General features: G+C 45.8%; 47 protein-coding genes, 1 other RNA gene and 1 pseudogene (1 of these 49 running past the window's edge). 33 read left to right on the top strand and 16 right to left on the bottom strand.

Annotated features, from left to right (window positions below; translation table 11 throughout):
* From QUB04_RS15015 to QUB04_RS14990, 6 genes and pseudogenes are all read left to right on the top strand, one after another.
* Nucleotides 1–322: the 3' end of a methyl-accepting chemotaxis protein gene (locus QUB04_RS15015; protein ID WP_333285402.1), read on the top strand. 1301 nt of this gene lie to the left of the window's left edge; the window shows 322 of its 1623 coding nt (coding positions 1302–1623); its start codon lies beyond the left edge, outside the window; it ends in the stop codon at nucleotides 320–322.
* Between the two features lie 41 nt (nucleotides 323–363).
* Entirely contained in the window at nucleotides 364–582 is a 219-nt protein-coding gene (locus tag QUB04_RS15010; RefSeq protein WP_333285400.1) for a hypothetical protein, read from the top strand.
* Between the two features lie 542 nt (nucleotides 583–1124).
* Nucleotides 1125–1412, top strand: a complete 288-nt coding sequence (locus tag QUB04_RS15005) for an RNA recognition motif domain-containing protein (protein WP_015179076.1) — start codon at nucleotides 1125–1127, stop codon at nucleotides 1410–1412.
* A 40-nt stretch (nucleotides 1413–1452) separates the two neighbouring features.
* Complete coding sequence (locus QUB04_RS15000) at nucleotides 1453–1668, top strand: hypothetical protein (RefSeq protein WP_333285398.1); 216 nt, start codon at nucleotides 1453–1455, stop codon at nucleotides 1666–1668.
* Between the two features lie 112 nt (nucleotides 1669–1780).
* Nucleotides 1781–2423, top strand: a pseudogene (locus QUB04_RS14995) (IS607 family transposase).
* The gene (locus tag QUB04_RS14990; RefSeq protein WP_333285396.1) at nucleotides 2386–3615 is read left to right on the top strand and encodes a transposase; all 1230 of its coding nucleotides are present in this window, start codon (nucleotides 2386–2388) and stop codon (nucleotides 3613–3615) included. The pseudogene QUB04_RS14995 and the gene QUB04_RS14990 overlap by 38 nt, the downstream one beginning before the upstream one ends.
* A gap of 5 nt (nucleotides 3616–3620) precedes the next feature.
* On the opposite strand, the gene QUB04_RS14985 is transcribed toward QUB04_RS14990, so the two are convergent.
* Both QUB04_RS14985 and QUB04_RS14980 read right to left on the bottom strand, forming a co-directional pair.
* Nucleotides 3621–4061 carry a hypothetical protein gene (locus tag QUB04_RS14985; RefSeq protein ID WP_333285394.1) on the bottom strand — a complete coding sequence of 147 codons (441 nt, stop codon included), beginning with the start codon at nucleotides 4059–4061 and terminating at the stop codon, nucleotides 3621–3623.
* Between the two features lie 300 nt (nucleotides 4062–4361).
* Nucleotides 4362–6848 carry a putative PEP-binding protein gene (locus QUB04_RS14980; RefSeq protein ID WP_333285392.1) on the bottom strand — a complete coding sequence of 829 codons (2487 nt, stop codon included), beginning with the start codon at nucleotides 6846–6848 and terminating at the stop codon, nucleotides 4362–4364.
* A 72-nt stretch (nucleotides 6849–6920) separates the two neighbouring features.
* On the opposite strand from QUB04_RS14980, the gene QUB04_RS14975 reads away from it, so the two are divergent.
* Complete coding sequence (locus tag QUB04_RS14975; RefSeq protein ID WP_333285390.1) at nucleotides 6921–7607, top strand: ComF family protein; 687 nt, start codon at nucleotides 6921–6923, stop codon at nucleotides 7605–7607.
* Between the two features lie 262 nt (nucleotides 7608–7869).
* Here QUB04_RS14975 and QUB04_RS14970 read toward each other — a convergent pair whose 3' ends face one another.
* On the bottom strand, nucleotides 7870–8424 hold the full coding sequence (locus QUB04_RS14970) for a 2'-5' RNA ligase family protein (RefSeq protein ID WP_333285388.1): 555 nt from the start codon (nucleotides 8422–8424) through the stop codon (nucleotides 7870–7872).
* A gap of 120 nt (nucleotides 8425–8544) precedes the next feature.
* Between QUB04_RS14970 and QUB04_RS14965 the strand changes: the two genes are divergently transcribed.
* The 16 genes from QUB04_RS14965 to QUB04_RS14890 all read left to right on the top strand — a co-directional run bounded on the left by QUB04_RS14965 (nucleotide 8545) and on the right by QUB04_RS14890 (nucleotide 18220).
* Complete coding sequence (locus tag QUB04_RS14965; protein ID WP_333077099.1) at nucleotides 8545–8811, top strand: YciI family protein; 267 nt, start codon at nucleotides 8545–8547, stop codon at nucleotides 8809–8811.
* Nucleotides 8812–8834: 23 nt separating this feature from the next.
* Nucleotides 8835–8931: signal recognition particle sRNA small type (gene ffs, locus QUB04_RS14960), an RNA gene on the top strand.
* 23 nt (nucleotides 8932–8954) lie between these two features.
* The gene (locus tag QUB04_RS14955) at nucleotides 8955–9335 is read left to right on the top strand and encodes a phasin-related domain-containing protein (protein ID WP_333056143.1); all 381 of its coding nucleotides are present in this window, start codon (nucleotides 8955–8957) and stop codon (nucleotides 9333–9335) included.
* 198 nt (nucleotides 9336–9533) lie between these two features.
* Nucleotides 9534–9980: a hypothetical protein gene (locus QUB04_RS14950; protein ID WP_333285386.1), complete on the top strand. Its 447-nt coding sequence runs from the start codon at nucleotides 9534–9536 to the stop codon at nucleotides 9978–9980.
* A 34-nt stretch (nucleotides 9981–10014) separates the two neighbouring features.
* Nucleotides 10015–10590 carry a Uma2 family endonuclease gene (locus tag QUB04_RS14945; RefSeq protein ID WP_333285384.1) on the top strand — a complete coding sequence of 192 codons (576 nt, stop codon included), beginning with the start codon at nucleotides 10015–10017 and terminating at the stop codon, nucleotides 10588–10590.
* A 90-nt stretch (nucleotides 10591–10680) separates the two neighbouring features.
* Nucleotides 10681–12027, top strand: coding sequence for a DNA phosphorothioation system restriction enzyme (locus QUB04_RS14940; protein ID WP_333285453.1), 1347 nt, complete (start codon nucleotides 10681–10683; stop codon nucleotides 12025–12027).
* Nucleotides 12028–12114: 87 nt separating this feature from the next.
* Nucleotides 12115–12390: a hypothetical protein gene (locus tag QUB04_RS14935; protein ID WP_333285382.1), complete on the top strand. Its 276-nt coding sequence runs from the start codon at nucleotides 12115–12117 to the stop codon at nucleotides 12388–12390.
* Nucleotides 12387–14453 carry an AAA family ATPase gene (locus tag QUB04_RS14930; RefSeq protein ID WP_333285380.1) on the top strand — a complete coding sequence of 689 codons (2067 nt, stop codon included), beginning with the start codon at nucleotides 12387–12389 and terminating at the stop codon, nucleotides 14451–14453. The genes QUB04_RS14935 and QUB04_RS14930 overlap by 4 nt, the downstream gene beginning before the upstream one ends.
* The gene (locus QUB04_RS14925; protein WP_333285378.1) at nucleotides 14443–15096 is read left to right on the top strand and encodes a Uma2 family endonuclease; all 654 of its coding nucleotides are present in this window, start codon (nucleotides 14443–14445) and stop codon (nucleotides 15094–15096) included. Before QUB04_RS14930 ends, QUB04_RS14925 begins: the two co-directional genes overlap by 11 nt.
* A gap of 12 nt (nucleotides 15097–15108) precedes the next feature.
* Complete coding sequence (locus QUB04_RS14920) at nucleotides 15109–15429, top strand: nucleoside triphosphate pyrophosphohydrolase (protein ID WP_333285376.1); 321 nt, start codon at nucleotides 15109–15111, stop codon at nucleotides 15427–15429.
* A gap of 103 nt (nucleotides 15430–15532) precedes the next feature.
* Complete coding sequence (locus QUB04_RS14915; protein WP_333105229.1) at nucleotides 15533–16003, top strand: DNA phosphorothioation-associated protein 4; 471 nt, start codon at nucleotides 15533–15535, stop codon at nucleotides 16001–16003.
* 10 nt (nucleotides 16004–16013) lie between these two features.
* Nucleotides 16014–17060 (top strand): endonuclease/exonuclease/phosphatase family protein, encoded by a 1047-nt coding sequence (locus QUB04_RS14910; RefSeq protein WP_333285375.1) that lies wholly within the window; start codon nucleotides 16014–16016, stop codon nucleotides 17058–17060.
* A 155-nt stretch (nucleotides 17061–17215) separates the two neighbouring features.
* Entirely contained in the window at nucleotides 17216–17404 is a 189-nt protein-coding gene (locus tag QUB04_RS14905; RefSeq protein WP_333077086.1) for a DUF6888 family protein, read from the top strand.
* Nucleotides 17391–17606 (top strand): DUF6887 family protein, encoded by a 216-nt coding sequence (locus QUB04_RS14900; RefSeq protein WP_333285373.1) that lies wholly within the window; start codon nucleotides 17391–17393, stop codon nucleotides 17604–17606. The genes QUB04_RS14905 and QUB04_RS14900 overlap by 14 nt, the downstream gene beginning before the upstream one ends.
* Nucleotides 17607–17634: 28 nt before the next feature.
* The gene (locus tag QUB04_RS14895; protein WP_333243736.1) at nucleotides 17635–17871 is read left to right on the top strand and encodes a hypothetical protein; all 237 of its coding nucleotides are present in this window, start codon (nucleotides 17635–17637) and stop codon (nucleotides 17869–17871) included.
* Entirely contained in the window at nucleotides 17864–18220 is a 357-nt protein-coding gene (locus QUB04_RS14890; protein ID WP_333285371.1) for a type II toxin-antitoxin system RelE/ParE family toxin, read from the top strand. The genes QUB04_RS14895 and QUB04_RS14890 overlap by 8 nt, the downstream gene beginning before the upstream one ends.
* Before the next feature lie 4 nt (nucleotides 18221–18224).
* Here QUB04_RS14890 and QUB04_RS14885 read toward each other — a convergent pair whose 3' ends face one another.
* A complete protein-coding gene (locus QUB04_RS14885; RefSeq protein ID WP_333285368.1) occupies nucleotides 18225–19817 on the bottom strand; it encodes a DGQHR domain-containing protein in 1593 nt (530 codons plus the stop codon).
* A gap of 230 nt (nucleotides 19818–20047) precedes the next feature.
* Here QUB04_RS14885 and dndB point away from each other — a divergent pair, with 230 nt between their 5' ends.
* Complete coding sequence (gene dndB / locus QUB04_RS14880; protein ID WP_333285366.1) at nucleotides 20048–21160, top strand: DNA sulfur modification protein DndB; 1113 nt, start codon at nucleotides 20048–20050, stop codon at nucleotides 21158–21160.
* A 126-nt stretch (nucleotides 21161–21286) separates the two neighbouring features.
* Here the strand turns inward: dndB and QUB04_RS14875 are convergent, their stop codons facing one another.
* A complete protein-coding gene (locus tag QUB04_RS14875) occupies nucleotides 21287–21898 on the bottom strand; it encodes a hypothetical protein (RefSeq protein ID WP_333132707.1) in 612 nt (203 codons plus the stop codon).
* A 67-nt stretch (nucleotides 21899–21965) separates the two neighbouring features.
* A complete protein-coding gene (locus QUB04_RS14870) occupies nucleotides 21966–23141 on the bottom strand; it encodes a DNA sulfur modification protein DndB (RefSeq protein ID WP_333285364.1) in 1176 nt (391 codons plus the stop codon).
* 181 nt (nucleotides 23142–23322) lie between these two features.
* On the opposite strand from QUB04_RS14870, the gene dndC reads away from it, so the two are divergent.
* Complete coding sequence (gene dndC / locus QUB04_RS14865; RefSeq protein ID WP_333285362.1) at nucleotides 23323–25005, top strand: DNA phosphorothioation system sulfurtransferase DndC; 1683 nt, start codon at nucleotides 23323–23325, stop codon at nucleotides 25003–25005.
* A gap of 64 nt (nucleotides 25006–25069) precedes the next feature.
* Entirely contained in the window at nucleotides 25070–25699 is a 630-nt protein-coding gene (locus QUB04_RS14860; protein WP_333285360.1) for a GxxExxY protein, read from the top strand.
* A gap of 15 nt (nucleotides 25700–25714) precedes the next feature.
* Here QUB04_RS14860 and QUB04_RS14855 read toward each other — a convergent pair whose 3' ends face one another.
* A complete protein-coding gene (locus tag QUB04_RS14855) occupies nucleotides 25715–25975 on the bottom strand; it encodes a hypothetical protein (protein ID WP_333285358.1) in 261 nt (86 codons plus the stop codon).
* A 21-nt stretch (nucleotides 25976–25996) separates the two neighbouring features.
* Here QUB04_RS14855 and dndD point away from each other — a divergent pair, with 21 nt between their 5' ends.
* Both dndD and dndE read left to right on the top strand, forming a co-directional pair.
* Nucleotides 25997–27994, top strand: coding sequence for a DNA sulfur modification protein DndD (gene dndD, locus QUB04_RS14850; protein WP_333285356.1), 1998 nt, complete (start codon nucleotides 25997–25999; stop codon nucleotides 27992–27994).
* A 266-nt stretch (nucleotides 27995–28260) separates the two neighbouring features.
* Complete coding sequence (gene dndE / locus QUB04_RS14845) at nucleotides 28261–28662, top strand: DNA sulfur modification protein DndE (RefSeq protein ID WP_190660605.1); 402 nt, start codon at nucleotides 28261–28263, stop codon at nucleotides 28660–28662.
* A gap of 62 nt (nucleotides 28663–28724) precedes the next feature.
* Here dndE and thiD read toward each other — a convergent pair whose 3' ends face one another.
* Nucleotides 28725–29534: a bifunctional hydroxymethylpyrimidine kinase/phosphomethylpyrimidine kinase gene (gene thiD / locus QUB04_RS14840; protein WP_333285354.1), complete on the bottom strand. Its 810-nt coding sequence runs from the start codon at nucleotides 29532–29534 to the stop codon at nucleotides 28725–28727.
* A 303-nt stretch (nucleotides 29535–29837) separates the two neighbouring features.
* Between thiD and QUB04_RS14835 the strand changes: the two genes are divergently transcribed.
* Nucleotides 29838–30617: an MBL fold metallo-hydrolase gene (locus QUB04_RS14835; protein ID WP_333285352.1), complete on the top strand. Its 780-nt coding sequence runs from the start codon at nucleotides 29838–29840 to the stop codon at nucleotides 30615–30617.
* Nucleotides 30618–30763: 146 nt separating this feature from the next.
* Here QUB04_RS14835 and ftsZ read toward each other — a convergent pair whose 3' ends face one another.
* Together ftsZ and QUB04_RS14825 are read right to left on the bottom strand one after the other, a co-directional pair.
* Nucleotides 30764–32038: a cell division protein FtsZ gene (gene ftsZ, locus QUB04_RS14830; RefSeq protein WP_333152249.1), complete on the bottom strand. Its 1275-nt coding sequence runs from the start codon at nucleotides 32036–32038 to the stop codon at nucleotides 30764–30766.
* 335 nt (nucleotides 32039–32373) lie between these two features.
* Complete coding sequence (locus tag QUB04_RS14825) at nucleotides 32374–33276, bottom strand: FtsQ-type POTRA domain-containing protein (RefSeq protein ID WP_333285350.1); 903 nt, start codon at nucleotides 33274–33276, stop codon at nucleotides 32374–32376.
* 337 nt (nucleotides 33277–33613) lie between these two features.
* Here QUB04_RS14825 and QUB04_RS14820 point away from each other — a divergent pair, with 337 nt between their 5' ends.
* Together QUB04_RS14820 and QUB04_RS14815 are read left to right on the top strand one after the other, a co-directional pair.
* The gene (locus tag QUB04_RS14820; RefSeq protein WP_333285348.1) at nucleotides 33614–34945 is read left to right on the top strand and encodes a P-loop NTPase fold protein; all 1332 of its coding nucleotides are present in this window, start codon (nucleotides 33614–33616) and stop codon (nucleotides 34943–34945) included.
* 683 nt (nucleotides 34946–35628) lie between these two features.
* A complete protein-coding gene (locus QUB04_RS14815; RefSeq protein ID WP_333285346.1) occupies nucleotides 35629–41100 on the top strand; it encodes a WD40 domain-containing protein in 5472 nt (1823 codons plus the stop codon).
* A 66-nt stretch (nucleotides 41101–41166) separates the two neighbouring features.
* Here the strand turns inward: QUB04_RS14815 and QUB04_RS14810 are convergent, their stop codons facing one another.
* The 4 genes from QUB04_RS14810 to QUB04_RS14795 form a co-directional block, all read right to left on the bottom strand.
* A complete protein-coding gene (locus tag QUB04_RS14810) occupies nucleotides 41167–42216 on the bottom strand; it encodes a tetratricopeptide repeat protein (protein WP_333285344.1) in 1050 nt (349 codons plus the stop codon).
* A 105-nt stretch (nucleotides 42217–42321) separates the two neighbouring features.
* The gene (locus QUB04_RS14805) at nucleotides 42322–42828 is read right to left on the bottom strand and encodes a tetratricopeptide repeat protein (protein WP_333144063.1); all 507 of its coding nucleotides are present in this window, start codon (nucleotides 42826–42828) and stop codon (nucleotides 42322–42324) included.
* A 110-nt stretch (nucleotides 42829–42938) separates the two neighbouring features.
* Complete coding sequence (locus QUB04_RS14800; protein WP_333144064.1) at nucleotides 42939–44021, bottom strand: tetratricopeptide repeat protein; 1083 nt, start codon at nucleotides 44019–44021, stop codon at nucleotides 42939–42941.
* Between the two features lie 31 nt (nucleotides 44022–44052).
* Complete coding sequence (locus QUB04_RS14795) at nucleotides 44053–53040, bottom strand: DUF4114 domain-containing protein (RefSeq protein WP_333285342.1); 8988 nt, start codon at nucleotides 53038–53040, stop codon at nucleotides 44053–44055.
* 660 nt (nucleotides 53041–53700) lie between these two features.
* Between QUB04_RS14795 and QUB04_RS14790 the strand changes: the two genes are divergently transcribed.
* The gene (locus tag QUB04_RS14790) at nucleotides 53701–54507 is read left to right on the top strand and encodes a TPM domain-containing protein (RefSeq protein WP_015179020.1); all 807 of its coding nucleotides are present in this window, start codon (nucleotides 53701–53703) and stop codon (nucleotides 54505–54507) included.
* 121 nt (nucleotides 54508–54628) lie between these two features.
* A complete protein-coding gene (locus QUB04_RS14785) occupies nucleotides 54629–55252 on the top strand; it encodes a precorrin-8X methylmutase (RefSeq protein ID WP_333285340.1) in 624 nt (207 codons plus the stop codon).
* 301 nt (nucleotides 55253–55553) lie between these two features.
* On the opposite strand, the gene QUB04_RS14780 is transcribed toward QUB04_RS14785, so the two are convergent.
* Both QUB04_RS14780 and dapB read right to left on the bottom strand, forming a co-directional pair.
* Complete coding sequence (locus QUB04_RS14780) at nucleotides 55554–56264, bottom strand: phosphate ABC transporter permease (protein ID WP_333285339.1); 711 nt, start codon at nucleotides 56262–56264, stop codon at nucleotides 55554–55556.
* A gap of 241 nt (nucleotides 56265–56505) precedes the next feature.
* Nucleotides 56506–57333 (bottom strand): 4-hydroxy-tetrahydrodipicolinate reductase, encoded by an 828-nt coding sequence (gene dapB, locus QUB04_RS14775; protein WP_333285337.1) that lies wholly within the window; start codon nucleotides 57331–57333, stop codon nucleotides 56506–56508.
* Between the last annotated feature and the right edge of the window lie 338 nt (nucleotides 57334–57671).

Genomic DNA, 57671 nt, shown 5'->3' with positions numbered 1-57671 from the left:
GATAAACGGTATTAAGAATTCCATTAATAAAACAGTGATGGTAACAGATGAGGGCAAGAAAACTTTAGATAATAGCCTAAAATTGACTGAAGGTACGGCGGATAATTTTAACAATGTTGCTAATGCTATTAACAGTGTTGTTGTCAGCAGTCAGCAAATTTATCTGAATACCCAACAGCAGGCGATCGCTATTGAGCAAGTGGTAGATGCGATGAATGTTCTGAATAAAGGAGCAACGGATACAGCCAGCGGTATTACCCAAAGTCGAGTTGGCACTAAAACACTTAACAAAGCGGCTTTAAATCTCAAATCCTTAGTTTAATTGAGAAAAGAAAGTAATATCCTAAACTGGGGATTAAGGAGATGGAGAGAGGGAGCATCTCACTTTTGCAGCAAAGCTCGAAATTGGAATTAGGAGTCAGGAGTCAGGAGTCAGGAGGAAAGAAGAAGAAGGAAGAAGGAAGGAGGAAGAAGGAAGGAGCCATAATAAGTGTTTTTACAAATATGAGATGCTCCCTGGAGAGAAAATTTGTCGCATTCCTCATTTCCACTTGGCAATTCCAAATTTTGCCCAAGGATTGAAAGTGACATCTCCCCGTTTAGGCAAGGGCTGGGGAGATGTGAAGTAGGTTTCCTCAAAGGGCTGTCTAGATCTGTATAGAAATTCTCCAGTGAGTGAGGTACAGATTTAGATTTTAGATAAAAGAATTAAAGAATTGAACAAGTGGGGAATTGGTAATTAACTGGCAACTATCTCACGAAAGTTGAGAACCGCTATATCAACGATCGTGGCCCAGAGCAACCTAATATACTATAGCTTGTTAGTCGCTTTGTTTCCGAAGATGCTTGGTGATTCGTCGCCCACCCATCAGTGATCTGATGAAAATCAAGTATTGTTCAGGGGTGGGATTTCTCGTCGCCCCAAAACTCATCTCCTCACTCATCCGCAGGGCGAGTGAGGAGATGAGTTTTGATTAAGCTAACTATTGCAGCCAGTACCAAGGGTTGGTCAGTGCGGCAAACCCTTTTAGTCAGAGTCGATCGCCCAGTTGTATGGTAGATAGCACTTGACAGTTAAATTAACAGGTTATTATGTATAGCACAACAAGTTCAGTTCGATCGACATGACTATCTACATTGGAAATCTGTCTTACCGCGCCACCGAAGAAGACCTGAAAGCAGTATTTGCAGAATACGGCACAGTCAAGCGAGTTGTCTTGCCTACCGACAGGGAAACCGGTCGGATGCGCGGTTTTGCATTTGTTGAGATGATGGAGGATGCCCAAGAAGACGCTGCAATTGCCGAATTAGACGGTGCAGAGTGGATGGGGCGTCCCTTGCGAGTGAACAAAGCTAAACCGAAAGAAGAGGGAAATCGAGGCGCAGGAATCAAAAGAAACGACGGATATTAGTCTGCGATGCGGCGGTTGACATCCTCTCGGAACCCACCTGATGCACCAGTGCGCCAGTAGCGCCGAATTGCAAGCAGCAGTTGATTTTGGGGATGAAATGTCAAATCCGCTGCACAAAAACATCGATTCTTTAGGGGCTGCACTTGATTCATACTTTTTGAGAAAGACAGAATTTATGCACGCTAGTCTAGAAACCCGATTTCTTCCCGGATACCTCGCTGCTAAAACCAAGATTTATCAGGAGAAACCGGGTTGATGAGCCGCAGTCTTAGAAAGAGTAATCCCTAGGACGATATTTTCTTAGACATTTCCCTAATAAGTCAGACAATCGGTGTAGGAGGGAGTGGTTCACGTAAAATAAACCTAATATGGTCAAATATGTACCACCAAGAATTGCTATTCAACGACTTGGAGTATGTTCCAAAACACGCTTAGCGGTGGGAAAAAGAAGGGAAAATCAAAGCGTACAGAACACCATCAGGACAGCGACGATACGACGGAGACTCAGTTGTCGATATTCCATCGACTAAACCAACCATCCTCTACGCCAGAGTTAGCAGTCGAAGTCAAAAAGCCGACCTTCTACGACAGGCTGACTTTCTTCTGTCTCGCTACCCCGGATGTGAAATCATCCAAGACATCGGGAGTGGCCTCAACTTCAAAAGAAAAGGTCTTATCGCCCTATTGGAACACATTTACACAGGCGACATCGGAATGGTTGTCGTTGCCTCAAAAGATAGATTATGCCGGTTCGGATTCGATCTTATCTCATGGTTTGCGGAGCGGGGCGGGTGTAAGATTTTGGTTCTCAACAATAGTTCACTTAGTCCAGAAAGAGAAATGGTTGAAGACATACTCGCAATCATCCATGTCTTCAGTTGTCGATTGTACGGACTCAGAAAGTACAAAAAGCAAATCATTGAAGACTCTGACGTACCGAGTGTACCCAAAGGGGGAAACCAAGAAAATCTGGATGTTGAGAATTCATGCCAATCGCAAAGTTTACAATAACGCAATTTCTTACCTCAACCAACATCAAGGAAAGTTTACCTATTACACTGTTGACAAAAAGACTAATCAGCCAGTTTTGAAAACTTCTGGGAAGCAAGCATTTCGGAGTTTATGTAAAACTTTGGGTTACGAGATAATCCCTGAATGGTGCAAAGAGCTAGGAATAGCTCATGGCTTAGATAACGCCCTCTTCGAGGCTTATACAGCTTGGAAGAAAACTGACAAACAACCAACTCACATAGGTAAAGGGAAAAAGGCGAAAATCAATCCTTTAGCTGGACTAAGACTAGCCAAATTCAGGTCGATTCGATCCCAAAAACAGACCATTCAGTTTGACCCGGGTGATTATAAGAACGGTCATCTCATGGCTAACGCTAGCAAGGGTTTAGAAAAACCTCTTTGGACTGGGCAAGATTTTTGCTTAATCAATTACGACAAAGCTGTAGAAGTCACTTACAATAAAGGACGTTGGTTTGTGAATATGCCTGTAGAGATGGACGTTCCAGCATCGAGAAATGGTGGCAAGACCATCGCACTCGATCCAGGACTGCGCTGTTTTTTGACCGGGTTTGATGGCAATTATTTCACTGAATTTGGGAAACATGACTTGGGACGAATTGCTAGATTGTGTCAGCATTTAGATAAAATTCAATCCAAGCGTGACCAATTGAAAGGTTCGGTATTTTCCCGATTGCGTTACCGACTAAGGCAAGCAATGGAGAAAATAAGAACTAAAATCAAAAACTTGCGCTCAGAAGCTCACAAACAAGTAGGAAGTTACTTGGCGCGTAATTACGATGTCATTTACTTGCCACACTTTGAGACTTCTGAGATGGTGGCAAGAGGAAGTCGCAAACTTAATTCTAAGTCGGCAAGAGCAATGATGACTTGGGCTTTCTATCAGTTCTCACAAACCTTAGAGCATCTCTGTAATCGTTACGGTTCGAGATTGGTTAGAGTAACTGAGGAATATACCTCCAAAACTTGTACAAAATGCGGTCATATTCATAAAAAGTTGGGTGGCTCTAAAACTTTTAAATGCCCCAATTGTGTTCGTGAAATACCCCGTGATTTTAATGGCGCTTTAGGGATTTTTCTTAAAGCTTTGTGGGATACCACCATACTCTCAGACGTGTCTGATGAGTGTGCTATATTTGGATTCTCTCAGGTTGTCGGAGATTGTCTGGATTAAAAGTATCAGTAAACTCGCCCTTTTTCATCAATATAAACTGACCGGTCTTGCCTAGTGCGGCCGTCTGCTCTGGTGATGCGAATCGTCAAAATGTTTGTCTGCGAGTCAACGTTATAGTCGTATTTCAAAGTTGTGGTTCCTCTTGCGACATTAATCGGAATATTGGCAATGTCGCCGGTGCGATTGCTGATGCGAACAATGATGTTTCTGCTGGCTCCGACTGGCAAGGATGACAAGCTGGCACCTGATTCACCGTATTCTAGGTTCAAGCCCGTTTCATTTAACAGTCTGAGGGTAATGTTGCGAGTATTGTCAACCTGCGCTTGAGGTTGCCAGAATCCGGGTTTGGTGCCACCGTCAGTTGCAGGTTGAGATAATGCTGGATGGGGATGCAGAAAGGCCAGGGCGGCAAGTATTGCTGCGGTTGCAATAATTTTTGATTTCACTGTTTGTACCTCCGATTCAAGTGTTGGTGATATTTCTAGCATAGCTTTAAAATCTGATCTTTTGATAGCGGAAGGAAAAAGAAGGAAGAAGCAATCTTGGGCTCATGTTTCAGCAATTAATAATGTCTTCACCGTCGGGCGCGGTTGCTATATCTACTCAGAAACCGGATTTCTGTAGTTGTTAATATCCCTGGACGCACGGGTTGTCTAGAAATCCGATTTCTGAGCGGGTGGCTGCTTGCCAAAGGTATGATTGAGAGTAGAAACCGGATTTCTGAGGTGAAGTGCGTCCGGGAGTTGTTAATTGTTAATTATCGATCGAGCGGCTTCTAGCAGCAGGCGTTGTTCGGCGCGGACGATCGCCCTGCTAGTTTGTTCTACAGCATCGACATTGACCGAAATAGACGAAATTCCCCACCGCACGAAGGATTCAACTGTATGGGGATACAATGCGGGAGCGTCGCCACAGATCGAGCAAGGAATGCTGGCAGCCCTCGCCTCTTTGATTAATTGTTCGATCGCCCTCATCACTGCTCGATCGCGCCCGTTGAAAGCACCTGCTACCTGGTCGGAGTTGCGGTGACTGCCTAACAGAAATTGGGTTAAATCGTTGGTGCCGATAGAAATTCCTTGAACTCCGGCTTTTACGTAATCTGGTAATAAAAATAACACCGAAGGAACTTCCGCCATAATCCACAGTTGAAATTCGGGCGATCGGTTTTTCCAAACTGTTTCTAAGCGCTGGCGGCAGTAGATAAACTCCTCAACAGAGCGCACGAAAGGCAAAATTAAATTAACATTGGTATGGCCTGACTCGCAGACTTTTTGAAGTACGCACAGTTCCCAATCAAATAATTCCGGTTCAAAGGTATAACTGAAACTGCCGTGGGCGCCTGACTCGCGTAAATCGAGAGATCGATAAAATATTGGCTGCGGCGAAACGGCCGCAGCAAATAAGCTGAGGCAATCCGCCATGCGATCGACAAATTCCGATTGGCGGCCGTCTTGTAGCCAAACTTTGGGGTTTTGACAGTCCAAAGCTTCTAATGCCATTAATTCCGATCGCAGCAATCCGATGCCGTCTATTGGCAGATTTTTGAGGCGGTCAATCGAACTTGTTTGGCTGACATTAACTAGCAGTTGAGTCGCCGTTGGTGGGCCCCAAACATATTGAGTAGACTCAGATTGTCGAGCTTTAGACGCCCAATTGGACGATCGATCGGAGGTAGAAGATTGGTGTTTGGCTATTGACATTTTGGCTGCTGTACTGTATATATCTGCCTTTTTTGCTGTGTCCCGAAGTCGGCGGCTGTCTCCTGTCTCGATCGCATCCGGTTGAGTGAGGGCAAAAACTTCTCCGCTATCGCCGTCTACCAAAACCGAATCGCCCGAGGCGATCGCCCGCGTGGCCCCGGCAACTCCCACAACGGCGGGAATCCCCAATTCTCTCGCTAAAATGGCGCCGTGGCAGGTCATGCCCCCTTGTTCCGCAACCACCCCAGCAGCCACTTTTAGCCAAGGCAGCCAATTCGGATCGATTGTCGGGGCTACCAAAATGCCTCCCGCTAAGAATTCCGCGTTTTCTGGGTGGGAATTAGTCATAACTTGGGCAATTGCTTCGGCTTTTCCCGATGCTGCTCCCACACCTCTAAGTATCGCAGGAGTTCGGGCTGGGGCGATCGAGTTTGGATGCGGGAGGGATCTCGAATTTTCCTCTACGGGCGCAGCTTTTTCCGCTTTCACAAGACGAACTTGAGTGAAATAAAACTGCGGTTCGCCGCTGTTTGCTGTCTGGTTGAGCGTCCACTCTAAAATTAAATCCGAGTCAAATTCTGCGATCGCTTTTTTACTCAATTCAATGATTTCTTGCAGTTGCCATTCCTCTAAAACGTATTCTGTTTGTGCTTCCTCTCCCAGCGCTAAAACTTGTACGCAACAGTCAGCAAAATCAGGAATTATAAATGGAGAATCGGGAATTGGGAAAGCAGCAAACTTGCCCAGTAGCAGTTTTTTTTTCGGTTCACCCTCACCGACTTTGAGATTGTAGGCTAATGTTTTGTAACCGATCCGCTGGAATTTAACCGCGCTTGTTTCCGGCTGCACTTGATAGTAATCGGGGATGGTTTCTCCCCTAGCCAGGGACAATCCCAAACCGCTGGTGGCTTGGACTTCCCACTGTGCACCCGCCTTTGTTTTCACCTCGCCCGCGGCGATCGCTTCTTGAAGTGGCTGCACCAAAACTGCAGGATTGATTTGCTGTACCCGCAGGCCGCACCGCTGCCAGTAAAATAGACTTCGGGCTCTGAACATTTCTGCCCAAGCTCGTTTGAGTCCGGCCCCAATGGCTTCGGGTTCTGCCCGTACTGCCTGAGATTCCAGAATGCCGACTGTTTTCGGGTTCCAGGAAGTCAGGGAAGGGCGAAAAATTAAGGCTGTGGAGTTTAAGTTTGACTGTGAGTTGAGTTGAGAAACCGCAGACTCTAGGGTGGAGAGCAGTGAATCGGGCAGTTTGCCGGCGAGGATTTGGTGGCGGATGCTGCGGGCGATCGATTGCAGTTGTCTGGGTTCATCGACATTCAAGTGCAGGGAAGAGTGTGGCCAGTCAGCAAACAGCGGCTCTAGGCACTCGATCGACTCTAAAAACTGCCAGAATGTTGTAGCCGGCACGACAAAACCCGGTACAACGGGATGATTTTTCTGGAGCAAACAGCTCAAGTAAAATGCTTTTTCTCCCACTGCATCTCGGTCTGAAGGTTGAATTTTGTCTAACCAGTAGAGGTTTTTCACGCTGCGAGCCTGTCGGTGGAAACTGATTGAAGTTGAAAGTTTTTCCCATTAATCACTTACGATAATTTTAGGATGAACAAGCGAAAATGGACGGGATTAGTCAAATCTTTTCTCAATCTATTTCTTAAGTCTAACTGTCCTCTTTGTCAGCGACCGGCCGCCGGAGAGTTGTGTCCGTACTGTCACAAGCAACTTCAGCGATGTCAGTTAAGCGATCCCGGTCGATTTTGGCATTCAGAGCAGCGTGTTTTTGTGTGGGGTGAGTATGGCGGGGCTCTCAAACGGGCGATCGCAGCTTTGAAATATGACGGCAATCCGCAATTAGCCAAACCTCTAGGCGGCTGGCTGGCGGAAGCTTGGCTGAGTTTTCCCGAATTAGCTATAGACAATTTAACAGTTGTACCGATTCCCCTGCATCAAGAAAAGCTGAAGGAGCGCGGTTTTAACCAGGCGGAACTTTTGGCTGAAAGTTTTTGCGAGCTGACTGGTTTGCCTTTGCAGCGGCACGGTTTGGAGCGGGTGAAAAATACTCAGGCTTTATTCGCTCTGACGCCGCAGCAGCGACAAGCGGAAATGAAAAATGCTTTAGGTTTGGGGAAAGATTTTCGCCGCCGGCGCCCGCGCGATCGAGTGCTGTTAGTTGATGATATTTACACTAGCGGTACTACGGTTAAGTCGGCAATTAAAGTATTGGAAGAGTCGGGAATTTCGGTTTACGGAACTGTGGCACTTGCAACTCCGAATAAGATGAATCGGTAAGTTGTGACGGGAGCATCTCAATGAAAGCAGCAAAGCTCGAAATTGGAATTAGGAGTCAGGAGTCAGGAGCCAGGAGAAAAGAGTCAGAAGGAAGAAGAAAGAAGTGTTTTTGCAAATATGAGATGCTCCCGTTGTGACTGGCTTGAATTTTAAACAGGTTTGTAGTGAGGAAATGATATTTATCAGGATTTGCTAATAAGATTTTTTGGAAAAAACGAACCGCGAAGACGCGAAGGACGCGAAGAAAGAGAAGGGAGAGAGTTTAGGCTGAAAGTGGGAATTGGTTGCTGATGTTCCACCGGCTGCCGTCGTGAAGCAGTAAAGTTAACGCCGAAGCGGTAAACTCAAAGTGGAGCGATCGCCCAGCAAATTCCAACCAAGCCGTTTGAAAATTCTCTTTAGTTAAATCGCGAAACGCTACTGTCATGTGCGGTACAAATGGGCGAGTTTGAGAAACTCGATCGACAATTCCCAAATTTGCCTCCAAATAACTCATCAAATCTTTGTGAATTTCCAGCAATTCGGGCGATTTGACAACATCAGCGTAAATGACGCGGGGGGCGAAAGCAGCAAAACCGGATAGAGTAACGGGAATGGGCAGCCGATTTGCAGAAAACTGGTTCAAACTTTCCTCTAATTTGGGAACATCCTCCGCTAACGAGTGAAAAGGAGGTTGCAGCGTGATGTGCGGCGGCGAATTCAAAGCACCGCGGCTGTTGTAGTGTTCCGCAAAATACTGTTGAATCTCAGTAATCTGGTGTTCAATATCGGGAGGCGGCACTAGGGCAATAAAAAATCGCTGTTTTGACTGGTTCATAGGATAACATCGCAGTTGAGAAAGGATGGTGCAAAATGGAATATAGAGCATTTGCCCTAGATCCCGTTGCCGATCGCCCATTCCCAATCTAAAATATAAAATCTAAAATCCCAAATAAAAATGCCTTGGTTTGTCAAAATTGAGCAAGGAATTGTTGAAAAGCCTGTCTTTGACCAATACGTGCCAGCTCACAGAGCTTATGTCCGAGAGTTGATTTCTAAAGGACACCGAGCGAAAACTGGCTACTGGGGGCGGCGGGGCGGCGGTATGTTGATGTTTGAGGCGGGTTCGATGGATGAGGCGAAGGCGATCGTCGCTGAAGACCCGCTGGTGAAGAATGGTTGCGTTATTTATGAAATTTATCACTGGTGTGTGGTTGAAGAATAAATAACTGTGTTATACTCATAACTGAACTGGACCCACGCGATTCCAACGCCCAAATCTTGTCAGGACCGGAAGGTAGCAGCAACACGGGATGCTTGTAATAGGCGTGGTCTCCGGTTCACCCAGTTTTATGAGGTGTAGCTCCTATGCCTGGTTTCGGAGATATTTTACAAAAAGCAGTTTACCTTGGTGTCGGGCTAGCTTCCTACGCTGGTGAAAAAGCTGGCAGCAAGTTAACTGAATTACGCACTGAAGCCCAAAAGCTGGCAGACGAATTGGTGAAGCGGGGCGAGATGTCCACGGAAGAAGCTCGCCGCTTTGTTGATGACATGGTGCAACAGGCTCAACAGCAGCCCCCCGTAGCCTCGGCTGGGAACGAAAAACCCGCTGAACCTCGGCGGATTGAAATTGTTTCTGAGGAAGAAGATGTCTCGGCAAAAGATGCTAAAGAGACAGGCGGCGTAGACAAGCTCCGCGAACAGGTGCAGAATTTACAAGAGGAATTGCGGCGGCTGAAGCGGGATTAAGCAGCAAAAAGCTCGCTCAGCAAAGCATGAAGGGAACTCAGGATAATACTCTTGAGTTCCCTTTTTGAATATCTGCCCTGTCAGATGTGGACGGATATCAGGCAATAGGTAATAGAATTGAAAGTAGGTGCGATCGCTTCGCATGAGGCTGGCTGCACCTGTCTGTAAAATATTTTGTAATAGCAAGCTGTCAAATTCATGGAAGATTGGTCTAAAGATTTTTTTGGAGTAATGGAAAATGCTGTTTCTGAAGTAGAGCAGTTTTTCAGCGAAATGGGCGAAGAGTTTGTCGAAATGCTGGACGTTTTGGCAAAAATGTCGGAAGAGTTTACAGAACAAGTACAAAATAATCTGATTAACGACATTGACGGTTATTTCAATGAATTTGACGGTTTATTTAATGAATTTATCGAACCGATAATTGAAATTTACCGCGACTTCGACCCGGAGTTTGATGAGATAGATTTGTCGATGGTGACTTATGTAGACCCTTCGCCGACGCAGCAGCCGGCTTGTCGCGGTTGTCGCAACTATCACGGTCAAGTTTACGGGGGAAATTTGTTGGTTTGTGCGATGCACCCTACCGGTGTGGAATCGGAGAGTTGTGCTGATTGGGAAACTGACAGCGATATGAATCCTTTTTAAGACGGGAGTTGAGTTGTTGAGGGGTTAATGGCTTATGGTAACGTCAATTCAGTCTCCGTCAAAGCTTTCTCTGGAAGAGTTTCTGCTATTGCCAGAGACTAAGCCTGCTAGCGAGTATGTTGACGGTCAAATTTCTCAAAAAGCTATGCCGCAAGGAAAACATAGCACGTTACAAATCAAATTTTCATCAGCTATTAATCAAGTTGGCAAACCGCAAAAGTTAGCTTTTGCTTTTCCTGAATTGCGCTGCTGTTTTGGGGGATGTGCTGTTGTTCCAGATTTAGCAGTATTTGAGTGGTGGCGCATTCCTCTAAATTCTCAGGGAGAAATTGAAAATAGGTTTGAAATTGCTCCAGATTGGATAATTGAGATTTTATCGCCGGATCAAAGTTCAACTCGCGTGATTAAGAAGGTTCTGTTTTGCCTCAAAAATAAGACTAAATTGGGTTGGCTGATTGACCCGGAAGAAGAATTGGTAATTGTTTTTAAACCGCAGCAAGAACCTGAGATTAAGGAGAATCAAGATATTTTACCAGTTCTGGATGTGCTGTCGCATTTGCAAATGTCGGCGGCGGATTTGTTTGGGTTGTTAAGTTTCGATCGCCCGTGAGTTACAGTTGAGTATAGGGAATTTTGCATCTAACGGCATTTAAAGGTGAATCGCTCAACGGCTAATAATTCGCAATTTGGGTTTCCGAAGATGCCGCCATCGCTGCAATTGCGACAGTATCAGCGAGTGGCGGTTGCTAATTGGTTTGCGAATCAGGGACGCGGTACGCTGAAGATGGCAACGGGTAGCGGCAAGACGATTACTGCACTGGCGATCGCCACTGAATTATACAATAAAATTAACCTGCAAGTCCTCCTCGTAATTTGCCCTTACTGCCACCTGGTGAATCAGTGGGCGCGCGAATCCGAGAAATTTGGTTTAAAACCTATTTTGGCTTTTGATAGCGCCCGCAGTTGGCAAAACAAGCTGGCTGCGGGTTTGTATGAAGTGCGATCGGGGGATAGAGCATTTCTCACAATCATCACTACTAATGCTACCTTAATGGGAGATAGTTTGCGATCGCAACTGCGCTATTTTCCAGAAAAAACCCTGATTATTGGAGACGAAGTTCACAACTTAGGCGCGCCCCGTTTAGGAGAAAGTTTGCCGCGCAATATTGGACTGCGACTCGCCCTTTCCGCCACCCCAGAAAGGCATTTCGACGAACAAGGAACCGAAGCTATTTTATATTATTTCGGCCCTGTTTTGCAGCCGGAACTTACCTTAGCCGACGCCATCCGCCAAAAAGCCTTAGTACATTATTTATACTATCCAATTTTAGTAGAATTGACAGAAGCAGAAACCCGCAAGTATTCCCGCTTAACTCAAAAAATTGGCTGGGCGCTTTGGGGCGATGAAAAAGTAGAAGAAAATGATGCTTTAACAACTTTATTAATGCAGCGAGCTCGGTTAATTGGGGCTGCGGCTAATAAATTAGTAGCTTTGCGAGAATTAATGATTCACCGTCTCGACACCGCCCATACTTTATTTTACTGCGGCGATGGTGCGATCGAAGGAGGTGCCCGCCGAAATAACAACCGCCAGCTAACAGAAACCGCGAAGTTATTGGGTTCAGAATTAGGCTACCGAGTTAACACTTATACGGCGGCAACTCCTTTAGCAGAAAGAGAACGATTGCGTCAGCAATTTGAGAGTGGAGAATTGCAAGGTTTGGTAGCGATTCGATGTTTGGATGAAGGCGTTGATATTCCAGCAATTCGCAATGCTGTAATTTTAGCAAGCAGCACCAATCCGCGCCAGTTTATTCAGCGCCGGGGACGCATTTTGCGGCCACATCCGGGGAAGGAAAGGGCAACTTTATTTGACATGATAGTTTTGCCTCCTGATTTGGGCAGAGAAACCCTAGAAGTCGAGCGCAATTTGCTGCGAAAAGAGTTGAAGCGGTTCTTGGAATTTGCCGATTTAGCCGACAATGCTGGGGAAGCTAGAGTGAAATTGCTGCAACTTCAGAAGCGTTACGGGCTATTAGACATTTGACATTTATTAAGGTTCGGTTTATGTTTGAGAATAGAGAATTATTTGATCGCAGTTTTAGTTGCTAGTTTTAATAATTGCAAAAAAAATATGACGGAAAATCTGAATGAAAATTTGATGATGGCATTTAGATATGAAGATAGTGCGATCGCAGCCGTACCGACAAGCATTTTAGCAGAAAAGCGTTCTTCTTATCAAACTCATCAGGAATTTAGCGACGTACAGCAACCAATTACTAGCGCGCCACCGGAAGTACGTCAAATTATCGAGCGGGTATTGGAAATTGAAAAAGATAAGTTGTACATGAGAGCTCCCCGCCACATTAACGATGACATTTTAAAAATTATTAAGGAAGCAATTGTATGAAGTTAATCTCAATTACTCTGTGCAACTTTCGTCAATTTTACGGCAAAAGCCCCGAAATTAGGCTAGCTTGGGGCGGGCAAAATATTACAGTAATTCACGGTAATAACGGGGCGGGAAAAACTGCTTTGATGAATGCCTTTACGTGGGTACTTTACGGAAAATTTAGCGCGGCTTTTGCGGCGGAAGAACAATTAGTAAATAAGCGCGCTCTGGCTGAGGCGGAAATGGGAAAAGCCGTAGGTTGTTGGGCGGAAATTGTGTTTGAACACGACAGCACGCGCTACCAAGCAAGACGAATTTGCCGTGCTTATAAAAGTGAAAACACTGTAGAACATGGTAAGGCTGAATTGTTTCTGAATGTAGCAAAAGATAACGGTCTCTGGCTGAAGCCGGATCAGCATCCCGATGATATTATCGGGCGGATTTTGCCGGAAAGTTTACATAAATATTTCTTTTTTGATGGGGAGCGAATCGAGCAAATTGTTCGCTATGACAAGAAGGCAGAAATTGCGGAAGCTACTAAGGAGTTGCTGGGGGTGGAAGTGTTGAATCGATCGATTCGGCATTTACTAGAAGCAAAAAAATCTCTTGAGACAGATTTAAATATAATTGGGAATGCTGAAACGAAGAAACTTTTAAAAGACAAGCAAAAAATTGAGCAAGAAGCTGAGCAACTTGCGAGCAGACAAGTAGAAATCGAGCGTGAATTGGCGAACCAAGGGGAGTTAAAAAAAGCAGTTAATGGTAACTTGTTGGAACTTAGCGGTGCTGCGGATTTACAAAAATTGCGAGACGAATTGGAGATGCAAAAAAGTTTATTTAAGCAACAAATTGTACAGGCTACAGATGCTCTAAAACGAGCAATTTCTGTGCGTGGCTACGCGGTTTTTCTGTCAGATGCGGCGGCTGAATTTGAAGTGATTGTTGAAGGTTTGCGCGAAAAAGGCGACTTGCTTTCGGGGATTCAGCGGCCGTTTTTGGAAGAGTTATTAGCGCAGCAGCGGTGTATCTGTGGTGCGGAATTAGTGGAGGGTTCTGAGTCTCGCCAACAGGTTAGCGGTTGGATGGATAAGGCTGGTGTTGGCGATGTGGAAGAAACAACTATTCGGATTAGCGATCGCGTAAATGAAATTGATAGGCAAGTGGCTGATTTTTGGGAGGAAATTGACCGACAGCAAGGCAATATCAGCCATGACAGAACCGAACTTTCTCGCGTGGAAACGCAGTTAGACGATATTCACAACAAGCTGCGAAATTTTCCTGACGAAGATGTCAGCCGCTTGCAAAAGCGCTTGGATGAAATTGAGGCCAAAATTGGCGATTTGCACCGGGAAACAGGCTCTAACCAGCAGCAGATTGAGAGTTTGAATGTGCAGGTGTCGGCTTTGGACAAGCAAATCGATAAGCAGCAACTGAATGAGCAAAGGCAAGTATTAGCCCAGCGCCGGATTGCTGCGACTCAGGATGCGATATATCGCCTAACTGAAGTGCGAGATCGCTTAGAAAAACAGTTTTGTTCTCAGTTAGAAAAGCGGGTGCAAGATATTTTTAGTCAAATTTCTTTTACTCCTTACATCCCCAAGTTGAGCGATAAATACGAACTGACGCTAGTAGAAAATACGTCGGGACAAGAATCATTGGTTGCCGCTTCTACGGGAGAAAATCAAATTCTCAGTTTGTCGTTTATCGGCGGAATTATTGAGGGTGTGCGGGAGTGGAGTCAAAAGAATACTTTGATGGGCCCGGATAGCAGTACGTTTCCAATTGTGATGGATTCTCCCTTTGGGAGTTTGGACGAGATTTATCGCAAGCAAATCGCGAATAAGCTACCGAAGTTGGCGAATCAATTGGTAGTTTTGGTAACAAAAACTCAGTGGCGCGGAGAAGTTGCTCAAGAGATGGAAAGTTGCATTGGCAGGGAATACGTGCTGGTGTACAATTCTCCGAAAGCTGATTGTGAAGAAGATGCGATCGAACTGGGCGGGACGCGCTATCCTTTAGTTAAGCGCAGTCCCAATGAATTTGAATATACGGAAATTGTAGAGGTGGATTATGGCTTCTAATTCGGCAATTACGCAGGTTTTGGAAACGGATATTTGGGTGAAGGCGACGTGGGAAGAGTTTCTGAATTTTTCGGAGGATTCAGCATGGGAAAAGGGCAAGTTTTATTACTATCAAGAACACATGAGGATAGAAATGTCACCAGTAGGGCCATTGCACAGTCGTCATAATTCAGTAGTTTCGAGAGTAGTCAATTTTTATACAGCTTTGAGAAATATCCGAATAGTGGAGTTAATTAATGCCAGTTTTCGCAAAACAGGTATTCGGGAATTTCAACCTGATTGGTCTTATTATATAGGTGCAGATTTTGAATTACCTCCTCGCACGAATACGCCCATTAATTTGAATGGGTTTGCACCTCCAGCTTTAGTGGTGGAAATAGGAGCATCTTCTAGTGCCGATGATTTGGGAGTAAAGCGTTTAATTTACGAACATTCTGAAGTCCAAGAATATTGGGCAGCTAATGCAAATACGAATGCAGTATTTGCCTTTGCTATTACTGCTGGAGGGAGTGGGACAATTCAAAATTCACTGGTTTTACCGGGCTTAGAAATAGCGTTAATTGAGGAAGCTTTGAACCGGAGTCAAACAGAAGATGATGGGGAAATTAATCGCTGGTTGATTCAAATTTTTAGTCAAGGTTGAAAGGAGTTTGACGTGAAAAAAGAGTATCATAAGTTGGTGCGCGATCGCATTCCTGAAATTATTCGGGAAAGCGGGAATGAATGCGAGGTGGTAATTTTGTCGGAGGCAGAATACCGTCAAGCTTTGCTGCAGAAATTGATTGAAGAAGCGGGGGAAGCGGCGGAGGCCCAGGAGGAAGATTTGGTGGCGGAATTGGCGGATTTGTATGAGGTGATAGATGCGGTGATGGCGAGTTTTGGCATTTCGGGCGATCGACTTTTGGCCGAACAAATGAAGCGGCGGGAAGCAAGAGGAGGTTTTGCACAAAAAATTATGTTGTTGCGGACATTGTGAAGTGCGCCCGGTTGAAACCGGGCGCTACACAAAGGAAGTCCGCCTGCGCGGACTGTTGGATATTTGCGAGATGTATTATAGTTAGAAACTAGATATTATGGCAATGGCTGCTAACAAAATTAGAATTGCTAAAGATAAAGCGGAGTTAGTCAAATCATTAACTTTATCGGATAACCACACTGGCCCTTTCCAGACTTACGCCGATGTCATCGCTTTCGCCGCATCCTTGGGAAAACAGCGGAAAAAACGATCGCCTTTGGGGGAAATTTCTAAACGAGAACCGGGTGCGATCGATGTTGATATTTTTGTATCGAGGGGCTACGATATGGCGATTAAGTTAATTGCGATCGCCGAAACCAAAAATCCTCAAATTCTCTCCCATCTCGACGAACAATTGGAAGCAGAACGCTTGCAAATTTTTGAAGAATATGCTAATGGGGGACTGGAAATTTTGCGAGAAGAGTTGCGGGGTGCGGCGGATTATACCGATCGCCTTTTGTTGGTTTTGATTTCTGAAAGAGATAACCAACATCGGTCAAATGAAGAATTCGATTTAAGCAAGTTCTTATTTTAATAGGTTTTAAATGAAGCACATCCCAAAAGATATAATCCAGAGATGCTTAAAGGAATCTGCAAAATTTCTCGCTTACAGTTACTCAGCATTTATCATCTGCTATTTCATTTTCAAACTAATTTTTTGGGATAGACTGTGGATTATTGCCTTAATTAGCACTTTTAGCCCCTTAATTTTATTCCCAACTTTCCTGCTTCCTATCATCGGCTTGTCAATTATCAAAAAAAGATGGTTCACTATTATTTCGGCGATCGCCTGCATTATCCTAATAAGTTGGCTGCACGTCAAATACTTTTCTCCCACCCCCGTCAAAATCACAGACTCGCAGCCCAGAATCAAAATTCTATCCCATAACCTCAGTTGGCATAAAACTCAGTCACCTACTTTATTTAAACTGATTGACCAGCAAAAACCCGATATTATATTTTTACAAGAAATCGTTAGTAAACATACCGAAAGAGCTTTCACCTGGTTAAAAGCAGACTACCCGTATCAAATTGGCACTCCCCCTGTAGGAATTCTCAGTAAATATCCGATTGTATCCAGCGAAATACTGCACTTAGCCGGCCATCGAGAAACGCAGCAACGGGCAATTATTAAATTTAACGAACAAGAAGTAGTGATTTACAATATGCAAGCTACCGGGCCGTGGTTTAAGAGATATAGAATCGGGCGTTTTCTCCAAATTCCAGTTTACAAATATGGCAAACGAGCGCCTGAAATTCAAGACTTAGTGCAGCGAGTTGAGCGAGAAACTCTGCCAGTAATCGTCGCTGGCGATTTTAATATGACAGACGAAACTCAAGACTATGACAGGGTGCAGAAAGTTATGCAAGATGCTTTCCGAAAAGCGGGATTTGGGTTGGGTTTTACCTGGCCTCACGGTTGGGAACTTAAGTTATTGGTAAAAAGGTCGAATTGGAGATTAAATTATCCGGTTTGCCGGATTGATTATATTTGGTATTCAAAGCATTGGGGTGCTAAATCGAGTTCGGTTTTGGAGGCAACAGAGTCCGATCATTTGCCTGTAGCAGCAGAACTTATTTTGTTGAAATAAAGCGGTATAATGTATATAAATTGAGAGGTAAACTTTGGTACAGTATCGAGCGGTAGTAGTGTTTTATAGACAAAAATTGCTAAAAGTGATAATATAAATATACAACTTTCCTTGAGCTATATGTTAAAATAAGTATTAGGTTGAGTGATTGAGAAATGCCTACTGCTGCCCAGCTAGAGAGTTTATATCGAATCAGTTATCAACTGACATACACGATGCTTCAGCCTATACATCTGATTTGTGTTGACGATCGCACTCGTAACGTATACATATTGGCTGGGTACGATGAAGAGCTTGAGTTCCAAATTTTACCAAATGGGGAGTTTGCTGATGAGCCAAGTTAACTATAACGCTATGTCGAATACTGAATTGAAACAGTATTTTCTTAAACATCGTGGAAATCGAGCCGCTTTTCAGGCGTACTTAGACAGAATCAATCAGCATCCGCTGAGGATTATTGCAAGTCCCGGCGATCCAGATTTTGATGAGAAAGTTCAAGCCGCAATTCGCCGCAAGTTAGAAATGGCAAGAAATCGCAATAGTTAGCAATCTAATAAAATTGATAGGCACACCCATGCAAATTAACCTCACCATTACCGATCGCCTAGAACAGCAACTTCTTGAGAAAGCTAGCCAACTCAACCTGCCCATTGAAACCCTGATTTTAGAATCGCTGCGCCAACTGTTTCAAGAAGACGAAGAAGAGCTATCTAAAGAAGATATCCTCAACAGTCTTCGGATTGCGCTTCAGGAAGTAGAAGACGGTAAAGTTCACCCGATCGCAGAACTTTGGGATGGTATTGATGTCTGAACTACCCAGCATCCAGGTTCTGTTTGCAGATCAATTCAAGCGCCAACTCCGAACCCTCGCCAAACGCTATCGTCAGATTCAAACCGACTTGCAACCTCTCCTACAGCAGTTGCAAGCAGGCGAATGTCCAGGCGATCGCATTTCTGGTACAGGCTACACCGTCTTTAAAGTAAGAGCCAAAAACAGTGACATTAGTAAAGGGAAAAGTGGAGGCTATCGCATCATTTATCAAGTCACATCAACCACTTGTTTCATCTTGCTCATCATCTATGCCAAATCTGACCAAGAAACGGTTGCTGTAGAAGAAATTAATGATATTATCGATAACTTCCGCAATCAGCAACAATAAAAACTTAGCTAAGCACGGGCGGCAATCCTACCTCTTGCGGCTGCACAAATCGGCCGTTAAAACTAACAGCTTTATCCTCAAAAGTCCTCGCTTCCGCTACCGCTTGCCGCAAATGAGCTCGATCCATATCATCCTGAATTCCCCCCACCAAATATACAATTAACTTCGTTGCTAAATCCTTTCCAGAAACTAGCACTCGCTTTTTGTTCGGATCGTACAAAATCCCGTACCACGCAGACTCAGGATTATCCATGTGGCTAAATCCTTCATCGACATCGAATCTGCGGAGTTTGTCGAAAATAGATTTCAGGGAAAGTTTCTTTCTAAATACTAGAATACCCAAAGCATTAGCTAAAGCAATTTGACCGACTGGACGGAACAAAATATTTCCCTCGCCCCCTGGCTTTTCAAAACTAAATCGGCGCAATTCAGCCGTTTCTTCGCCGCTTTCAATTCTTTGATAGCTGGGTAAAGTTGCTAAATGATCGAACAATTTTTTAAACTCTTCAATTCCCTCTTTTAGTTCTTCATCTTCGGGACGCATGGGAATTAAACCTTTTCGTTCCGGCTTCCAATGAGGGAATTTGTATTCTAAATACCGTTCCGACATATCTTGCAGCGCTTGCAATGTGGTTAAGACTGTTGATTTTGCTGCGACTGTGGCGCTGTCCCAATTGACGCGGGGGTTTCTGTCTTCTTGTTCTTTTAATAAGGGATGGGTGACGGCAATTTTTCGGGCCGCGATCGCAAATCCGTTGTCCTCGTTCAATAATGCTAGCTGGCCCTGACTCAGCGTTACCGCCATTAGGTTAACGTGCACAAAGATCGATCGCACGCGCCGTTGTGCTTGCTGTCGCGTTTCCCCCGCTACCGCCGCCGGGATAAACTCAATCCCGATTTTTTCGTGAGCTAATTTATACACTGTTTCGGGGTCGATTTGATACTCTTCTGCTAAATCTTCCAGAGTAATTGCAGCGCCCACAGGTTTTTTATTTTTGTTGTATCTTTGCAGGATTCCGGTTTTAATTAAACTCATTAAACCTTGAACTCCCATCAGCCGATGCTGGCCGTCTAAGGCAAAAATTGAGACTTTTTGAGAGACATTCAAAAGCCCTAAGTTCTCGTTTTTATCAAAGGATGTAAATTCAGTCGCGGATTTGGTTGCTACGCCATTTTTATCCCATTCCTCGGCTAAAGGATTATCAACCCACGGGGGACTGACGACTACTAAAACTGCGGGGAATTTGTGCGATTTTCGGGCTGCTAAATATTGAGTTAGGGCGGCTTGGCGCGACCAATCTAAGGGACGCTGGATAATTTCGTCAATGGTTTCGTCGTCGCGGACGATGTTGTTGGTTTGGAGGTCGAATTTTTGGCGGAAAAGCGGCATCTGGGAGGCGAAACGGACGCGAGAGTCTAACCATTCTAGGGTTACTGAACCGATGTATGCTTCGCTGTTTCCCATCTGGGTTTTTTGTACGAAAATGCGATCGTCCTTTCCTAAATAATTATCTAATAAAAGTGCGATTTCCTGTCTGTCGCTATTTTCTTTTTCTAATATTTTTATAGCGAGGTCATCCGCTGGGTGGCTGTTCATCGGCGGTTTTTATATAATTAGGCTATTTTTTCAAAAAATATCATGTATTAAAGTTTATGTCAACACTTGTTTTTAAAAAAACCTTGTGAAATACTTAATTTATGCCCTACTAGCCGACCTCAAGACCATAAAGTTTGCCAAAAGTCAATAGATATTAATGCCCCATGCCCCATGCCCCATGCCCCATGCCCCATTCCCAATGCCCCATTCCCAATGCCCCATTCTAAAATATGTCTACTCCTTCTTTTGAATACATTTTGCCGGTAATTCGGGGCATTCAAGCGGGCCGCGAATATTACGTGTCGATGTGTCCGGTGCGTTTTTTGCCGAAATTATTTCCCTTTGAATCTGAAGATTTGCCGCCGTCTATGCGGGCGAAACGCGCGCTTAACAAAGCTAGGATTCCCGAAATTGCTGAGTATTTTGTTAAGAATCCTACAAGTTATACTTGTGGGGCAATTGCTGCTTCGATTGATGCGGATATTACTTTTGAAGCAGTGGGAAATGAGGCGGAGGAACGGAAAATTGGTCGCTTGCGAGTGCCGATGGATGCTAAGTTTACTATTAATGACGGACAGCATCGGCGCGCGGCTTTTGAGATGGCTTTGAGGGAAAATCCGCAGTTGGGATATGAGACGGTGGCGCTGATTTTGTTTCTCGATATTGGGTTGGAAAAATCGCAGCAGATGTTTGCTGATTTGAACGGTTTTCAAGTTCCTTTGGAGGCGTCACTCACTCTACTTTACAACCACCGGGACGATCGCGCTTTTGTGGTGAAGGCTGTTGTTAAGCAGGTTGAGGTTTTCCGGTGTTTGACGGAGATGGAGAAGGGGAGTCTGAACGGGCGATCGCACAAATTGTTTACGCTGAGTGCGATCGATCGTGCTATCATGGCTTTGCTGTCTAATATTCACGGCAGCGAACAGGCAAAACCCTCTGGTTCTCGCACCAAAAAAGAACAGAAAGAGGAAGAACTTGCTCAAAAAATACAACTGGCGGTTAGTTATTGGAATGCGGTTTGCAGTTTTATTCCAGATTGGCAATTAGTTCTGCACAAGCAAGTTGCGGCGGGGGAAATGCGCCGGGATTGCGTACACTGTCAGAGTGTTGTGCTTGAGAGTTTGGGGGAAGTTGGGGCGGCTTTGCGATCGGTTTTTCCTGAGAGTTGGGAGGAACGTTTGAGCCTTTTGCAGCAGGTTGATTGGTCGATTTCTAATCCTGATTGGGAGAATGGGATTTTGTTGAAGGGGGGGATTTCTAAGTCGAGGGCGAGTGTTAGTTGGATGACTGATTATTTGAAGGTGAGGTTGGGTTTGGAAACCGCAGATAGAGCACAGGCGTGACGCGCGTAGATACAGCACAGGCGGGACGCGCGTAGATACAGCACAGGCGGGACGCGCGTAGATACAGCACAGGCGGGACGCCCGTGCCACCTTTGTAATTGCGCCAAAATGCCGCCAAAAACTAGGCTAATTAAAATAGCGTCTGAATGGTTCTGCAAGAATGCCCAATATTTGGTCTAGCTGAGTAATAAAATATTCAGTCAAATCAATTTTTAACAACTGATTTTCTAGAATTAGGAATTTCCAGTTTGTACCAGTTGAAACTGCCCCATAAATTGCGGATTGTTCTTGCCCTTTGCGCGCATTAAATATTTGAGCTGCTGCCATCTGAGCCGCACACTGTCCCAATCCTATTCTAATATCGTTGTCTTTTGCTTCCACCAATGTCAAGACTGGGGCAGTCACTAATGATTGATTGCTCGATGCGCTGAGGAGAAAGTCACAAGCCCCGGTTAATCCTTTGCTCTCTTCTACGTTAAATGTGTTGCCGGAAAAGTAGCCAATTTTGTTGTTAAAAGTGCGCCGGATTTCGAGTAGAATGGGAGTGATGATTAATTCCGAGCGAGCTTTTTCGGTGCTGATACTTGAGGCTAAGTCTAAAGCTTCGTCTAGAGTTTGTGTGAGGCGTTCTGAAGGTGCGAGGGGGGGAATTTGGCTGAATAAGTGGGGAATGTCTTCAACGGTTAGATCCAGGGTTGAGACGGCTTGGTCGATGGTTTTGAAGTCGCTGTAGGACATATTTAGTTTGCGGGTGGGATGGATTTGAGAACCGCAGATGCACGCAGATGAACGCGGATAATATTAGTTAAATCCATTCTAGATGGGCTTTGACTTTGCTGACTGCTACTTTTACACTACTGGCAGTTGATGAGATTTTGTAGGATTTATTATGGGTCGGAGTGGAATTATACAAAACTACATTTCCCTCCCAAAGATGGCTTTTTCTAGACCAATCCAATTGAGCTAGTTGCAACACTCTTTCTGTTTCAAAATCTTGGCTGCTATCTCTGTCATAAGTACAGTATAGCAACCGACCTAAAATTTCTAGTCCGACGCTTCTACCCAAGATACAGGAGTCTGTAAATTTATTAACATCTTCAATTCTCAATTCTTCAACGCTTATTTCACAAATATGTCTAGTCTGACTACATTGGGAGAAAAAATTATTAAGACATCTAGCCAAAATCTCTGAGGATTCCGCAACATCAAAATCTTTAAGTTCATCACTTGGATCATCAGTAAACGCACAACTTACTGCTCTTGCTATGAAATTAGTTGTATATATCAACTTCTTTTTACTGTCGGGAGTCGATTTAATTCTATCGGTTTTTTGATAAAACATTGCTACTTTTTCAAGTAAGCTTTTGGTAATTCCAACTCGACCTTCAAACTCACCGAAGGACAAAATTAAGGATTTATCAAGTCGTTTGGTCTCCGCCATATCTCGAAAATCCGCCTGACACTGGTTAAAGTCGTCCTCTAAAACGAGCGTAATCGGGAAATCATTATCACCAATTAACTCGCCTTCAGCACTTTCAATTAACTCGTGAATAGCGCGCTTCCGATGCTGTCCATCAGTAATATCTAACTTAACGCCACGAGGTATAATTACTAGACAAATCCCTCTACCTAATTCGATAATGCCAATCTTGTCAGGAGCGACGTTTGCGGTCAGTGTCCCCAAAATCCAGGGTAGATCCCTTCTGGCGCGTTTAAGAATATATTGTTTTATTTCCTCAGCATGACCCTTTACCTCTGGACGATTTTTACCAGAATCAGGATCATTACCAGTTGAAGGTTTTGCTTGGAGGAGGGTAGGTAAGTCATTAGCCGGGATATTTATTTGCACCATTTTCCGCTTTCCCTGCTGGAAAATTAGCCCTGGATAGCACTTCTCACGGTGGTACTTGGCGAAGTAAGGAGCAAGTAACTCATCAATTCCCGGCTCTGGATTGGACTGAGGAGGGTTATTGTCAGACATATAATTTTATCAAACATTTGTAAAATAATTATACATCACAAACCATAGAGGTGTAAACCCATCACGGATAGTATTTTGCCAAGAGGCAAACAAGAAATCACAAAAATAAAATCTTGTAAAGCATTGGAGAGGATTATATTGTATTATATAGTTTTAATAGTGACCATCAAACATTTCAACCATGATACAAACTGAACAGATATCATTATTCCCAACTCGCACCGTTACCGAATTAATAGAAGACATAGAATTGCTCACTGAGGAAATCCAAGAGTTATATTGTCTTGACGAAATTCCTTGGGTGATTGGATATAGCGGGGGAAAAGATTCAACAGCAGTATTACAGCTAATTTGGAATGCGATTGCTAAGATTCCACAGGAAAAACGTATAAAGCAAATTGATGTCATCACAACAGACACTCTAGTTGAAAACCCCATCGTATCTGCATGGGTTCGTAAGTCTATTAAGCAAATGAATGTTGCAGCCACCGAACAAGAAATGCCCATAAATACTCATGTGTTACAACCAGAGTGGACAGATACTTTTTGGGTAGGTTTGATTGGCAAAGGATACCCCGCACCCAGAGGTAAGTTTCGCTGGTGTACTGATCGCCTAAAAATTTCTCCATCTAACCGTTTTATTCGTAATATTATCCGAACTAGCGGGGAAACAATACTTGTATTAGGGACTCGTAAAGCTGAAAGCACAAAGCGCGCTCATAGGATGAAAAAAATGGAAGCCCGACGGGTGCGGGAGCGCCTAAGCCCCAATATGAACTTACCAAACTCTCTGGTTTATAGCCCTATTGAAGACTGGCGTGATGATGAAGTTTGGCTTTATCTGATGCAGTGGGACAATCCTTGGGGATACAGCAACAAAGATTTGTTCGCTATGTACCGGGGTGCTAGTGCTGATAATGAATGTCCCCTAGTTGTCGATACTTCTACCCCTAGCTGTGGTAGTTCTCGTTTTGGGTGCTGGGTGTGTACAATGGTTAGTCAGGATAAATCGCTAACAGCGATGATTCAAAATGATGAAGAAAAAGAGTGGTTGCAACCTCTACTAGATTTCCGTGTGGAATTGGATGTTGAAGATAGTCGCGATCGACGTGACTTTAGGCGACGTAATGGCAATGTCCAACTCTATGAACGCAATTTAGAGGGTGAAAAATCTATTGAGCCTATTCCAGGCCCCTATAGTAAAGAAGCGCGTGATGATTTACTGAGGCGACTTCTTTCTGTTCAAACCGAAATTCGTTCTAAAGCACCAGAAGAAATGCGAGATATCACCTTAATTTCCCCGGAAGAGCTGAGCGAAATCCGGCGTATTTGGCTAGAAGAAAGACACGAATTCGACGACAGTTTGCCCCGGATTTACGAAGAAGTCACGGGCGAACCTTTTGAAGATTCCCGTCCCGCCGCCGAAAGAAAACTCCTAGGTACCGATGAATGGGCTGCGATCGAAGAGATTTGCAGCGAGGACAAAATGCACCTCGAATTGATGGCAAAACTCCTTGATACAGAACGCCAATATTACACAAAACCCCGCCGTACAGGCATTTACGCCGATTTGGACAAATGCTTTGAAACCAGTTCGCGATCGAAGGAAGAAGCGATTGGCAACGCCCACTATCAACGCAATTTAAAAAAAGCGGTGGAAGATATTAAAGCAAATCCGACGGAAAACATTCAGCAATTCAAAGATGCGATCGCCCAAACCAACAGTTCCGCCAAAAACGATACCGTTGATATTGCCAAGCTTAAAGAAGAACTCGAAAGCAACAGCAATCAAAGCAGACAGCTATCTTGGGCGGATATTAAATTTTCACCCCCAAATTCAGGAGAGGAAAAACCTAGCGATTAGCACGCGCTAGCCTGCGGTTAAACCCAAACTTGTTGACAGCCACTCCGCCGAGCGATCGCATATAATGGTTTTTCAACTAACCGCAGCATTAACAAACCACCATCGTTTAAATTACACAATTTTTACGACCATGCTTGACCCCAATATTCCCCATCAGGATCTGACATACAGCATCATCGGCTGTGCAATGAGAGTACACCGGAGGACACAAAAAGGTTTAAGAGAAAAACATTACCAAAGAGACTTTGATGCAGAAATGATTGAATCCGGTTTAACAACAGAAATGGAGTATCCCAGACAAATCTATGACGGTCAAGTTTGGATGGGAATCCTCTATCTAGACCATTGGGTAAATCAATGTATTGTAGTAGAGGATAAGGCTGTGAATTATCCAATGACCGATAAAGATCAAGCTCAAATAATAGCTTACTTAGCAGCTACAGGAGCACAAGTAGGTTTATTTATAAACTTTGGACGCAGCAAATTAGAATATCACCGCATCCTCCCACCAAAAACTGTACAAGGTTGGCAGAAACACATTCAACCATACTTGTGGACGCCGAAAACAAGTGGCAGGGGTTGGACAAGAGGAAGTTCAGGAACCTATGAAGAAACAGATGCGGAACTCCCATTACCTCCCAACATTCAGTCCCAAAACGAAGAGGAAGATTCAACCGATGTAATTGATTGGTAGCAAGGGAGGGAACGGTTAGCAGCGGATTTTGTAACGGATGTAACGGATGTAACGGATGTAACGGATCATTAGTGGGAGATCACCAAATCCGCTGCTAACCACCCCCCCCACCAACCACCCATCCGCTAAATCCGCTACCAAATCCGCCACTAACCACCCCCCCACCAACCACCCATCCGCTAAATCCGCGACCAAATCCGCTGCTAACCGCCCCCCCACCAACCACCCATCCGCTAAATCCGCGACCAAATCCGCTGCTAACCGCCCCCCCACCAACCAACAACATATACATCTACAATGCAATTCCTCGAACTCGTCCTCAAAAACTTCGGCCCCTATGCAGGCACCCAAACCATCAATCTCCGCCCCGAAAAAGACGGAAATCCCTGCCCAGTCATTTTATTTGGTGGCATGAATGGCGGCGGCAAAACCACCCTCATGGACGCCATTCGCCTCGCCCTCTACGGTGGCCGCGCCCAATGTTCCACCAGAGGCAATTTAAGCTACAGCGACTTTCTCAATCAATGCGTCAACCGCCACACTCCCCCATTAGAAGATACCCGCGTCGAACTAACATTTGAACAAGTCCAAGATGACAAATTAGCTCAATTTAAAATAGTTAGATACTGGAAAAAAGCCGATATCAAAGATAACTTAAGCATTCTCATATACAGCGAGATAGTCAGCGATTGGTGGTCGGACAAAGCAATTACTAACACTTGGGACGAATACATCGAAACCCTTTTGCCCGTCGGAATATCCAACCTATTTTTGTTTGACGGCGAACAAGTAAAAGAACTCGCCGAACTCGAAACACCGCCAGATTTTGTCGTCGGGGCGATTAAATCTCTTTTAGGTTTAGAATTAGCAGAACGCCTCGCCGTCGATTTAGAAATATTAGCCGGCCGCAAGCGGAAAGAAATTGCTGGCAAAAAAGACTTGGCTGCTTTAGAGAAAATCGAACAAAGTTTTAAGACAATTACTGATGAAATAGACTTAGCTAAGCAAGAACAAGCCAGCTTTAAAAACGAATTAGATAAAGCTCAAAAAAATCAGAAACAAGCATCAGACAAATTTATTTCTGAAGGCGGGAAAATTGCCGCCGATCGCAGTCAGCTAGACAGCAAGCTAAACGACTACAGAAATAAGGCAGACAAAACCCGTCAATCCATGATGGAATTGGCCTCAAATACGCTACCACTAGCCCTAATTTCGGCCTTGCTAAGTGAAGCAAAAATTCAAGCAGAAACAGAAGCCAGCCAGCAGCAAGCAAAGATTGCCCAAAATCTTATCAAACAAAGAAGCGATCGCCTTCTCAACTATATCGCAGAAATCTCCTTAAATCCCCAACAGTTAGATAAAATTCAAGACTTCATCCGCCAAGAAAACCAAGAACTAGAACAGCAAGCCGGAACAGACGCCCCGCCCTGGATGAACGCCGACAACAACAGCATCCAGCAACTAGAAAACCTCCTTAGCTACCAAATCAAAGCCCAGCAAATTCTAGCCCGCGACCAAATAGAAGAAATCAAAAGCATCGAATCAGAAATTGACTTTACAGACAGAGAACTCGCAGCCGCAGCTTCCCCCGAAGCCTACGAAAAACTAGAAGAAGAAGTCAGGAAAGCCCAAAAAGCAGTCGCTATCGCAGCCGCAGCCTTGGAATCAGCCAACCGCCGCGTCGATGAATTAGAGAGAGAATTAGCCAAAAACCAAAAAGAACTAGAAAACTACAGCAGCGAATACATCACCATCAGAAACAGCCAACACGTCATTGCTTCGATCGCCAAAGCCCAAGCTACCCTAAAACTCTTTAAAGAAAAACTCACCCTCAAAAAACTCAACAAACTCGAAATAGAAATTACCGACTGTTTCCGCTACCTGTTGCACAAAACCGACCTCGTGCACAGAGTTGCGATCGACACTCAAACATTTAGCCTCTCCATCTACGATCCAGAAGGCAAACCGGTACCCAAACACCGACTTTCAGCCGGGGAAAAACAATTGCTGGCGATCGCCTTTTTGTGGGGATTGGCTAGAGTATCGGGGAGACAATTGCCAGTGGCGATCGACACTCCCTTGGGCCGCCTCGACTCCTCCCACAGAAACAACCTAGTCGAACGCTATTTCCCCTCGGCCAGCCACCAAGTCATCCTGCTTTCTACCGACACGGAAATTAGAAAAGTAGAATACGAAAAACTCCAAGAATTAGAGGCGATCGCCCACAGCTACCTCCTCCAATACGACTCCGCCAAACACCAAACCACCGTCGAAAAAGGTTACTTCTGGGAATAAAAATTCGCCCTAAAAAATAGCCGCAACCCCCTTGACTTTGCTGGGGAGTTGCGGTAGTATATATATCATAATGGGATGGTTGCGAAAATTTTATTTTTGCCACCATCCCATTATTAAGGATAAATCCTACTAAAATAAGAATACCAAAAAAAACCGATTTAATCAAGTCGCGCCGTGTAAAAAAATGTTAATTATTTCCAGTTATCTAGAGGCTTTGCTTCCCCAATATTAACACTGTTTACAATATACCAAACAATCTCAAACTCATGGAACCACCAGTCGATCGCATCCGCCTCTCCCAAACAGGCAAAGACCAACTATCAAAACTGAAACGATCGACCAAAATCGATCAGTGGAATATTTTATGCAGGTGGGGATTTTGCCGATCGCTCGCCGAACCCAGCATCCCATCGCCAGTACCAATTCCCAGCGACAGCAACGTTGAATTAAGCTGGGATGTCTTCGGCGGCGACATGGCTGATATCTTGATAATTGCCCTCAAACAGCGGTGTCACCAAGACAATTTAGGCACAGAAAAAGAAACTCTAGCCAAACAATTTCGCCTGCACTTGCACCGAGGAATTGGTTATTTGGCGGGCGATCCGAATATTAAGAAAATCGAAGACTTGGTGGCGATCGCTCTTTCGCCTGAAAAATTAAGAAATTAAACGAACCGCGAAGGCGCAAAGGACGCGAAGGAAGAAGGGAAGAGAAGGGATGAGTTCACAATTTACTTCAGTAAAAGCGGGAAAAAATGACCTACTGGCCCTTGGCCTTCCCCAATATCCAAAGCATATTTGAGAGCAGTAGTCACATAATCCTTAGCTAATGTCACCGCCGTAAACAAATCTTTCCCCAAAGCCAAATTAGCAGCGATCGCAGCACTCAAAGTACAACCAGTCCCGTGAGTATTCCCAGTATCAACATTCTCAGTCTTCAACACATCCAACCGCGTACCGTCAAACCAAACATCAATTCCCCGCAAATCTCCCTTCATCCCGCCGCCTTTCACCAAAACAGCCTTTGCGCCCAAACGGTAAATCTGTTGCGCCGCCGATCGCATATCGTCTAGAGAAACAATCTGCAAACCGCTCAAAATCTGAGCCTCAAACCGGTTGGGAGTCACGACAGCAGCCATTGGAATCAAAACATCGCGCAAAAATGCGATCGCCCCGTCATCAATCAATCGATCGCCCGATCGTGAAACCATCACCGGATCGACAACCAAATTCCCTATTCCCAAACCTTCCACCTGTGAAGCCACCGCCGCCATAATTTCCCGATTCAGCAGCATCCCAGTCTTCACAGCATCCACCCCAATATCCGCAACCACCGCATCAATTTGAGCCGCCACAGCCTCAGCAGACAAAGCATCAACTCGCATCACCCCCAAAGTATTTTGAGCCGTCACGCAAGTCAAAGCACTCGTACCGTGCACACAGTGAAACGCAAAAGTCCGCAAATCCGCCTGAATTCCGGCCCCACCGCCACTATCGGAACCAGCCACAGTCAAAGCCACAGGAATCTTCGATTTAATCATCTTCTTCCACCCCAGATAAACGCCAACTTGAACCAGACAAATCCCAATCATATCTGTGGCACGGGCGTCCCGCCTATGCTTCCCCGTGGCACGGGCGTCCCGCCTATGCTTCCCCGTGGCACGGGCGTCCCGCCTTTGCTTCCCCGTGGCACGGGCGTCCCGCCTGTGCTTCCCCGTGGCACGGGCGTCCCGCCTGTGCTTCCCCGTGGCACGGGCGTCCCGCCTGTGCTTCCGAAGGGGTTAAATTCCCCAAACAAAATTAGCTATGATTAAACCAATTGTAAAGAATTATTGCAAACAACTGTGAAAGTCACCCGAATCGACCTCAACTCTTGGATATTCCACATCGCCGGTCAAACCATCCTCGTAGATCCCTGGCTGGTCGATCCCCTCGTATTTTACGGTCAACCCTGGCTGTTCACCGCCTACCACAACACCCCCGTCGCCTTCACTCCCAGCACCTTACCGCCGATCGACCTCATCCTGATTTCCCAAGGATTAGACGACCACTGTCACAGGCCCACACTCGAACTGCTCGATCGCACAATTCCCGCGATCGCCTCACCCACCGCCGCCAAAGTCCTCAGCAGTTTAGGCTACACCCATATCACATCTTTAGCTAATTGGCAAGAATTTAATTATCAAGAAAAGTTACAAATTACTGCCGTACCCGGAGCCGAAATCGGGCCCGGACAAGAAGAAAACGGCTATTTGCTAAAAGATTTAAGCAGTGGCGAGACACTTTACTACGAACCGCACCTGCCGCCATTAGAAAAAGTCAAACAGAAAATAGACACAGTAGACGTAGCGATCGCGCCAGTCATCGGTCAAATCTTTCCATTCCTCGGACAAGTCATCATCGGGCCTTCTGAAGCCCTCCGCCTGGCCCAAACACTTAAACCTCGGTTTTTCCTGCCTACAGCGGCGGGAGACATCCGAGCCACAGGCATTTTACCAATGTTAGTGCGATCGATCGGCAGCATCCCCGAATTTCGCGATTTACTAGCAAAATCGGGACTCTCCACCCAACTCCTCGAACCCGAACCAGGACAAACCTTGGAGATTTTGGATTTTAGATTTTAGATTTTAGATTTTTTAGATTTTAGATTTTAGATGCTCGATATTTTCGATTTTTTAGATGGGAGATTGGAGATTCAATGCCAAATCCCCAATCTAAAATCCCAAAATCCCCAATCTAAAATCCCCAATCTAAAATCTAAAATCTAAAATCATCTAGGCGGGCGACGGTTACGCAAAAACTCAGGAATATCCAATCCCAAATCCTGCGGCGGTTTCGCTTTCGGATCGGGCGTCTGTTGAGCAGGAGTCGTCGGCACAGTTGCAGCCCGCCAAGGAGCATTAACATTTTGTGTCCGCCCCGGAGGCGGAGGCGACGCAACTTCTCCCGAAAAACCCGTAGCGATCACAGTAATCTTAATTTCGCCCTGAAGCCGCTCGTCAATCACCGCTCCAAAAATAATATTGGCATTCGGATCGACAACCTCGTAAATCGTCTCAGCCGCCGCATTCACCTCGTGCAGCGTCATGTCAGTACCGCCAGTGATGTTAAACACCACACCTCTAGCGCCCTCAATCGACGAAGCTTCCAGCAGAGGCGAAGAAATAGCCTGCATCGCAGCCTCCCTAGCCCGCGACTTGCCAGAACCCACACCGATGCCCATCAAAGCCGAACCCGCATCAGCCATTACTGCCCGCACGTCAGCAAAGTCAACATTCACCAAACCGGGAATAGTAATAATGTCAGAAATACCCTGAACCCCTTGGCGCAGGATATCGTCAGCAACTCGAAAAGCCTCTTGTACGGGCATTTGTTCCGAAATCACAGACAGCAGCTTGTCGTTAGGAATTACAATCAGCGTATCCACCCGGGTTTGCAAAGCCGCAATCCCTTCCTCAGCTTGGCTGGTGCGCCGCCGTCCCTCAAACGTAAAAGGCCGCGTTACTATGCCTACAGTCAAGGCGCCCATTTCCTTAGCGACCTCAGCCACGATCGGAGCCGCGCCCGTGCCCGTACCGCCGCCCATGCCCGCTGTGATAAATACCAAATCCGCGTGATTCAGAGCATTAGCAACCTCGTCACGAGATTCCTCCGCAGCCTTTTGACCGATCGCCGGATTGCCCCCCGCCCCCAAACCGCGCGTCAACTTCTGTCCGACTTGCAAGCGTTTCGGAGCATTTGAGAGAACCAGAGCTTGGGAATCTGTATTCACACACCAAAACTCGACACCAGAAACCTCGCTGGCAATCATCCGGTTAACGGCGTTGCCCCCACCACCGCCGACGCCAATTACTTTGATTTTGGCGGCACTGCTGGGCATTATGTCTTTGGGATTGACCATAGGATCGATATCAATACTATCTACATTTACATAACCAGACTTGCGTCTAAAGGGATTGGCGGAATCTGCAGCCACCGGAAAATTTTTTACTTCTTCCGAAGGGGGACTGTCTTGGTCAGACCCCTGTCTATTATTAAGCTTCATTAGAGTCGGGGATGGTAGATTAGAGCTTGTTAACTAAACGCCAATTCACAATCAACTATAGGCTAAGTTGCGCGAAAAACTAACACTGATCGATGCTTAATGTTAGCAATCTCGGATTTGGCCGACCTCGCTAGCCCAGACCTCGCTTGACGCCATCAAGGTGCTTGACCGGATCAAGGCAATTGTAAGCAAGGCAGAAGGAAAAAAAATGGATACTAGCCCCAGACGCGGAGCGCTATCCAAAAACTGTGCTGATTTCAAGCCCTGCCTATAGATCCTGAGGGGCAAAAATTCTGCCTATCGATCGATACCTTCTACCTTCTGTTGACAGAGGATCAATTCTGGGCGCGATTGGGTGCGGGAGTGGAACTCTCCAAACTGCCGGGGAGTTGTGGCAAGTGGACGATCGGCGAAGCAGGATTTTTCAAGTCAATGTAGGCTATTTTGCTTGAATCTATCTGTTTTGGCAATTGTCGCATTCGGTCTAAAACCTTAAGTTGCTCCGCAGTCTTGGAACTGTACGGCCCTAAGTGTACGGTACCGATCTCTGTTTTCAAGATCAAGTTGTTCGGGTTTTGCCAATTAATCTCAAACACTTTCACCGTCAAGCCGCTGAGTCCTTGGTAAAACTTCGGCCAAGAGGCGCGATACTGTTCCAAAGGCCCGATGACTTTTAAAGTGGGCAAAGAACGCTGAGGCTGCGTTCCCGGAATGCTGCCGGGCCCGATCGAACTATTGTGCGATCGTACAGCAGTATAACTATCCGACGGCATCCAACCTCCGCGAGCGTCCAGCCACCCCACTTTTTCCTTGTCACTGTTCGATCTCAACACCGCCGTCGGCTGCGCCACCGCCACGGGCAAGCGTTCTGCCACTTCTATAGTCAAACTCGGTGGAAACAAGTTACGAGTCACCTTCGCTTTGGCGATCGGCCCGGTGGACTCCAGCTTTTGGGCCAGGGCCTGCGGTTGAATCCCCCACAGCGACTGCGGGTAAGACAGCGGCACTAAAGACCGCACCGCCTTATCCGATAGCCACTGATTGCCCTCCACCTTCACTTGTTCCGATCGGGCAATCAACCAAGCCGGCTGAGCAATCCACCACAACAAACCTCCAGCCATTGCGCTTGCTGCCAGCATTTGCCACACCACAGCCGCCAATCGAGCGCGACGGATCTGCCGCAACTTTTGGCGCCTGCGCCCTAACTCTGTTTGAGAAACCGCTCCAAAACTAGCCATCTACCTCTTGACAATATAGTAATTAACGATTAGCACAAATTCAAAACTGTTTAATCTTTCTCTCTCGAACCCTGTTTTCCCCTACCATTTAACCAGATATCCGCAAATTTACCCATCCTCCGGGCAATATCAGTAATATCACTGATCCCGCTAAGTAATAAAAAATTATTAATTAAAAATTCCCAATTCCAGCGCCGGGAAAACCCCTTACCAGCTCAAGGTTCTTTGGGTATTTAGGGCATTACCCCACAGGGCAAAAGGTTACAAATCAAACTAAACTCAAGTAAAGAAAGTTTAGACTTTCGATTAACTTTTTAACTTTTATTCGGCTTCAATTGTGATCGCACTCGAATTAGACAGATTCTATAAAGCCTGCAACCCCAGCAAGACCCTTGTTGCGGGAGACCCAGGGGATTATCAATACTACATTGATTTTGGTTCCGTGCGTGGCGGCAAAATCATTGAATCTTTACAGCGAACCATTACCCGCATCTCCCCCAATGAGCCAACCTGTCAGCTATTTACAGGGCATATCGGGTGTGGCAAATCTACGGAATTGTTTCGACTAAAAGCTGAGTTAGAGCAAGAGGGTTTTTGCGTCGTCTACTTCGAGTCTTCCCAAGACTTAGACATGGGGGATGTAGATATCAGCGATATTTTGCTGAGCATTGCCCGCCAAGTTAGCGAAACTATGGAATCGGCTAAAATTAAACTCAGACCGAGCTATTTTACCAATCTGTTTGCAGAAGTGGCAGAATTTTTGCAGACTCCCATAGATTTGTCAGCGGAAGCCGAGTTATCTGTAGGCATTGCTAGAGTGACTGCTAAAACTAAAGACTCTCCCAAACTGCGATCGCAACTCAGGCAATATCTCGAACCCCGCACCAACAGCATCTTGCAGTCGATCAACGAAGAACTCCTCAACAAAGCTAACGCCGAACTCAAGCAGCAAGGTAAAAAAGGGCTCGCAGTCATCGTTGACAACCTCGATCGCCTCGACGCCTCCCTCAAACCCAGCGGACGCACCCAGCCAGAATATCTGTTTTTAGACCGAGGCGAACAGTTGAAAAAACTTAATTGCCATGTTGTCTACACGATTCCCCTGACTTTGATTTTTTCCAACGACTTCGGCCGCCTCGCCAGTCGATTTGGAGTCAAGCCCAAGGTGATGCCAATGGTACCAGTGCAAGTGCGATCGGGCGACGACCACATTGAAGGAATGGCACTGCTGCGCCAGCTAGTATTAGCTAGAGCTTTTCCGAAAGTTGCTCCCCATCAACGCCTTGATTTGATTTCCCAGGTGTTTGACTCTCCCGAAACTTTAGATCGGCTTTGTCGGATTAGTGGCGGTCACGTTCGCAATCTACTGATGCTTTTGTATAGCTGTTTGCAGCACGAAGACCCTCCCTTCTCTCGCGAATGCCTCGAAAGCGTCATTCAAGAATATCGCGATGACCTTTTGGGAGCCATCAATGACATGGAATGGGAATTGCTGTTTCAAGTCGTCAACCGACAAAGTGTAACCGGCGAAGAAGAGTCTCAAATCTTGTTGCGAAGTATGTTTGTCTTTGAATACCGCGATCAAGAAGGTCGTTGGTTTGGGATTAATCCAGCCCTAGCAGAAACCAGAAAATATAAGGAGTGGCTGCAGCGCAGTGAGCCAAAATAGTTGAGATTTTTGAGATGGGTTCGCGACTCTAAGAACCCTTAACCACGAGAAACTTAGAAAGTATTTAACTGAAAATTCATCGCTCCCAACTCCGAAATCTTACAATCCAATACAGAAATTAGTCAGCGGTTTTTGCCACTGGCTGATTTCTGTTTAATGCTGGCTATAGGCGGTGAATATTATTGTCGTGTAAAACTTTGCCGCCACTAAGGACTTTCCCCACTTTCAACTCTCATATCTGCAATGTCAGACCCCCTATGTCTGTTTTTACCGGTTGCTCTTAATTTCACATAATCCCATCCCGGAGGACAATTGTTTTGGCTGTTGTGTTAAATGCCTGCTACAGATATATCGGAGTTGTTTACTAATAGCTAGTCGTCGCTATGAGGATAAACTTAGCGGTTGGCTATTTACGATCTGTAGTCCTTTATATATAGCTGAATCAAAAATTATCAGGTGACATTAAAATTTTATTGGGAAGTCTAGCATTCTCTGAGATTGAGAGGTATGATATCTTTACATTGGATCTAATAACTATGTAAGTATTGATAGGACAAGTACGGGAAACTACGTATTTATACAGAGATAAAGCGTCAGACAGAGACGGGGATGTCTAAGTAGAGACGCTTTCAGTCACGATTGGCGAGGGTTAGGTAATTGATTAATGCAAAAGGGGTGCACGCATGACCGATCTAATTAAGGTACAAGAAACTGCCAACTACAACGAGCGATCGCTCAAAACTCTGGTCAGGTCAATCACAATGTCTCAACACCAATTCTCGCTAATTTTGGTGCGCTGCAACTACGAGCAGTTGCGGCAGCAAATAGCGCAGCGGCTGCGAGAAGTGTCCCCAGTTCCAATTCAAGATATCGTCCTGCCACCTTCAGTTAAAACCCTTTACACTACTCTGCAGGCAAGCACTTTTCAGGAGGGGTACTCGCCTGTCGGTGCCGCCTCGGCTTTGATGGTATTCGGTTTAGAAACAGTAGTAGCGATCGACGAACTGATGGCTTCTACCAATCAAGTACGAGACGAATTTCGCAAAAATTTTTCCTGCCCAGTGATTTTGTGGGTAACAGATGACATCGTGACCAAAATGATTCGTCTGGCCCCGGATTTCAAAAGTTGGGCCGCTGCCACAATTAAATTTGAAATGGGCGTTGACGAATTAATTAATTTCCTAGCTAGACGGGCCGATACTATATTTAAAATAGGCGAACTCAATCAAGAACTCGCCACCAGCAACGTCAGCACCATCGCTAATTGTGAGACCTGCGACACCCAGTGCGAAAAACGCGACATGGAGCGCGAACTCAGCCCCGGAGAACGCTTTCTAACTTTTAACTCAGGGCCCCAAAACCGAGGACAATCAGATGTCCACTCGTATTCGCCATTGAGTCCCGGCAATACCTTCGATTTGGCGATCGGCTCTTTGCCACGCCGAGAACTAGAATTAGCTTTAAGAGATTTACAAAATCGCGGTGAAGAATTAGAACCCGCCCTCAAAGCCAGCCTGCAATTCGTTCTCGGTCGAGATTACTATGTCAGCGACCAAACCGAAACTGCCTTAATTCACTACCAAGAAAGTTTAGTATTTTGGCAGCAGCAAACGGGCAACTGGGAACTGGCAAACTTGGAAAATTCCGAAAACCCAGAAACCTTCCCCTCCTTGTCGAATCCTGTCCCCAATATTTTATTTTTAGAGAGAGAAGGCATAGTGCTGTTTCACATAGCCCTGTGTCACCGCTTGCAAGCAGCCAGAAACCCGGTTGCCAACCGCCAGCACTGGGAACAAGCTTGGATTAGCCTGGAACAATCTAGAAACGCTTTCTCCCTTGCCTCACGCCTCGAATTGGTAGCTGAGGTGACAGCACACCTCGGAGAAGTGCTGCAGCGCCTGAAAGCTTGGGGAGAGTTGCAAGCATTAGCTGAAAATTCTTTGCAGTTGCACTTCACTTACGGTACTCCCAGCCAACTAGCTCAAGATTACGGCTTTTTGGCTGAAGTTGCCCTGCAAGAGTCGAGGTGGAGTCAAGCCCGCCAGCTAGCCGAGTTGGCTTTGGCGATTTTGGATCAAACGCCTAATGATTTGAGATTGCTGATTGAAGATTTGAGATTGGGGTTTGAGGGAAATTATCCAGAATTTCTGGGCCCTAACGAGTTAAGTAACGAACCCAAATCTAAAATCCAACATCCTAAATCCGACAGGAGTTCGTATCTTTTACTTTTAGCCCGAAGTTTGCGGCAGCTAGGCCAGTGGGAAGCGGCGGTTCATTCTTTGGAGTTGGCTCAATCTCAAAGCGAGCCGAAGTACGACCCCCGACTTTACATCGATATTTTGACGGAATTGCAAGCGGTTTATTTCGAGCAGGGAGAGTATCTTAAAGCGTTTCGGATTAAAAAAACCCAGCGTTCGATCGAATATCAATACGGATTTAGAGCTTTTATCGGAGCCAGCCAATTGCAGCAGCAGCGCCAAGCCGTCAATCCTTCAGGCCCCTCAGCTCAAAACCAAGCTGCCATCGCAGCCTCCATGACAGCTTACTCGCGCCAAACAGATATCAATAGCTTGCTAGAAAGAATTAGCAGGGACGACCATAAATTAACTATTATTCATGGGCCCAGCGGAGTCGGGAAAAGTTCTCTAGTCAATGCCGGCTTAGTACCAGCTTTGAAAAATATTACTCCGGGCGCGCGCGATACATTGCCTGTAGTAGTCAAAGTTTACACCGACTGGCTGGTGGAGTTAGAAAATGCTTTGAACAGCGCACTGTACGACAAACAAGCCGAAGAGGAAAGTAAATTAATCTCCAAAGGACTACAGGAAATCCACAAAAGAAGTTGCTCGCTGATTCCGGCTCGCAGCTCGGAAGTCTCTTCTTTTATTATAGAGCAGTTGCGCGAAAATGCCACAAATAATTTGTTGACTGTGCTGATTTTCGATCAATTTGAAGAGTTTTTCTTTGTTTCGACTTCAGTGGCACAAAGACAACTTTTTTATAATTTTTTGCGTTTGTTTTTGAACTTGCCTTATGTCAAGATAATTCTGTGCTTGCGCGAAGATTATTTGCACTACTTACTAGATTGCGATCGCTTCCCAAATCTTGACGCTATTAACAATAATATTCTCGACAAAAGCATCCGCTACCAACTGCGGAGTTTTTCTATCAAAGACGCGCGGGCTGTTATCGGACACTTAACAGAACGGGCGGAATTTTATTTAGAGCCGGCACTGATCGATGCCTTCGTAGAAGATTTAGCAGACGAACTGCAAGAAGTGCGACCAATCGAATTGCAGGTAGTAGGAGCGCAACTGCAAGAAGAAGGTATTACCAGTCTAGCACAATACCAGCAATTGGGGGACAATCCCAAAGCGGAATTAGTGAAGCGATCGCTCGAAAGAGTCATCTCTGACTGTGGTCTGGTTAACGAAGACGCAGCTTGGAAAATATTGTTTTCCCTGACAGATGAAAGAGGCGTTCGGCTGATAAAAACCAAACACGAACTCTCGTTAGTTACAGGGCAGCAGCCAGCCGAGGCCCGCGAAACCGAATTATCGGCGATCGGCAGAAACCGAATTTCCCTACCGCGGCAGTTCGCAAAAGCCCCTGAAAGCCGACAAAAGAAAACCGACAACCTCGACTTAATTTTAGACATTTTAGTTGGTCACGGTTTGCTATTTCTGCTACGGGAAGCGCCCGAAGACCGCTATCAATTGGTACACGACTATTTAGTGCGACCGATCCGCCAAAGATTCGGCTTAGAAGCCAGACTGCACAAAGCAGAAGCAGACAAAAAAATGAGTCAAGCACAGCTCTACCGAGCCAATACTTTTCTCAAACAACTGCTGGGAGTAGCAGTGATCGGCGTCATGCTGCTAACCAGTTCCACCATCGCCGCCGTAAATTTTTGGTGGCGGGCTGTGGGTCAAAAACAGCTAGCTGTCGCTCAAACTCAGCGAGCCGAAATCAGTACCCTGACAGCCGCTTCTGAAGCACTTTATTTCTCAAACAACAAATTTGACGCCATGATGGAAAGTTTGAGAGCTGGTAAAAAGTGGAAACAGATCGAACACTCCCAAAAAATGTATACTCTTAAAGACACCGAAATTCTGATTTCTGCCGCCCTCCAGCAGGCAGTTTATGGAGTTAAAGAACGCAACCGCTTGGAAGGACACGGCGATGTAGTTTGGGGTCTTAGCTTCAGTCCAGATGGCGAAACAATAGCTTCTTCCAGTGTAGATAAAACCGTCAAACTTTGGCGGCGCGACGGCAGTTTGCTGGCAACTTTAAAAGACCACACTAACAGTGTCTCCTGTGTGGCGTTCAGTCCCGACAACAAAACCATAGCCTCGGCAAGTTTAGATAAAACTGTCAAAATTTGGCAAACTGACGGCAATTTGCTGGCTACTTTCAAAGGGCATACTAATAGCGTTACCAGCGTTGCTTTTAGTTCTGACGGTCAAACGATCGCCACTGGCTCTACTGATAAAACTATCAAACTTTGGAAAACCGACGGCACGCTGCTGCGAACGATCGAACAATTTGCTCCCGTAAATTGGCTAAGCTTCAGCCGCGACGGCAAAATAATCGCTGTGGCGAGCGATGACGGTAGTGTGAAACTGTGGAGTTCGGACGGCAGGTTAATCGCTAATTTATGGCACAGCGAAAACAGACAACCCTCGAAAATTTACACCGTCAGTTTCTCCCCCGATGGTGAAACGATCGCCAGTGCGGGTGAAGATAAAACGGTGAAAATCTGGAGCCTCGCTGCACTAAAACACCCAGCAACAGAAAATTCAACACAAGCAAAAAAAGGTGAACTGCTCGCAACTTTGCGGGGACACAGCAAGTGGGTATTTGGTGTCAGTTTCTCCCCCGACGGTCAAACCCTTGCTTCTGGAAGTGCAGACGGGACTGTCAAACTCTGGAATCTTGCTGGTGTTGGCGACAAACGCCCAACGGATGCTAGCAACATTAAACCAGAGAGTCGCTTACTGAGAACTTTTGAGGGACACGCCGATCGAGTTACTCAGGTGAGTTTTAGCCCAGAAGGCAAAACCTTGGCTTCGGCAAGTTTTGACAAAACTATCAGGCTGTGGCGACTCGATGACGTGCCGCTCAAAACCCTCGACGGACACCAAAACCGGGTGCAAGGCGTTACTTTTAGCCCCGACGGCCAAAGGCTGGCTTCTGCTTCTACGGACAACACTATCAAACTCTGGAGCCGCACGGGAGTTTTGCTGGAAACCTTGGAAGGACACACTCAGAGAGTCGCCAGCGTCAGTTTCAGCCCCGACGGCCAGCTACTTGCTTCTGGGAGTTACGACAAAACGGTGAAGGTGTGGAGTTTGACAGAAGATGGCATGAATAATATTCTCCCTTGTCCTTCGGCTCCGCTATTCCCGTGTTCGCCTTCTGTGCTGTTCACTCTCGACGGCCACGCCGACAGCGTGATGAGCGTGAGTTTTAGCCCCGACGGCGAGGTTCTGGCTTCGGCTAGCAAGGATAAGACTGTGAAACTCTGGACTAGAAACGGCAGGCTGATTAAGACTTTGACGGGACACACAGGCTGGGTGACTGGGGTGACTTTCAGTCCCGACGGCTCGATGCTGGCTTCTGCAAGCGATGATGGTACTCTCAAACTCTGGAATCGGGACGGTCGTTTGCTAAGAACTTTTGAAGCAGCTCACAACAGTTTTGTGTTGGGGGTTGCTTTTAGCCCTGATGGCAAAATGCTGGCTTCGGCTGGTTACGACAATTCGGTGAAATTGTGGAAGGTAGATGGGACTTTGGTGGCGACGCTGCTGAAGGGTTCTAGCGACAGCGTGACTAGCGTGGGTTTTAGCCCGGATGGTTTGTTGGTTGCTTCGGGCAGTTACGATCATAAGGTGAAGCTTTGGAGCCGCAGCGGGACTTTGCTGAAAACTTTGACGGGTCACAAGGATAGTGTGATGAGTGTGAGTTTTAGCCCGGATGGGAAGGTTCTGGCTTCTGCGGGCCGGGATAATCGGGTGATTTTGTGGAATTTGGATCTTGACGATTTGCTGGTGAGGGGCTGTGACTGGGTGGGAGATTATTTGAGAACTAATCCTAATGTGAGCGATCGCGATCGGCGTTTATGCGACGGGGTAGCGTCTAAATCTCAGTTTTAGTCATTTGCTCCTTTCATTTTTTCTTGGGATACAGTTGAAACAAGCTCAATTTTTTCAAAGGATTTTTTACTCTTTTGATTCGGGAAACATTAGTAGTAAGTAGTTAAAACAATCGGAGTTTTTTTGGTCGAGTTCGCATATCTCTCTTGCTGAGTCACCATCAAAAATACAACTTCGCTCTTCAGCCATAGCTGCTAAGTTAAACATTCTGCGTTCTTCTGCTGGCCATCCAATGTCCATCCATTTCTCCCAAGACCAACCCCTTGAATCAAGTTCTTCTAAGTTAATGGAGCGAGCTGGTATTGGCATCGGAGTTTTGAAAGGTGATGGGTCGAGCAACCGGGATTTTTCTTCAGCAAACATTTCTTTTCCGAAATCGCTGAAACAATCTAAGTTTTTTTCAATTTTGGCAACTAAGGCTCGCACTTCGCCAAATTGTTCAAAAGTCCACAGCACGTTAGCTAACTGATAGAGAATGACAGGATTGGATGGATCGTACTTCAAAGCCTCTCGATATAGGGGCAGGACTTTGTTGAACTTTCCATACCCAAACCAGAGGCGATTCGCTTCATCAAATAACCGCTTTGCATCTGGGAACATTCGTTGTAAATACCCTAAACAATTGTCGTTTTCTTGCTTTAGTTTGCGTTTTTCTATTTGTGATTGACGAGTGATAAACGGAAAACTTCGCTCTTCACCCAGGGCGGCTAAGTTAAACATTCTGCGCTGTTTTGCTGCTGATGAAATACACATCCATTGTTTGTGAGATAAACCCATTGAATTAAGTTCTTCTAAGTCAATGGAGCAAGCTGGTATTGGCATCGGAGTTTTGAAAGGTGATGGAGAAAGCAGCCTGGGTTTTGCTTTAGCAAACACTTCTTTCCCGAAATCGCTGAGACGGTCTAAGTTTCTTTCTATTTTGGCAACTAACGCTCGCACTTCGTCAAATTCTTCAAAAGCCCACAGCACGTTAGCTAGCTGATAGATAATGACAGAATTAGACGGATCGTACTTCAGGGCCTCTCTATACAGTGGCAATACTTTGTTCAACTTTCCTTGCGAAAACCAGAGACGATTCGCTTCATCAAATAACCGCTTTGCTTCTATGATATTCATGTTTTTCCACTCGTTCTGAAAAAGCTGAGATTCTTCAAATTTCTCTAAAAAAGCTCAGCTTTTTCAAAGAATTTTTTACTCTTTTGCATCGGGGAACATTAGTAGTCAATCATCAAAACAATCGCTGTTTTTATCGTCTAATTTGCATATCTCTCTTGCTGAGTCACCATCGAAAAGATAACCTCTATCTCGATCCCGGGCTGCTAAGTTAAACATTCTGCGCTGTTCTGCTGGCGATCTAATGTCCATCCATTTCTCCCAAGGCCAACGCTTTGAATCAAGTTCTTCTAAGTCAATGGAGCAAGCTGGTATGGGCATCGGAGTTTTGAAAGGTGATGGAGCGAGCAACCGGGATTTTTCTTTAGCAAACATTTCTTTCCCGAAATCGCTGAAACGGTCTAAGTGTTTTTCTATTTTGGCAACTAACGCTGGCACTGCGTCAAATTGTTCAAAAGCCCACAGCACGTTAGCTAGCTGATAGAGAATGACAGGATTGGTTGGATCGTACTTCAGGGCCTTTCGATACAGAGGTAGCACTTTGTTGAACTTTATATCCCCAAACCACAGACGATTCGCTTCATCAAATAACCGCTTTGCTTCTATGTGATTCATAGTTCTCAACTTCCTCTTTGACTTTGGCAACAATGTGAATTATGGTCTCGGACTAATGTCTTGATGGTAAGGTCTTAAGTAAGTTTGAAATATTGCACAGAGAAGTTACCTTAATCTCGTCGCATATAATTTAAGTTCGATCGATCGCTCTCATTCTCGCGTCGCAGCTCTTCTTCCTCCTTAAGTATTTCAGAGTCATACCAACCCTTACCATTAAGATAAGTTTCGTAAGCCAAAAGAAACATTCTACGATCTTCAGCAGCAGCACTAATTACAGACCAATTATTCCTATTAAAATTCATCGAATAAAGTTGCTTGAGGTCGATTTCCCACGCGGGAATGGGCAGAGGCGGCCTATAAGAGGGACGTTGCAGTAGCCACTCTTTCATTGTAGCAAAAAGCTTTCTGCCCCTCTCACTCAGACGGTCTTGATAAAGGGATGCCAGATCGAGTGCTTGCACAGCTTCATCGAACCGTTCAAAGGCTCGCAGCACAACCGCAAGTTGATAGAGCATTACTGGGTCAGTCGGGTCGTACTTGAGGGCTTCTTGATAAATTGGTAGAACAAGGTGATAGCGTCCTTCCTTAAACCAGAAATGATTGGCTTTCTCAAATAGCTGTCTGGCGGATGGTCGCAGATTATTTAATATTGCGATATCGCTCTGATTATTAAGTCTGGCTTGTTCGGCTTCCCAAGTTTTTTGGAATTCAGAAAAAGGCAGACTTCTGTCATAGGTAATTGCTGCCAAAAGAAACATTCTCCGCTCGCTAGCAGCAATAGCAATTTCAAGCCACTCATTATAATTAAAAGTCTTTAAGACAAATTGTTTTATGTCGATTTCTATTGCTGGTATGGGCAAGGGCCGTGCATTATAAAGATGTTTCAGCAGCCATTTTTTCCTTCTATCTAAAAGTTTTCTGCCTATTTTGCTGAGAAGGATTTGGTGAAGAGATGCCATTTCGAGTGCAAGTGCTGCCTCATCGAAGCGCTCAAACGCCCGCAGAACCACAGCCAGTTGATAGAGCATTACTGGGTCAGTGGGGTCGTACTTGAGGGCTTCTAGATAAAGCGGTAGGACAAGGTGATAGCATCCTTCCTCAAACCAGAAATGATTGGCTTGCTCAAACAGCCTTCTGGCTTCTGCTGGGTTGACTGCTTTTACGTCTTTTGGTGGGAAGAAAAATTCAGTCATAGCAACACAATTGGGTAGGAGTTGAAACGTTTTATGGGAGGTTTTGATGGTAGTTGATTAGGTAGGTATCCAATATTGGTTGAACCATCTCTCTCACACCGCGATTAATCGTTGATTTAGCTGAATTCAATAATATAGCCAGGCTATTACCTTGATCTTTATTTTGTTTCAAGAATCCGTCAGAAGTTTCTTCAAGCTGTGCGGCAAATTCTCTTAATTCCGCAGCTATCTGAGCGGGTGTTTTATTCACCTCGCCTCCAACTCCCGGTAGAAGACCATCGATAATGTTGGCAACGTTATTGAGCATTGCTTCAGCATCATAAGTTTTAAGGATTCTAGTAGATACTTCTTCAGGATTCAAGGCGGCTCGAATCGCTTCCATAACGGTAACTTGCTGGTTAACCTGTGCTTGCAGTGTGCTGAAAACAGGTGTTATAGCTTCCATTGCTTCTATGTTACCAAGAGCCATGAAATAGTTAAATGCACGTTTGGCCGCTTTGAGATATTTCCCATCTGGGTTATAGCCTGATTCCGGGTCTTTTTTGTTATTGAATACCAGCTCGAATACCTCTTTACGCATTGTACTGGCATACCAACCCAGTTTTTCCTTGGGAAATGTTTCGGGCTGCTTAAGGATAAAGGCAGTCTGAAACTCCGCTCCACCCGGTCGAGTTTCCAAAGGAAGATTTGTGGTGCTTGTATCTTCTTCGATTAGGTAAAATTCTGCATCCTCAGAGAAAGGCTGAGTAGAGAAAAGAATCTCTCCAGTAGTTGCCTGTTTAGCGGAGATGCCTAAAACCTTAGTAATGCCGATAAAACGGTTTCCATCGACCTTCGCCCGCCAGAAGGTATTGATAAAATCCCGATCTGTCCCATTTAATCCTTGTAATGCCTCCGAAATTGTACTGCGATTATTTTCAAGTTCGCTAAGACTCTTATATACTAATCGCTCTCCTTTGGAACTTCTAATCATAATCTTCTCAAATTCAACTCTTGGGTTTGTTTGATTGCGTCTTACAAAGTCGATAAGAGTATCGACAATAGCTGTCGCTGCGTTTTGAGCATTGGGAGCGGATACGTCAAACGTTTCCACATAATCGATATCGCCGGGATAAGGTTGAACAAGCCCTTGAGCGGTAGTCCCGCCAAAACCCAACATGGTCTTGAGCTTAGTACCTGCGGGTAAATTTACTCGTTGGGAAGCAAGCTCTCTACCAATATCGAATACAGCTCGTTTTTCGAGCGGTGCGATATTCCATGCAACAGAGCTACTACCATAAAAAGTTTGAAAAAGATTTTCGTAGTTGATTTCAAAGATTAATCTGCCTCCCTCCAGCTCAACGGGACTAACATTCACTTCATCTCCATATTTATCTCTTTGAACCTCAACTGAGATTTTTCTTAACAGTCCATCCCGTTGTCTAATAGGTCTTTCAAGAAGTTTGTCCACGTCGTTGGGATTGTCTGCTGTATCGCGCATTTCGACCAGCTCTGCGATCCTCTGGCTTAGCTCCTGCAACCTTTCCTTCTCATCTTCTTGGATACTCAAGCTTGCTGCCATTCCCCAAGGGCTTCCAGCCGTTGCGATCGGACTGTGCTTGCTATCAAACACACCGTAAGTAAACTGGTTGCGAGGCCAATCCCCCGTAACAATTCCATAGTCAGCAGCGATACTAATTGCTGGGTTAATATCGTCAATTGGAACGCTTTGGAATTTACTCGAGCTGACCGGACGGCTCGTGGCAGGATTGAAGTAAGGCGATTTGACACCTCTGTCGAGGTTGTCGATTTTAAAATCTCCAGGGTTTTCGAGAGTTCTGATAATTTCCTCGACATCGAAGACATAGACACCCCCGTCGCCGCTCAGGGTGGGGTAGGAAGCATAGAGGTATTTGTTATCGTTAGAAAGTACCAAGTCAGTGGTTGCCCCTTGCGGTATCGGTCGAGTCGCCGCCACCAGTTTCGGAGTGGGTCCAAACGGGTCTTTAATGATGCCGATATTGCTTCCTGCCCGCACCCCGTCTATGCTCTCAACTCCGGTTTGCGAACTGTCGTTTTTCGCGGCCACAAACGCATAGGACCCATCGCGCATCACCGTGACAGCCACCGCCCGATTGACATCAAAGTAATCTAGGGAACCGCCCATTAGGGGGTCACCCAAACTTAGCGCCGCATAATCGTTGGCAGTAGCGGCAAAGCTAGTGGGATCGTCGTTGGTAATTGTTAATACGCCAAAGCCCTTACTATCATTACTGGTGTTAGTAAAGGTCATCCGATTCGGCTCGGCGGTAGCAGCCATTCCCTGCACCCCAGCAAAAGTATTTACCACACCAATCTCCTGATGCCACTTGCGGGGGTTCTGGCTTGGATCGAGAGGTTGGTCTTCAGGATCGATATTCACCGCGATAATCTGGCTAGTTGGAAAGCCCGGTGCAGTGGCGAAGAGCTTGCGCCCGTCACTGCTAATAGCTATTTCATTTAACCCACCCGTTACTGAGCTTAGGGAGATAGTCTGGATGACCTGATGATATTCTTCGGAGAAGGGGTCGATGTCCAAAACATAAATGTTTCCTCGCTTCCCATCAGAGATGTAGGCATATTGGTTGCGGGGGTCGATGGCAATTGACCGAGGCGTTGCACCAATAGGCAAATCGATCGGGTTGATGCCGGGGGTATCTGGTTTGGTGTCCACCTGTTGCAACACCATCGGATCGACCAATGCCACACGACCAGACTGCTCCAGAGCCACGTAAACGCGGGTTCCGTCACTCGTCACAGCTAAGTCTCGCGGTCTGTCGATCGCGCCATCTCCCACAGGAATAGTAGAAAGCAGTAAATTAGAACTGCTAGAAGCTGCCACAACCGACTCGGGATCTGTACCGTCTAAAACTGCAACAGCATCAGCTCCTTTTAGCGCCGCAAAAACATACTCAGCTCCCGCGTCCAACCAAATGGGATTGCTGTTGTATTCGATCTCCTCATACACTGGTTCCGTCAGGTTCTGATCGACCAGTTGATTCTGCCGTCTGGATAAGGAAATGTAAGACTCACCCAAAACTACAGTATTAGGTACTTTAACTGCCACTTCAAACTGGTTGTCTCCCAAAGTTGCGCTAAGGTTGGGCAATATTGCCTGTTCGTAAACACGATCGCCAACGTAGAATTTCACAACTAAGTCTTCGAGCCGGCTGCCCTTGGGATCGCCCAAATTGCTCGCCAGAACGTTACTGGCTTTGAGGAAAAGAATCGGTTCGTTACCCTCAAAGGGTTGATTGTTTTCGTCTTTGAACTTCAGAGAGGCTGCTTGAAGTTTAGGTGCGGCTGCGGAATTGGAAGCTGCTGGTGTTGGTATATTTAGGTTGGCTTCCAAAGTCGCAACGCCGTTTGAGTTTCGTTGGACGCCCAACTCAGTAACTATTGGCAATCCCACTTTAGGGATCGCGATTACTTTGACTGAAGAGATGTCGTAAGAAACTGTAAACCCAAAATTGGTGACAAAGTTGCTTGGATCGATCAACTGACCGATACCTCCCAAGGGGTCAATGATGCCAAAAAATGCTAGGGGGAAATCGTAGTTAAGGGTGAGTTGACCTTTGACTAAGGTGGCATCTCCGGTGGGACTTGAATAGACAATTATATATTCGCCTGGCCTGACAACCCCTGGATAGGGTGGCGAGGAGGTACGAATTGTGCCGTCATCCCCAACTACACCAGATTCTTCTTGAAGCCAGATTGGTTTCCAGACACCAGTTTCATCCGGTAACGCACCCTTCCGCATGAAGTAGACCTCAGTTCCCGCAGGTAAGCCCTCTGGTGCTGGCACCGCTAATTGAACGGGCTGTTCCAGAGAGCTATCGCCAAAGTTCAAATTAAAAGCCCCGGCAAACTCAAATCCAGTCGGGACTGGCAGCGATAACTCGGAGCGATTTAAGGAAGCAATGCTGACATTTGTATCGCTGTTCAAAGCGCCGGGAGGCATCATCACCATAAGTTCTCCGTCGCTTGAGAGGACGACGCCGCCAGCAGCCCCCACGGTTGCAGGCCCGCTTCGCGGCGCTTCGACTCGCACTGGAATTGTTGCTTCTGCTGCACCGTAAATCGCAGTCACCGCAGCATCGCCAACGCCGACTGCTGTAATAGTGCCGTCGGGACTGACCCTCAAGATGTTGCTGTTGTTGCTAAAATAGCGCGTACCCGTACTGGCTGCGGTTAAGTTGACCTCGCTCAACCCAGGGTTCAAGCCGAGGGACAGTTTCCGGGTTGCGCCGGGTGTCAGGGAGACGGCATCCGGGTAGGGGTCTAGTCCGTACATTTCGGCTAGTATCTGATGCAATTGAGCGTCTGTTGTCGGTTGCGGCATCGCCCCAATGCGAATTGGGGTCACTGCTTGCAGGTTGTTTCTACTCGCGCTCAAAATCGAAGTGCCGTTGGTTAAACCTGTCACTTTCCCGGCTGCGTCTATTGGTGCTACTTCTGGATTTATTGAAGTGTAAGTTAAATAAGAATCTGGCAGCACTACACCTTTTTGGTCGGCAAAATCTCCGAGCACAACTAATTCCGTATTTTCTCCTGCATTGAGGATCGGATTTCGCTTCACAAAATCTAGATTCAGCAGGGGAACATCGCTGACGTTGACTGTCACCCGCGCGGGCGTTGAACTACCAAAACCGTCGCTGGCAAGGAAATCAAAGCTGGCAATTCCTGAGAAACCGGTTGCCGGTTTGAACGATGCTTTGTTAGTTGAGGGATTGAAAATTACTGTGCCGTTAACTGGATTGAGGACGCTAATTGTCAGGGGGTCGCCCTCTGCATCTGTGGCAAGATTTTCTAATGAAATAGTTGTTTCTAATTCTGTATAAGTCCGAGCGTTTGTCGGTGAAACAACGGGCGGATTGTTGTCAGAATTCGGGGGATTGGCTTCGCCGAGCAATTGTTGTCCTAACGGAGTATTGCGCCATTCTCTATCAGGATTGATGACTGTATCTAGCAGCGGTGCGTTTCCTATTGCGCCACTAATTTTAAAGATTAGGTCATTGTAATCTCTGTCAGAGTTAGCGGATGACATATCTTCGAGGGCAAAAGTGTTGCCGGTGCCGGTAATGTCGGCTATTTGTAGCAGATGAGCGGTATCGTTGGGATTGGCTGTGGCGATACTGAATAAGGGACGGTGTTCGGGGAACCAATTTCCCGAATACGAGGATTGGAGGGATGATTGTATTGTAGCGTTGGGGACTAACATGACGGCAAAGGTGTCGCCTGGTAGCATGGAGAAAGTTTTGATACCCTGATATTCGCCGCTGCCCCACTCCCAGTCGAACGGCATCGAACCGGTGAATTTGGCTCCTTCTATCGAGTCGCTAATGACAATGTGTCCGTCGGTGGAATTGCTTAAAACTCTACGGAATGCTTCGGCAATGAATTCTGGAGTTCCTGGTGTAAATGCTTCCATTCCTGCCAGGCTGAAAATTCCGAGTTCGCCTTCAAACAAGCCGCCGTCAAATACATAGTCAAATCTGACTTCTCCTTGGTTATCTACAAGAAAAGTCCCGGGGATTGGTAAATTGGCTGTTGTTGTTATTGATAAATTTCTTGGGGGATTGATATTGCTTTGAAAGTTGCCTGTACTCTGTGTGGAATAAGATTGACTGTCTGCAATACCGTCCGAAAATTGAGCCGATTCTTCTGCCTCTAATGGCAGCCAACCGCTCGATACATCTGCGGGTTTGGGCGCAATTTCGGTATCAGAATATGTGGGCTGGGCGACGGTAGTTTCTGTGGGATTTGAATTGCTATTATAAGTGTTTGAAGTTGGTGAGGGTGGGGATTTAAGAGTTGAGGGTGAAACGCTGGTTTCGACTGAGGCTATCTGTGCCGTACCTGCTGCTGTTTCTGATGGAGCTGAGAAAAGTGCCAGTATGGGAGAATCGGTTTGTACGCTAGAGTTTGAGTGGGAAATTAGCGGGTCGGGTTCGAGAGAATTAACGACAATTGCCGGGGAGTTTTCAGTCTCTAATTCTGCTGCTGTGAAGGTGACAGCGATGTCCGTATCAATTGTATCCGCAGTGAATTCTGCAAGAGCGATATCGTCTGTTTTTGGTGGCAATTGTTGGCTTTCAAATTCTGCTGTTATTTCAGCAACAGGGATATCGCGTTCAACCGTATCATCCGCTTCGAGTGTAGCAATAATTGACTCGGTTTTTGTGACCAATTGTTCGGTTTCAAATTCGGCTGTTATTTCAGAGACGGCGGTGTCATATTCAATTAAATCGGCAACGTTTTCTGTTTCTGTAGCAATAACCGAATCGGTTGTTGTGAGAAATTGTTCAGTTTCAAATTCGGCTGCGGTTTCGGTAACATCTCGGTCATTTTCTTGGGTATCAACAGCCTTGGATGCGGGAATAACCTCAGTAAATTTTATCGGCAATTGTGACGCAGCATTAGGAAGATTGTCATGGGTTTCTCTTGGCAATTCTTCGCCAAAATTATCGGCAATCTCAGATGTTTTTGCAGGAGGCTGTGAGGCGATAGAAGTGGGAGTCAGCAGAGTTTTAGCGGTTGGTGGAGAAGCAGCATTATTTACAGCATAGTCGGCTTCAGCCGGCAATTGAGGAATGCGATTAGTTGCAGTTGTGTCGGTTTTAATTAATTCAGCATCTGCTGACTCGCTGACAATTGATTCGGCTGATACTGGCCGTTCTATTTCCGAATTTAATTCATTAGGGCTAACACTGGGTGTCTCTGGGGGAGAGGCTGTTTGTTCTATTTGTTGCGATTCTTGACTATCTGATTTGCCAACTGTTGATGTTTCTGTGGCTGGCGATTCTTGAGTATCGGATTTGTCAACTATTGATGTTTCTATTTGTTGCGATTCTTGACTATCAGATTTGACAAGGATTGATGTTGCTGTTGGTTGCGATTCTTGAGTATCAGATTTGCCAACTGTTGATGTTTCTGTTGGTTGCGATTCTTGAGTATCGGATTTGCCAACTATTGATGTTTCTGTTGGTAGTGATTCTTGGCTGTCTGAGTTAGCAACTGTTGATGTTGCTGTTGGTTGCGATTCTTGGCTGTCTGAGTTAGCAACTGTTGCTGCTGTTGGCTGAGGTTTTTGTTGGTCGTTATCAGCAGTTATCGATGGTTTTTCTCCCTGGGATTGATCGCCGGAATTAGTAACAGTTGATTCTTGGGTAAATTTCGGCTCTGATTTATCCGATTCACCCTTCAGTTTTTGAACTAACTGGGAGTGAATTGATGCAGAGAAGGAGTCAACTAATTCGCTGAGGGGAACTATTTTGGATGTAGCGCCCGTGACACGGAATGTGATATCATCGTAATCGATATCGCTTCCTTGAATTAGCCCCATGTCTTCCATGGCGAAGAGTTGGCCTTCGCCTGTAATGTCGGCAATTTGACCGATACTGAAGGTGTCGCTGGGATTGTCTGTAGCTATTGAAAATAGGGGTTTTTTGTCGCCGCCGATTGCGGGGTTGTCGTATACTTGTTGTACGGTGCCGTTGGGTACTAGCATGAAGAAGAATTTGTCTCCAGGCGTCATGGCAAATGTTTTTGTGCCGAGGTATTGCCCGGAATTGAGGTTTTCTGAGCTGTTAGGATCGGTGTAATATGCTCCTTCTAAATCGTCAGAAATTGCGATGTAGCCCTTTGTCGAGTTGCTTAAAGCTCGACTTGCTGCTTCTTTGATGAAGGCTTCGGAACCGGGAACGAATTTTTCCATTCCGAGTATGCTGACGATGGCTAGTTGTCCGCTATACCAGCCGCCGTCGGATGTGAATTGTATGCCGACTATTCCTTTTTCATCGACAGTGAATGCGTTTGAGTCAAAGTTAACGTTGGTTGGGGGAGTTGAGGTTTGATCTGGTTCTGGGGTTGAGATTTTATGGGGTTCTAGATTAGTGGCTGTATCTAAGTTTTTGGTGGTGGATATTTCGGTAGGTGATGTTTTGTTGGATTCTGATAAATCAGAAGCTGACGCAGTTGCAGGTGATGTTTGATCTGGTTCTGATTTATCAGTCGTTGATGTAGTTGCAGGTAATGTTCGATCTGGTTCAGAGTTTTCAGCGGCTGATGCAGTTGCGGGTGATGTTTGATCTGGTTCTGATTTATCAGTCGTTGATACAGGTGCAGGTGATGTTCGCTCTGGTTCTGATTTATCAGTCGTTGATACAGTTGTAGGTGATGTTCGATCTGGTTCAGGGTTTTCAGTGGCTGAGGCAGTTGCAGGTGATGTTCGATCTGGTTCTGATTTATCAGTCGTTGATGCAGTTGCCGGTGATATTTTGTTTGGTGATGACTCGAAGAAGAGTGTAGTCTCTGATGATAAAGGCGTTTGGTGTTCTTCGGGTTTTGAAGTCGTTTCAGCGGTAGCGGGTAATGGCGTTTTGTCGGAAGCTTTTTCGCTCGTGGTAGATGCAGTTACAACGGGTAATGTTTTGTCCGAATCTTGTTCTGATTTTGTGGAGGCGGTTGGCGATAATTGTGTTTTATTTTCCAGCAATTCATCGGAAACAGCGGTTGTAGCTGCTGTGCTTTTATTTAGTTCTGAGTTGCTGATTGAGGAGTTGACTGGAGGTATGTCAGTCGCAGGTTTATTAGAATCAGAAGAAACGTTATTTGATGCAATTCGATTCGGGTTGATTAGGAGGTCTCCTAAGTCGGAGTCTAGTTTACCAATTAGAGGGTCAACTTCAGAATTTGTTGTATCCCTGAGAGTGCTGTTAGTTATCAGCAGGCTGGTGTTGGTAGAAGGTATGCTGTTAATATCGGAGGGTTTATTAATAATAAAAGCATCAGCTTCTGTTCGACTGAATTCGGATGCGGGCCCGCTTGCGGGTTCTATTAAGTTAAGTTGTTCGGGGTTTTGAGAAGAGCCCGGAGTTTGATCTAATAAGGTTTTGTTAGTCTGAATTCCCGGCCATTGTGGGGCGAAAGTTGGGGCAATTCCGGGAATTAAGGATTCCATTTCTGTTAAAGGTTCTCTAATCGGGTCGGTTAAAGGCACTCTGGGCGCTCCTTGAGAAATGGTTAATTTCTTTTAAATCATTATTCAGCGGTAGCTCATCATTATCGGCTCGGCTCGATGATAAAGATATTCGGGAAAATACATAATTTTAGAGCTTTTTTGGGTGTTGCTAGTCTGTTGGATTTCCAGTATATTTACTGGTAGTTTTTCAACTTATGCTAAATCTTTATGAAGGTAAGTTTTTTCAGGCAGGAAAATACTTAAATAACCGATCGCACACAGGGTCTCTCTTTGTTACCATCGGCTTGAATTATTATTAATCTGAGATGTTGCACCAATATCAATAAGGGGCTTTTTTGTAGGTGGGGGCGGGTTTATTTAACCTGTCTGCACCCCTTAAAGCTTTTGGTGAACCCGCGCCTACAGGTTTTTGATTGCGGGTGCAATATCTGGGATCGATACTCACCCCGTCAGGAAATCGAGCTCTTGCTTAACGATGGTTGACCCTGGATCGCAACTGCGCCCTCTACAGTTAATTGTCAGTCCCTTCCCTGTTCAAAACTTTCCTTCCCCGAACCCTTCCCCTTGCTCTCGGCTTCCTGTAAAGTAAATAATTGTAAAGAAATATGAGTTTTCTCTTATCCTCTGGTTAAGACCGCCAGCTAGCATTCACAATTAAGACCCGGATTATAAGTTCCTATGTCACAGCTTTTCCCGCGAAAATTTCTAGCCTCTGTTGCCGCATTTTTTCTGGCTTTGTCTGTGTGGACGATCGCACCTGCGGCCCACGCTTTCAATAATCCCGATTTGTTGCCGTCAACTCAGACGCCGATCATTGACTTAGCTAAAGCCCTCACGGATATTGAAGAACAAACTTTGGCAAAAAATTTAAAGGCATTTGAAGCCGAAACCGGCTGGAAACTGCGAGTGCTAACTCAGTACGATCGCACGCCCGGTTTGGCTGTCAAAAGCTATTGGGGGCTAGATGACAAGAGTGTGTTGCTAGTTGCTGACCCCCGAGGGGGCAATTTGCTCAATTTTAATGTGGGCGACTCGCTGTATCCGCTGCTGCCGCGCACTTTTTGGGTGGAACTGCAAACCCGCTACGGTAATCAATTTTTTGTGCGGGACAATGGCGAAGATCGAGCGATTATTGAATCTTTGGAGTCTATAGAAGGCTGTTTGCGTCAGGGCGGATGCCGCGTGGTTCCCGGTTTGCCGAGGGAACAGTGGGTTCTGACGTTAATTACGTCGGTGGTTGGCGGCGTCATCTGCGGGTTTGCGGCTCAGCCTCGGAAGCCTGGACAGGTTGTGGCTTGGCAGTGGGCTCTGATTTTTTCGCCGCTGTGGGGCATTCTGTTTTTCGCTTTCGGACTTGGACCAGTGGTGACTCGGACTTCTGACTGGTTGCCTGTGGTTCGGAATGTGTCCGGTTTTGCGATCGGAGTTTTGGTGGCATTCCTGACTCCGGTGTTGGGCAAATCTTCTTCGTCGTCGGAAACTTAGTCAACAGCCAACAGCCAACAGTCAACAGTCAACAGTCAACAGTCAATAGTCAACAGTCAACAAATGACTAAAAGCTGGTAAGCTGATACCTGACAACTCACAGGCGACAGCTATCCAACAAATGGAATGGCACGTAAGCGATGCCCAGAGTCTGGGATTAATCGATAACGAAATTGGCGACCACGGTTTTTCAGCGGCGGAGTACGAAATAGTCCGCCGCGTGATTTATGCGACTGCTGATTTTGAGTACAAGTCTTTAATTAGTTTTTCCGATCAGGCTTTGCAGGCTGGGGCGGCGGCTTTGGCTGCTCGGACTACGATCGTGGTAGATGTGCCGATGGTGCAGGTGGGCATTACCCCACAAATCCAAACTACCTTTGCGAATCCGGTTTACTGTTCGATGGAGGCTTTGACGCGCCCCCAAAGGGAAAGGACGCGGGCGGCTTGGGGGATTGAAACTTTGGCAAGACGCTATCCTGAAGGGATTTTTGTGGTGGGCCAGGCTCAAACTGCTTTGTCGGCGATCGTAGATTTGATTGAATCTGAGGAAATTCGACCGGCTTTGGTGATTGGGACTCCTTCTGGGTTTGTGGGGGTTGATGTGGCTAAGTCGCGGCTGCACGATTCGATGATTCCTCACATTCGGATTGAGGGCCGCAAGGGCTCTGCCGTGGTAGCTGTGGCTATTGTTAACGGGCTGGTGGATTTGGCTTGGCAGGCTTACGGCCAAGAGGGGAATAGTTGAGCGATAAGTCAGCAGTCATTAGTCATTAGTCATTAGTTATTAGTCAGTAGTCATTCTATCTGTGAGATCATTTCCGGTTGCATCGGAATTATTAGCCAAAATTAGGAGACTGCAGTGCCGTTTCCCTACAATATTATTTTCGGTAGGGAAACGGCACTGCAGTCTCTTCGCTTGTCATTCCGATAATAACGGAATTGATATGAGATCCGAGAAACCGGGTTTTTTACCTTAATTTGCGACTACAACCAAGTATCTCCCAAAAACCCGGTTTCTGCCCACGCACCCGTGCATAAGTCCCAGATTAATAATCAGCGGACGATCGCCTTTTTGTGCTTCTATTGTCATTATCTCGCTCTCGGTCTTTTTTCCTACCTTTTTTAATCTGTTGGCTCATCTCGACAAACAAATCTCTGCGTAAATAAGGATAGTCGCTCACCCACACGTCACGGCTGGGAATATAAATATCTGAAACTTTGGCAATTCTGCCTAAATCTTCTTGATTTGACATAATTAACATTAAAGCAGCTTGGCCGGGGACAATTCCTTGGTGATCTTTCCGCAAGGGAGCTCGAAGTGTAGTAGTAAATCCGGTTTTGTCACCAACTTCTAAGTTGATGCGCGGTTCTAGGTTGTCAACTATTACGAGTTGTCCTTTTTGATTGACTGTTTCTTCTTGACTTGTGACTTCATCTGTAATATATATATCCAAAACTCGTCCTTGCCAAAAACCGCAGTATTGATATTTGCGGCATTCTGCATTCCGCAAACTCGCCCACAAAATCGGCCCCCACAGCCAGTACAAACCAGCTATCAATCCGGTGATTAAAACTAGCGGCCCGACATCGGAACCGACGAAGTTATAAACTACCAGGAGGAAAACTACGCTGACTGCCGAGATTAACATTCGCCTCAAAAAATCGGGCGGTTTTCCCCAGATATATTTGTATTGCGCTCCCGTGGCGACGGCGGGAATTAGTTCTTGAAAGGTTTCGCGGGTTAAGGGAATTAGCATAGGAAGTTATGGGGAATTGGGCATGGGGAATTAGGGATGGGGCATGGGGCATGGGGCATAGGGCATAGGGCGTTAGTTATTGATTATTAGTGATTAGTGATTGGTGATTGGTTATTGGTTATTGGTTATTGGTTATTTACTAGAACTTAGGGATTAGGAATTAACAATTAGCAATTAGCAATCCCCAATTCCCCATGCCCAATGCCCAATGCCCAATGCCCAATTCCCAATGCCCAATTACCTACAGTATTTTTTCCAGGCCGTAAACGAGCGATCGCAATTCAAGGACTTTGCGTATAGACAGCAAGACTCCGGGCATATAACAAGCGCGATCGCTCGTATCGTGTCGTAAAGTATAAACTTGACCGGCGCCGCCAAAAATTACTTCTTGGTGGGCAATTAAACCGGGTAAACGGATGCTGTGAATGCGAATCCCTTCATCGGCCACTGAACCCCGAGCACCGGCTAATTTTTCCGTTTCCTCAACTTCTGGCGGATTGAAAGTTTTTCCCATTTCTGCTAACATCTGGGCAGTTTGAATCGCTGTGCCGCTGGGGGCGTCGGCTTTTTGATTGTGGTGCAGCTCGATAATTTCTACGTGTTCAAAATACTGAGATGCCGTGACGGCGGCTTGTTGGAGCAAAACCATGCCGATCGAGAAATTGGGTACGATCAAACAGCCGATGCTCGCTTTATCAGCGAATTCAGCTAAGTTTTCAATTTGCTTGCTGCTCAATCCGGTAGTGCCGACTACTGGGCGAATGCCGTAAGCTATTGCCGATCGCACGTTTTCATAAACTGACGAAGGGTGCGTAAAATCTACCATCACCCCTAACTGCTTTTCCTGAGCTGCTAATACCAGCATTCCTTGCAAGTCGTCAGTGATGGGAACTTCTAACGGGCCGCATCCGGCTAATTCCCCGGCATCGGCGTTGAGGCACTCAGGAGAGCGGTCTACAGCCCCAAATAAGGTCATGTCACTAGCATGGGCGATCGCCTTAATTACTTCGCGGCCCATTTTGCCTGCAGCACCGTTAACAATCACCGGAATCGGAAGTTGATTCGCCATAATCTCAAAAATATCCTGAAAGTTCGATCGACTAAATTTTAACGCTTGTGCGAATTTGGGGAAACAAGGAATGAAAGACAGGATTTGTCGGCAAATCTTCAAAAACCCCGTTCCCATTCGAGAAATACTTTGCCAAATCGAGTAATTAGCTTAAAGAAACTCGGTGGCGGCACAAGTTCTGAACAAATTACATTCAATCTCATATTAAGCTCAATTCTTTGACACTCCCCACGCATAGAATGCGGGGGATTCTTCTCTCACAGGCTCGACTCTAGACCGATATTACTATCGATCGCCGATAGAACGCCTCCAGAAGCAGTTTTACTCACGAGCTGCCC

Origin of the sequence: Microcoleus sp. D2_18a_B4 (assembly GCF_036702475.1) — a bacterium.
Classification (GTDB): domain Bacteria; phylum Cyanobacteriota; class Cyanobacteriia; order Cyanobacteriales; family Microcoleaceae; genus Microcoleus.
Note: the sequence above shows the minus strand (reverse complement) of the source record. Positions and strands in the feature narration are given on the sequence as shown.

Bases quoted from the DNA above. Each gene is read 5' to 3' on its own strand.
- QUB04_RS15010 (WP_333285400.1), top strand. From the start codon at position 364: ATGGAGAGAGGGAGCATCTCACTTTTGCAGCAAAGCTCGAAATTGGAA.
- QUB04_RS15005 (WP_015179076.1), top strand. From the start codon at position 1,125: ATGACTATCTACATTGGAAATCTGTCTTACCGCGCCACCGAAGAAGAC.
- QUB04_RS15000 (WP_333285398.1), top strand. From the start codon at position 1,453: ATGCACCAGTGCGCCAGTAGCGCCGAATTGCAAGCAGCAGTTGATTTT.
- QUB04_RS14990 (WP_333285396.1), top strand. From the start codon at position 2,386: ATGTTGAGAATTCATGCCAATCGCAAAGTTTACAATAACGCAATTTCT.
- QUB04_RS14975 (WP_333285390.1), top strand. From the start codon at position 6,921: ATGAACAAGCGAAAATGGACGGGATTAGTCAAATCTTTTCTCAATCTA.
- QUB04_RS14970 (WP_333285388.1), bottom strand. From the start codon at position 8,424: ATGAACCAGTCAAAACAGCGATTTTTTATTGCCCTAGTGCCGCCTCCC.
- QUB04_RS14965 (WP_333077099.1), top strand. From the start codon at position 8,545: ATGCCTTGGTTTGTCAAAATTGAGCAAGGAATTGTTGAAAAGCCTGTC.
- QUB04_RS14955 (WP_333056143.1), top strand. From the start codon at position 8,955: ATGCCTGGTTTCGGAGATATTTTACAAAAAGCAGTTTACCTTGGTGTC.
- QUB04_RS14950 (WP_333285386.1), top strand. From the start codon at position 9,534: ATGGAAGATTGGTCTAAAGATTTTTTTGGAGTAATGGAAAATGCTGTT.
- QUB04_RS14945 (WP_333285384.1), top strand. From the start codon at position 10,015: ATGGTAACGTCAATTCAGTCTCCGTCAAAGCTTTCTCTGGAAGAGTTT.
- QUB04_RS14940 (WP_333285453.1), top strand. From the start codon at position 10,681: ATGCCGCCATCGCTGCAATTGCGACAGTATCAGCGAGTGGCGGTTGCT.
- QUB04_RS14935 (WP_333285382.1), top strand. From the start codon at position 12,115: ATGACGGAAAATCTGAATGAAAATTTGATGATGGCATTTAGATATGAA.
- QUB04_RS14930 (WP_333285380.1), top strand. From the start codon at position 12,387: ATGAAGTTAATCTCAATTACTCTGTGCAACTTTCGTCAATTTTACGGC.
- QUB04_RS14925 (WP_333285378.1), top strand. From the start codon at position 14,443: ATGGCTTCTAATTCGGCAATTACGCAGGTTTTGGAAACGGATATTTGG.
- QUB04_RS14915 (WP_333105229.1), top strand. From the start codon at position 15,533: ATGGCTGCTAACAAAATTAGAATTGCTAAAGATAAAGCGGAGTTAGTC.
- QUB04_RS14910 (WP_333285375.1), top strand. From the start codon at position 16,014: ATGAAGCACATCCCAAAAGATATAATCCAGAGATGCTTAAAGGAATCT.
- QUB04_RS14905 (WP_333077086.1), top strand. From the start codon at position 17,216: ATGCCTACTGCTGCCCAGCTAGAGAGTTTATATCGAATCAGTTATCAA.
- QUB04_RS14900 (WP_333285373.1), top strand. From the start codon at position 17,391: ATGAGCCAAGTTAACTATAACGCTATGTCGAATACTGAATTGAAACAG.
- QUB04_RS14895 (WP_333243736.1), top strand. From the start codon at position 17,635: ATGCAAATTAACCTCACCATTACCGATCGCCTAGAACAGCAACTTCTT.
- QUB04_RS14890 (WP_333285371.1), top strand. From the start codon at position 17,864: ATGTCTGAACTACCCAGCATCCAGGTTCTGTTTGCAGATCAATTCAAG.
- QUB04_RS14885 (WP_333285368.1), bottom strand. From the start codon at position 19,817: ATGAACAGCCACCCAGCGGATGACCTCGCTATAAAAATATTAGAAAAA.
- dndB (WP_333285366.1), top strand. From the start codon at position 20,048: ATGTCTACTCCTTCTTTTGAATACATTTTGCCGGTAATTCGGGGCATT.
- QUB04_RS14875 (WP_333132707.1), bottom strand. From the start codon at position 21,898: ATGTCCTACAGCGACTTCAAAACCATCGACCAAGCCGTCTCAACCCTG.
- QUB04_RS14870 (WP_333285364.1), bottom strand. From the start codon at position 23,141: ATGTCTGACAATAACCCTCCTCAGTCCAATCCAGAGCCGGGAATTGAT.
- dndC (WP_333285362.1), top strand. From the start codon at position 23,323: ATGATACAAACTGAACAGATATCATTATTCCCAACTCGCACCGTTACC.
- QUB04_RS14860 (WP_333285360.1), top strand. From the start codon at position 25,070: ATGGTTTTTCAACTAACCGCAGCATTAACAAACCACCATCGTTTAAAT.
- dndD (WP_333285356.1), top strand. From the start codon at position 25,997: ATGCAATTCCTCGAACTCGTCCTCAAAAACTTCGGCCCCTATGCAGGC.
- dndE (WP_190660605.1), top strand. From the start codon at position 28,261: ATGGAACCACCAGTCGATCGCATCCGCCTCTCCCAAACAGGCAAAGAC.
- thiD (WP_333285354.1), bottom strand. From the start codon at position 29,534: ATGATTAAATCGAAGATTCCTGTGGCTTTGACTGTGGCTGGTTCCGAT.
- ftsZ (WP_333152249.1), bottom strand. From the start codon at position 32,038: ATGAAGCTTAATAATAGACAGGGGTCTGACCAAGACAGTCCCCCTTCG.
- QUB04_RS14825 (WP_333285350.1), bottom strand. From the start codon at position 33,276: ATGGCTAGTTTTGGAGCGGTTTCTCAAACAGAGTTAGGGCGCAGGCGC.
- QUB04_RS14815 (WP_333285346.1), top strand. From the start codon at position 35,629: ATGACCGATCTAATTAAGGTACAAGAAACTGCCAACTACAACGAGCGA.
- QUB04_RS14810 (WP_333285344.1), bottom strand. From the start codon at position 42,216: ATGAATATCATAGAAGCAAAGCGGTTATTTGATGAAGCGAATCGTCTC.
- QUB04_RS14805 (WP_333144063.1), bottom strand. From the start codon at position 42,828: ATGAATCACATAGAAGCAAAGCGGTTATTTGATGAAGCGAATCGTCTG.
- QUB04_RS14800 (WP_333144064.1), bottom strand. From the start codon at position 44,021: ATGACTGAATTTTTCTTCCCACCAAAAGACGTAAAAGCAGTCAACCCA.
- QUB04_RS14790 (WP_015179020.1), top strand. From the start codon at position 53,701: ATGTCACAGCTTTTCCCGCGAAAATTTCTAGCCTCTGTTGCCGCATTT.
- QUB04_RS14785 (WP_333285340.1), top strand. From the start codon at position 54,629: ATGGAATGGCACGTAAGCGATGCCCAGAGTCTGGGATTAATCGATAAC.
- QUB04_RS14780 (WP_333285339.1), bottom strand. From the start codon at position 56,264: ATGCTAATTCCCTTAACCCGCGAAACCTTTCAAGAACTAATTCCCGCC.
- dapB (WP_333285337.1), bottom strand. From the start codon at position 57,333: ATGGCGAATCAACTTCCGATTCCGGTGATTGTTAACGGTGCTGCAGGC.